The following is a 57,671-nucleotide window of genomic DNA, read 5'->3' on the forward strand; positions in this document are numbered from 1 at the left end:
GCGTCGGTCCAGGTCCAGGTAGTCGCGGTGGCGTTCCAGCCCAGCGTATCGACCGCGCCGCTTTGGTCGGTGCTTACATAGGCGCCCAGGCTGGCGTCATAGGTGTAGACCACGCTGGAACCGTCATCATCGGTCCGGGTGACCGTGCTGCCGGTGGTATTGAGCGTGCCGGTCAGGCTGTTCACGTTGCGGCTGAAGCCGTAGCTCCAACCGTCGTTGCCGTTCAACTGGCCCTGGCTGTTGTAGGTGCGCAAGACATTGAGCGGCAGGCCATCGAACAGCAGCCCTTCGTCCTGGCTCTGCAGCACCAGGTTACCGGTGGCGGTGTTGACGTAGCTGCTGTTGGCCGCCTGGCCCAGCGACGGCGAGCCGCCTTGGGCCTGTCCCAGTGAGGTCAATGAGGTGTTGCCCAGACCCAGACCATTTCCCGTGATCACTGCGACCATCGTGCTGCTCCCGAATGCCAGCGACGCCACCACGGCATCGCCTGTCGGGAGTACTAATCCGGGTTTCCAGGAAAAAGTTTAGGGCAGATAGCCATGACTAGCAGCACTGGCTCTGGATATCAGAATGTGAAACGAGAAATAAGGGGCAGTACTGCACAAGGGAAATGCTTGCGCACGGCTACACAGCGACAGCCCCCATCTCAACTGCGATATACCAGTCGGTGGCCGCTGCAAGGATCACAAGATGCGCGCGGTTAACTCCGCGCAGCACGGCATCAGCCTAAGCATTGCGTAATCGGGAATTGACGAGGGCGCCCACACGCACATTGATATCAGCCTCCAAGCTCAGGGTTGATCTTACCGATGGCGGCGTTGCCCCCGTTTCATCCATTGCCCGGAGTGCCGGATCGAAGTGACGTTGCTTTTCGAAACCGCGGAAGCCGACGAGTACGAGTGCACTGCTGACGAGCGGCCTATCCATCAATTCACGACAGAAGAGAATGGGCTGACGCCACACAAACACTGCTCGGCAGTAGCTCAACGGCAAACAATGAAGCATGCATTCGGCACGCTCAAGGCTTGGCTGGGTACCACGCCAATGCTGACAAAGTCGTTACCAAGAGTCACAACCGGGGTCAGCTCGAAGGTACTTGCCTAAACATGAAGCGGATGATCAAAATCGTGGCACGCGGGCATCGCGTGAGTGATCACAGCCTGACGACTGCGAATTACACCCGCCCGTTTCGGCCGCATGCAATTTTACGCAACCACCGGCAGTCACTCTGTCATTCGTTTTCACACAACCCAGGCAGGAAGCTGCCTTTTCCTATCCATGATAACGCGCCCCAATCGCGATAAATGCGATCCCTGCTTCCGAGGGCTACCGAGCCTCCATTCATCCGGACAGAGCGCTTTCTTCCGCATGACGATTGTTCAACGACAGGGTCAAACGTCAGGCAAGCTCCCACTTCGCCAATACACCGCGAGATACCCCTGCGCATGATAGACATGGTCCTGCGCAATCAAGCGCGCCAGTGCATGGCATCATGAACGTAATCGGATGCGCGGATACCTCAAGGTGATTCTGCCAACCGCTTTCTCGACCATCGAACGAACGTCCTGTTGACCACGATCTGGCAGAGATATACGGCGCCCGGCATCCAAGTCCAGCTACCTCTCTCCGGCATTATCCAGGTAGCAAGCAAAGACAAGATCGCCACCGCAACCGATCCCCACTGGACGTAATACGTCCTACGCGACTTTATTTGATCGATGAGCAACAGAGGCGGTGATCGGCGCAGGCTGTGGCCGTACAACAAACCAAGGCAGCCAGCCATGCACATGTACGCCAGTGCAAAGCAGACATACAGGGCTTTCAGGTCATGCGCGTTGCCAATCATTGGCTCGTTCGGCAACGGGGCGTTTGCGTAAGCGTCATAAAACGAACTAAACAATGCCTGGAACAGCATGTTTAGGGGGTAAACAAAAATCAGGGCAAAAAACACCAGCATCAAACTCAGGACAGTCGTACCGGCATCGTGCAAGCGGAAGCGCTCGCGCCAGCGTACCTGCCGATGCCAAAAGATCATCAAGGTTGCGAAGCTGCAGGCAAAGCCGGGCGTCCGGTCCAGAGCCAATAACAAATCGTGCAGGCTATGCGGCACTTCCGCGCCGGCAATTGCCATTACGCTAACAGCAAAGGCAAACGCGGCATCGACAAAGCTATCGATGCGATGGGCTTCAACTCGTCCAGCGCCTGGTCCACCGTGTTGTTCGCTCACGCCGCCCCCATGGATCTTGGATGTTCCACCATCACAGCAGCCTCCGACATCTGCGCCAGTGCTTTCGTCGCTCACAGGGCTAAGTCATCGACAGATCAAGAGCGCGCGCGAACGTTCAACGCCGCACGGACCTAAGAATGAGCCGCCTCCATCTGCATTGTCAGGTTGTCCGGCATGGCGCGCAAGGCTGGTCTTGGATAACAGGGCGCTCGAAGCCAAGGTGCTCGGGCAGCGAACTAAAATATCGAGCCTGGTAAATGCACCGCGACAGGCCATAACCTGTCTTTCGAGCGTGGTGGCGCGGAATCCAGGGCCGCTGGTTAAAAAACACCTTCAGTCCGGAAGTAACGTTTATCGAAGGAACGGCTTTGCACGCCAATACTTTCCGCGTGAGAGGAAATAGTGGAAATCAAAGACGCAGTCCGCGCAAACGCAGTGCATTACTCACCACAGAAACCGATGACAAACTCATCGCCAAGGCAGCGATCATCGGTGACAGGGTGATGCCGAACAGTGGGTACAGCACGCCTGCCGCCAGCGGTACGCCCAGCACGTTATAGGCAAAGGCAAAAAACAGGTTCTGGCGGATATTGCGCACCGTCGCCCTGGATAAGGCGCGGGCATGCAGGATGCCGTGCAGACTCCCCTTTACCAGGGTCAGTTGTGCGCTCTCCATCGCCACGTCCGTGCCCTGCCCCATGGCAATGCCGATATCGGCGATGGCCAGGGCTGGCGCATCGTTGATGCCATCGCCAGCCATTGCCACGCGAAATCCCTGCTTGCGCAATGTCTCGATCACCGCCGCCTTGCCGGCCGGCGATACATCCGCATGCACCTCGTCGATGCCCAGCGTGCGCGCCACCCGGTTGGCGGTGGTGGCGTTGTCGCCGGTCAGCATCACGATGCGCATGCCGGCCGCTTGCAGTGCTGCGATGGCATCTGGCGTATCCGGTTTGATGCGGTCGCCGACCGCGAACAGCCCTTCCAATTTTCCATCGATAGCCAGGAACATCACCGTCGCCCCTTCGCTGCGAAGAGCGTCCGCCTGCGCGTGCACGGCCGCGTCGAGCGCCACGTTCAAACGGTCCATCAGCATCGCGTTACCGAACGCCACGTCATGCCGCAGTACACGTCCGTTTACGCCACTACCGGCATGTACCTGGAAGTTTTCTACATCGGCGATATCCGCTTGTGTTTCTTTTGCGGCACCAAGGATGGCCTTGGCGAGCGGGTGCTCGCTGGGCCGCTCCAGCGCGGCAGCGAAGGCAAGCAGGTCGTCACGGCGGTAGCGGTCGAGCGCAACGACGGTCCGCAACGCTGGACGGCCTTCGGTCAGAGTGCCGGTCTTATCCAGTGCTAGCGTATTGACCTCGCGCAGCATCTCGATTGCCGCCGCATCCTTGAACAACAAGCCCTGTTGGGCAGCGCGTCCGCTCGCCACCATGATCGAGATCGGCGTGGCCAAGCCCAACGCGCAGGGACAGGCAACGATCAACACCGCTACCGCGGCGAGAAGCGCATGGACGAGGCGCGGATCCGGCCCGAACCAGGCCCAGGCCACGAACGCCAACACGGCGATGCTGATCACTGCCGGCACGAACCAGGCTGCCACGCGATCGGCGGCGCGCTGCAACGGTGCCTTGCTGCGTTGCGCTTGCGCGACTTGCGCGACGATTTGCGCCAGTACGGTCGAGGCGCCGACTTTGGCCACGCGCATGGCGAAGCTGCCGTCGCGATTCACCGTACCACCCGTCACCGCATCGCCTTGCGCCTTCGTTACCGGCAAGGGCTCGCCGGTCAGCATGGATTCGTCCACCCGGCTGCTGCCGCTCAACACGACGCCGTCGACCGGTACTTTTTCGCCGGGACGCACACGTAATACATCATCGACCTGCACGTCATCCAACGCTACGTCGTGTTCATCACTGCCGGAGATTCGTCTCGCCGTTTTCGGCGCAAGACCCAGCAAGGCTTTTAGCGCCGCGCCGGTTCGGCGACGAGCTCGCCATTCGAGAAAATCGCCCAAGGTCACCAGCGTGACGATCACCGCCGCCGATTCAAAATACACCGCGACGCGGCCATGCATGTCGCGAAAACCGGGTGGAAACATCTGCGGCAGCAGGAATGCCAATGCGCTGTAAATCCAGGCAACGCCAGTACCGATCGCAATCAGCGTATACATATTCGGTTGCCAGGGAGACAACGAACGCCAACCGCGCGTGAAGAATGGCGCGCCACCCCACAACACCACGACACTGGCCAGTAACGCTTCGACCCAGGCGACGGCGCCTATCCACGCCGCCGGCCAATGCAAGCCCGCGTGCGGCAGCATCGCAAGCAGGAAAACCGGCAAGGTGAGTGTCACCAGCAATCCCAAACGGCGCTGCATGGCCTGCGCTTCATGCACGTCACCCTCGTCCAGGCTCGGCATCATCGGCTCCAGTGCCATGCCGCAGATCGGGCAGTCGCCGGGGCCTTGTTGCTGTACATCCGGATGCATCGGGCAGGTATACGTGGCGCCAGGCACGACTACCGCCGCTATCCGTTCGTGCAAATACGCATGTGGATGGGCGATGAATTTCTCTTTGCAGCCCGCTGCACAGAAATGATACGTATGGCCGCCATGCTCGGCATGATGCGGCGTGATGGCCGGATCGACCCGCATGCCGCACACCGGATCCTTGACCGCTGCCGCAACTTCGGATGAAGGCGCATGCACATGGTCCGGCGCACGCCCCGGCAAAGCGGCGGGCGCCTGCGCGTAGCGCCGCGGATCGTCATCGAACTTAGCCTTGCATCCCGCGCAGCAGAAATAAAAAGTCTGGCCCGCGTCATCGCTGCGATGAACGGTGTTCGCCGTATCCACACGCATGCCGCACACCGGATCGCGCGCCAGGGGGTGTGCCTTTTGGCAACACGGACCTTGCTCGCTCATGCTTGCGGCTCCGGGTCGGCGAGTGCGCGCAAGATCGGGCATTGTTCCGGGTCGCCATGTCCGGGGCATGCCTCGACCAATTGCTCCAGCCCTTGGCGAATGCGGGTGAGCTCGGCGATGCGCGCATCAATGCTCGCAAGCCGTTGTTGCGCACGCTGGCGCACCGCCTTTACCCCGCGATGGCGATCCGCCGACAGCGCGAGCAGCTCGCGGATTTCTTCCAGCGTAAAGCCAAGATCCTTTGCACGGCGAATGAAACGCAGCCGGCCGATGGCGGTTTCGTCGTAGCTGCGGTACCCCGAGGGCCGCCGCGACGGTTCCGGCAGCAGACCCTCGCGTTCGTAATAGCGGATGGTGTCGATAGGAACGCCGGCGCGCTTGGCGACGGCACCGATGTTCAGGGAGGGCGTTGGCGTGCTCATGCGCAAGTCTAGAGCCTTGATCAAGGTCCAGAGTCAAGCCGCCTTTCTTCCCGTGCCATGTCCCGCCTTCCTCGCCTACCAGCCATTCATTTTCCAGCCAGCTATCGCGCCCCCATCCGGCTAACCTTGCGCCCACTTACAGGGGCTCCATTCCAGTGCATCCAGAACACGAAGAACCTCATACCCGCGCATCGCTTCCGCTCGCCCCTTCGCTTGACCCCGCCCTCGACGCCGCGCACATGCCGCGGCAGTTTCGTCCGCTGGATCGCCGCGTGCTCTGGATCAGCTTCGTCGCCATGCTGCTCGGCGCGGCGGTGGCGCTGGTTGCCAAGGCGCTTACCGCACTGATCGGACTTTTCACCAACCTCGCCTTTTATGGCCGCTGGAGCTACGCCTTCGTCAGTCCGGCCGGCAACCATCTGGGCAAGTGGGTCATCGTGGTTCCCGCGCTAGGCGGCATCATCGTTGGGCTGATGGCGCGCTGGGGCTCGCGTGCGATTCGCGGCCACGGCATTCCCGAGGCCATGGAGCAAGTGCTGCTCAATGAGAGCCGCATCCCGCCGCGTATCACCTGGCTGAAGCCGATTTCTTCCGCCATCGCGATCGGCACCGGCGGGCCGTTCGGCGCGGAAGGTCCGATCATCGCGACCGGCGGTGCCTTGGGTTCGCTTATCGCCCAATGGATGCACGTCACCGCCGACGAACGCAAGACCCTGCTGGCGGCCGGCGCGGCTGCAGGCATGGCGGCGGTGTTCTCGGCGCCGATTTCGGCGGTGCTGCTGGCCATCGAACTGTTGCTGTTCGAGCGCCGCGCCCGTTCGTTGATCCCGGTGGCGCTGGCGGCAACGGTCGGCACCGGCATCCGCTACGTGCTGGAAGGCAACCAGCCTATGTTCCCGATGCCGGACATCGCCACGCCAAGCTTGACCGCCTTGGTCGTGTACGTGCTGCTGGGCCTGCTGGTGGGCGTGGCCAGCGTCGGCGTTACACGCCTCACCTATGCCATCGAGGATGGCTTCGAGAAATTGCCGATCCATTGGATGTGGTGGCCCGCGCTGGGCGGCCTGGTGGTGGGCGTGGTGGGCTATTTCATGCCGCTGACCCTGGGCGTTGGCTACACCAATATTGCCGCGACGCTAGGCGGCCAGCTCGGCCTGGGTGCCATGCTCGGGCTGTGCCTGCTCAAGCTGCTGTCATGGTCGGTAGCGCTGGGCAGCGGCACCTCGGGCGGCACGCTCGCGCCGCTGTTTACCATCGGCGGCGCGCTGGGCGGCGCGTTTGGAATCGTCCTGGCAACGTCCGCACCTGGGTTGCAAGTGGATCCGCACCTGGCGGCGCTGGTATGCATGGCCGCGATCTTTGCCGGTGCGTCGCGCGCGTTCCTGACCTCAGTGGTGTTCGCCTTCGAGACCACGCAGCAACCCCATGCATTACTGCCCTTGCTGGGTGCCTGTGCGGCGGCCTATCTGATCTCGGGCCTGATGATGCGCAACACCATCATGACCGAGAAGATCGTGCGCCGCGGCGTGCGCGTTCCTTCCGATTACGCGGCCGACTACCTGGACCAGATCTACGTGCGCGATGCCTGCAGCCGGAACGTGGTAAGCCTGCGCGCCGGGCAAACGCTCGGTGAAATCCGCGCCTGGCTGGCATCGGCGGGCGTTGCCGCGAAGCACCAGGGTTTTCCCGTCGTCGATGCGAACGATCAGCTGGTGGGCGTAGTGACGCGGCGCCAGCTTTACGATGCGACGCTGGCCGAGGATAGCGTGGTGCGCCTGCTGGTCCAACGTGCGCCACTGGTGGTGCGCGAAGACCATACCCTGCGCGAGGCAGCCGATCATATGGTGGAGTGCGACGTAGGACGGTTGGTAGTAGTAAGCAAAGATGCGCCGCATCGCATGGTCGGGGTGATTACACGCGGGGATTTGCTGGCGGCACACGCACGCAGGCTGCGGGAGGCACGCGAGCTGTCACGGCACCTGGGAAGGAAGCTGGCGAAGAAGTGATCCGGGCTTCCTCGTCTATCGCCGGCAGCGTCCCGACGCTAGTTTTTATGGCGTTTTTTTGCGGCTCGACCTTGCGGTTCTCAACCCGTGGCAGAAGCACGCGCTATCAAACCAGCGCGTCATCCGCCGCCACGAAACCACCCGTCTGCCGTTGCCACAATCGCGCATACAAGCCGCCATGCAAGATCAGCTCCGCATGCGTGCCGGTCTCCACCACCAGGCCTTTGTCCATCACGACCAACCGGTCCATGCGGGCAATGGTGGACAGGCGATGCGCGATCGCGATCACCGTTTTTCCTTCCATCAAGAGTTCCAGGCTTTCCTGGATGGCGGCTTCCACTTCCGAATCCAGCGCGGAGGTTGCTTCGTCGAGCACCAGGATCGGCGCATCTTTCAGCAATACGCGCGCAATCGCGATGCGCTGGCGCTGGCCGCCGGACAGTTTCACGCCGCGTTCGCCCACATGCGCGTCGAGACCCTGGCGTCCTTCGCCATCCACCAGGTTGGGAATGAATTCGTCGGCGCGCGCTTTGCGAATGGCTTCGCGCAACTGCGCCTCGCTGGCATCCGGACGGCCATAGAGCAGGTTGTCGCGCACGGAGCGATGCAGCAGCGACGTGTCCTGCGTGACCACGCCGATCTGCGCGCGCAGGCTTTCCTGGGTCACCTGCGAAATATCCGTGCCGTCGATGCGGATATGCCCGCCTTCCAGGTCGTACAGGCGCAGCATCACGTTCACCAGCGTGGACTTGCCCGCGCCGGAGGGGCCGACCAGGCCGATCTTCTCGCCCGGATGCACCGTCATGTTCAAGCCGGACATGACCCCGCCCTGCTTGCCATAGTGGAAATGGACATTGTCGAAACGCACTTCACCGGACACGACTTCCAGCGGCATGGCGTTTTCACGGTCTTGTACCGCGCGCGGTTGCGAGATCGAGGTGATACCGTCTTGCACGGTGCCGACGTTTTCGAAGATACCGTTGACCACCCACATGATCCAGCCGGACATATTGTTGATGCGGATCACCAATCCGGTCGAAAGCGCGATCGCGCCGACCGTGACCTTGCCCTCGCTCCACAGGTACACCGCCAGCGCCGAGGTGCCCACGATCAGGAACCCGTTGAGGGTGGTGATGGAAACATCCATCGCCGTGGTCAGCCGCGTCATCCCGCGCAACTTGCCGGTCTGCTCTTCCATCGCCTGCGCGACGTAGGCTTCCTCGCGCTGGGTGTGCGCAAACAGTTTCAGGGTCAGCACGTTGCTGTAGCCGTCCACGATGCGGCCCATCAGCTTGGAGCGCGCTTCGGAGGCCAGCCACGAGCGTTCGCGTGTGCGCGGAATAAAAAAGTACAACGTGCCGACATAGGCGAACAGCCACACCACCAACGGCAGCGCCAGCCATACGTCGGCCTGGGCGAACATGACGATCGCACTGCCGGTGTAGATCGCCACGTACCAGATCGCATCGACGATCTGCACCGCCGACTCGCGCAGCGATGCCCCCGTCTGCATGATGCGGTTGGCGATGCGACCGGCGTAGTCGCTCTGGAAGAAACCCAGGCTTTGGCGAATGACATAGCGATGGTTCTGCCAGCGGATGCGATTGGTGAGGTTCGGCACGATCGACTGGTTCACCAGCAGGTCGTGCACGCCGAGGAAGATCGGGCGCAGCACCAGCGCCACGAAGGCCATCCATAGCAACTCGCGGCCATGCACCTGGAAGAAGGATTTGCCGGGCAGGCCCTTGGCCATGTCGACGATGCGGCCGATGAAACCGAACAGCGACACTTCCACCAGCGCCACGCCGAAACCGACCACGATGGCCGCGGCGAACACCGGCCATACCTGGCGCAGGTAGAACACGTAAAACCGCGCCACGGATGTGGGCGGCATGCTGTCGACCGGTTCCTTGAAGGCATCGATCAGGGATTCGAACCAGCGGAAGATCATGCGGCGTTATCCATGTGTCAGGTCCAGGCACGGCGAGCAATATACAGGGTCGGCCGTTCGCCACGGTCACCGCCTCGCCGCGGCGCAACAGCGCGACGCAATAGCGATGCCTGAATGCTAACCGCCCGTGAAAAGCAGGTACTGGAAAGAACAATTGACCGCTGGACGCATCGTTCGGATGATGCCGGCCATGCCTATCCTTATCCGCAAGCTTTTTGTCCTGGCGTTGTTGCCGGGCCTGTTCGTGTTCGGAACTGCGTTGTTACATGCGCAGGACGCAGCCACCGTACCCGCCAGCGCAAGCTCCACGCAAGATCCGGCCAAGACACTGTCGGAGCTGAGCAAGCAACTGGACAGCATCAAGACCGCCCTCAACAGCAACAACGCCACCGCGCAGCTCACCGGTCTGCGCAGCGCAGCCGGCACGGTACAACAGCAGTCCGACGATTTGGTAAAGGCACTGCAACCGGAAATGGACGGCGTGCAGTCGCGCCTCACCGTGCTGGGCCCCCCGCCGGCAGCTGGCGCGCCGCCCGAAACACCCGCGGTCAGCCAGCAGCGGCGCCAGCTCGAGCGCGCCAAGGCGAAGCTGGATGGCGAGATCAAACAGGCGCAACTGCTGAACCAGGACGCCACCAAGCTCACCTCGCAAATCGTCGAAACGCATAACCAGCAGTTCCAGGCGCAGTTGGGTTCGCGCACCTATTCACCGCTCGGCTTCGGGTTCTGGTCGAGCCTTGCCAAGACGTATCCCGACGACAGCGCGCGGATCAGGCGCGGCGCGGCATGGTTGCTCGAAGACGCCGGCAGCGTATGGCAGCCCGGTAGCCGGCTGCCGCTGCTGCTGTGCCTGATCGCCGCGGTGTTGCTGGTCGTGCCGGGCCGCTGGCTGGTCGAACGGCTGATGCGGGCGATCGCCAGTCGCTACATGCCCGATGGTCACCTGCGGCGCAGCGCGCTGGCGGCGATCTTCACGCTTACCGTGACGCTGTCGATCGGCGTAGCTGCATGGCTGGTCTATCTGGGTTTCGACTGGAACAACAGCCTGAGCGAGGAAGTAGACACATTTGCGCAGGCAGTAGTGCGCTCGGTGTTCTTTTCCGCCTTCTTCGCCGGCCTGGGTCGCGCCTTGCTCTCGGTGAGGCATCCCTCCTGGCGGCTGCCCGTGCTGGGAAAATCCACCGCGCGGAGCCTGCGCTGGTTCCCCTGGCTGCTCGGTGGCGCGTTCCTGCTGCTTGGCCTGCTGGAGCGCTTCAACAATCTGGTTGGCGTCAGCCTGCCTGCCACTGTGTGCATGCGCGCATTCCTTGCCCTGCTGATCAGCGGCCTGGTGGGCGCGGCACTGCTGCGCATCAAGCGCACTCGCAAGGTGCAAGTGCAGGAGGGCGACAAGCCGGCCACGCAGGCGCTGTGGATCGGGGCCCTGTTCGGATTGGCGTCCGCAGGCGTGGCGGTAGCGTGGCTGGCGGTGCTGGCAGGTTATATCGCGCTTGGCTTTTTCATCTCCTGGCAGATGCTATGGGTCGGCATGATCGTGGCCTCGTTCTACATGCTCTCGCACCTGCAACACGATCTGTTCGAGGCATTGCTCTCGCCGCGCGCGCGCAGCGGCCAGCGCCTGCAATCCACCTTCAATGTCGCGCCCACCACGCTGGAACAGACGTTCACCGTGTTGTCTGCACTGTGCCGCGTGCTGTTGCTGCTGGTCGCGGTGGGTACCTTGCTGATGCCGTTCGGCGGTGGCCCGCACGACCTGTTCTCGCATATCGGCCACGTATTCGGCGGCTTGCAGGTTGGCGAGCTTACGATCAAGCCGGGCGCGATCTTCAACGCCATATTGGTCTTCGCACTGGGGATAGGGGTAGTACGCATCGTCAAGCGCTGGCTGGCTGAAGAACTGCTGCCCAAGACCACGCTCGACCTGGGCATGCAGAACTCCATCGTCACCCTGCTCAACTATGTGGCGGTGGTCATCGTGTTCGCGCTGGCGCTGAAGACCGCCAATGTCAGCCTGCAAAGCCTGACCTGGATTGCCAGCGCGCTGTCGGTCGGCATCGGTTTCGGATTGCAGGCAATCGTGTCGAACTTCATCTCCGGCCTGATTTTGCTGGCCGAGCAACCGGTAAAGGTGGGCGATTGGGTAAGCATGCCCGGCGTGGAGGGCGATATCCGCCGCATCAACGTGCGCGCCACCGAGATCCAGCTGTGGGATCGCTCCACCATGATCGTGCCGAACTCGCAGTTCATCACCCAGAACCTGCGCAACGTCACGCACGGCAATGCCCTGGGTCGCGTAAAAGTAAGCCTGCCGATGCCACTGGGCACCGATGCGGCGAAGATGCGCGAGATCATGATGGATGCGCTGACCGAGCACGAAGGTACGCTCGAAACCCCCGCGCCTTACGTGCGGCTGGACGATGTCACCAGCAGCGCCATGACCTTCACCGGCGTGGCCTACGTGCGCAGCCCGCGCGATGCTTCGGCGGTGAAAAGCGACTTGCTGTTCGACATGCTGGCGCGGCTGGACAAGGCGCAGCTGCCATTGTCGACGCCGCAGAGCATGATCGTGCGCAACCTCGGACCGCTGGGCGAAGACAGTCCGGCGGCGCCTGGCCAGTAATTTTCCGCAGTTGGCAGCGTGCCGTTGCCCGTTGAACGGACGAGCCGCCGGACTGCTCATGCCCATACGGACGGCGCAGGGCCTGTACCGGATACGGAACCGGGCCCTTGCGGGCCCGGCTCGATGAATCGTCAACCGTTCAAGCGAACGCGCGAGATCATGTGCGTTGCCGGATTACTGGCACTTCTCGCCTTTGGCGGCGTGATAACCCGCCGCTTGCGCATCCGCCGCACTCATGTATTTGCCTTGCTTGGTGGTGCCGTACCACTTGCTGCCCTGGCAGTGATAAGCCTTGCTCTTGGAGCCAGTGTTTACCCATACCTGCCCCGCACCACCGCCCGCCGCGGGCGTGGCTGCCGGCGTGGATTTGCTCGCAGCCGTCGATTTGCTTGCAGCCGTTGCCGTTGCCGTTGCCGGCGCCGCCTCCGCCGGAGTGCTCGACGCGGTGCTGCCGGCGCTGCTTGCCGACTTGTCCACGCCCTTATGCCCATGGCAGGCGCCACGCATGGAGCTGACGGTCACCGAAGTACCGTCCTTGCATTGCACGGTCATACTGCCCGATGAAGCGGCCTGCTGCGCGTACACACCTGGGGCTGCCATCAAGGCGGCCGCCAGTACTGCCATCAATCCGAACGATTTCATCGTGATTCCCTCCGTATGGAATGCCCCAATACGGGAAAACGCGCCATCCGTGACGGCGGGATTCCCGCTGTCGCTTCAGCCAGAAGCGACACTCCCAAACGCCGTTTACCTACAGCGCTTGCGGCGGCAACTATGCCCTAAAAGCCGGCGGGCGGGCACGCTGCCCGGCACAATCCAGCATGGTCAGGGTGCATGGTTCACGGCTGGTTGCAATTTGGAATCGGGGCGAGCCACGGCATACATCGCCCAGCTGATCTGGGTGAGCAAGGCGTAAGGATCGTCCCCTTCCTTGTACAGGTTGAAGTGAGTGCGACCCGGCACGAAGCGGAATTCCGCGCGCGCATGCAATCCATCCAATACCGCTTTGAGGCGGTGGGCCGCGCCATCCAGGTAGAAAGTATCGGCCGTACCGACGTAGAGGTGGATCTTGCCATCCAGATCCGGTTTCAGGGCCGGCCAGTCGTTCTGCAACCGATAGGCGATGTCGTAATGATCGCGCCAGTAGGCCACCACGGCGGGATCGACGTCACCGGTATCGCGATTGAACATCTGCTCTGGCCGACCGTCCTTGCCACGCGGCGAGAACACCCATTCGAACGAGGCCATTTGCCCGCCATACGGTCCGAGCACGCGCTCCATCTTCGCGAACTGCTCGAACGTACCGATCACTTTGCCGTTGTCGCGCACCAGCGGCCACGGCGTGCCGTCGGGCTTGTGATAGACGTTGGCGTGGGGCGCGTACAGGTCCGGGCCGGTGAAGTCGTGGAAGTCGCTGGGATCCGGCGAGGTCGACCACGTGCCGCCGAAGATTGCGGGATAGCGCGTCTGCAGCCACAGCGTGGCCCAGCCGCCGGAAGAGTGCCCGTTGAGAAAGCGCCCGTTCGCGTCGGCGTCCATCCGGTAATGCGCTTCCAGATAAGGGATCAGCTCCGTGGTCAGCGCCTGGCCCCAGGGCCCGTTGTTTACCGAGTCGGCAAACTCGTGCGTGCCTGTGGCGCTGGATTCATCCAGGAATACCCAGATCATCGGCGGCATCCGGCCACTGGCCATGGCCGCCTGCACATACGCCATCGGGCGCACCAGGCGATCGTTGTTGCCGGTGAAGCCATGCGTGAAGTACACGGTGGGATAGCGCTTTCCGCCTCCAGCCTGATAATCCGGTGGCAGCAGCACATGGCCGAGCATGTGGATCGGACGACCCCAGAACGCCGACAGGGCGGGGCTGACAAAATCGACCAGCTGCGAGTGCTCGTGCGCGGCGGCCACGGCCTGGCGCATCGCTTCCGGCGCGGAATCCGGCAACGCCCACGGGTCGGCAGCTGGCACGGTCTTGTCCAACGTAAGGGTTGGCACAGCGCTATCCGGCAGATGCACGGTGACGACGCCGCTCTCGATATCGCCGGCACTGCGTCCCAAGTAATTGTAGTTGTGGTGCACGTCCAATACGGCCTGCACGACGTAGTCGCCCGGCGGCAGTTTCGACCATCCCGCCGGGAACGCGAGATGATCGGCATCGATATCGATCACTTGTCCCGGCACCAGCCGGTCGACTTCCCCGGCGGCGATGGATGTCTGCGTGGGATGGAATGGATTGGCATCGACCTCGGTCACCACGCCTTGCCTGGATTGCGCTTTCGCGGCGGCAGCCGCGGAGACGAACAGCAACAGGCGTCCGGAGACGGGCTGCTCCTCGCTCGCGCCCAGTTGCACATGGAAGAAGCGATGCGCAGGTACGTTTGGCGTCTCCTGCCGCGCCCACGCAAACGCGCCGGCGAGCAGGCCGAGGCTTAGTAGAGCGATCAATGCGATGTGGCGATGGCGCATGTTCTTTCCTCGATAACGGATGTGTTCGCGCATACGGCGCCCCTCCCTCTTACTGCCGACCGTCACTTCCGTGCCAACGGAACGAGGACAGCGACAAGCGGGATGGATGGATGTTTAGAAACGCCTCCATCGCCTACTTCGCTTTCGTCCCGACATCTTTCACCGGCGCCAGGCGCAGGTCCTGGAAATCGAAACTGAAATCGGTCAGCGGTGAAATGGGTTGCATGCGCATCTCGCGCACATGGCCGTCCACGTCCAACGCGAAGTTGACGAACGCATCGGCGTTCAAGGCGCGATCGTCCCAGCGGACTACGAACGTATTGTTCTGCCAGGGCGTCATGGTGCCAATCAGTTGCGAGGTCTTGCTGAAACGCAGGCGCAGCTTGCCGCGCTCGTCGCTGATCGTGATATCGCCGTACCACGGATCGCGGTAGGTCCCCGCATAGCCGGCCAGCGGCAGCGACGGCTTGCTGTTGGCGTCGCGCGCCGCTTCGTGTTTTTTCCAGCTTTCATCCGCATCGCTGTGCGAATGCTTGACCGCCTTGTCGTAGACCGCCACCCAGTCGGTCTTGACGGCAGGATTGAGGTAGGCGTCGAGCACGCGATAAGTGATCGCATTGAATGCGGCGCCGGATTCCTGATTGGTAAGCACCACCACTCCCAGCTTCAGTCCCGGCACCAACGTCACGCGCGAGACCATGCCCGGCCAGCCGCCGGTGTGCCAAACCAGTTTCTGCCCATGGTAATCACTGAGGAACCAGCCTTCGCCGTAACCGTAGAAATTCGGCATCAACGGTTGCAGTTCGGGAATCGGCGGCTTGTTCACCGGGATCGGCGTCAGCATCGTCCACATCTGATCCTGGCTGTCCTGCGCGAACAGGCGACGTGGCTTGCCGTCGGCGCCGCTGCCTGGCAGCGCACCGCCAGCCAGCTGTACGTTCATCCACTTGGCCAGGTCGTGCACGCTGGCATAGATACCGCCCGCGCCGGGATCGTTGAGCCAGGCCATCGGTGGCACCGGCTTGAGATCCGTGAAGTTGTACAAGGCGTGGCCCATCGCGTAATCCATGCCGGGCTTGAGGTAAGTCATGTCGACCAGCGATTCGTCCATGCCGACCGGCTTGAAGATATGCTCGCGGAGGTAATCGGCATAAGACTGGCCGGAAACTTTCTCGATGATCAGCGTCGCTACCGCGAACAGGATGTTGTCGTAGGCATAGTGGCTGCGAAAACCGTTAGTCAGCGGCACCTTGCCCAGGCGTTCCACCACTTGCCTGGTGGTGTAGCTGGTCGGCGGCCAGTACAGCAGGTCGCCGGCGCCCAGGCTGAGGCCGCTGCGATGCGCTAGCAGGTCGCGCACGCGCATCTCGTGCGTCACGTAGGGGTCGGACATCTGGAACCACGGCAGGTAGTCGGTCACCCGCGCATCCATGTCCACCTTGCCCTGCTCGGCCAGCATCTGCAGCGCGGCGGCGGTAAACGCCTTGGTGTTGGAGGCGATCGCGAACAGCGTGTGCGCATCCACCTGCTGCGGCTTGCCGGCTTCGCGCAGACCGAAGCCTTGCTCGAATACCACCTTGCCATCCTTGACGATGGCCACCGCGATGCCCGGAACGTCAAAGGTTTTGCGCGTGCTGTCCACATAGGCGTCGAGATCCCGCAGCATCGGCGGCAGACCGACCTGGGCGTGGACGTTTGCGCCGGACAGCGGCGAAACCGGTGGCGCGTCCTCGGCCCACGCCGGCGCGGCGGCGGCAAGCACCAGCAAGGCGCAGCACCCGGTCAGGCGCAAGGACAAAAGCGAAAGGGGCATGGCGGCTCCGCGTGAGGCAAAACCGCAGTCTAGCTTGCCGGTGGCAAGCTGGCTCCAGCGCCGGAAGTCACGCTGTGCCAAGCAGCACCGCCAATGGCAACTGGCACGGCCGGCCGACGGCTCCAACTGCGAAGCGTATGACGCGCGCGCATGCCTGACGCACTACACTGCCCGCCTCGCCAACAAGGAGTCCGCGGTGCCTGCGTCCCGCCTCATTCCCCTGCTGCTGCTCGTCGCCTTGTTCGGCGCACTGATCTACTGGAACCGGCATCCCGCGCAGCCAACGCAGATGGTGTCGCACGGCCACGTCGCATTGCCGTTGGCGGTGTCCTATAACTGTCCTGCCGCGCATGCCAACCTGCCGGCATCCATGCCGCCCGAAGCGTGCGCCACCGTGACCGCCATCCTGCAAGGCGGTCCGTTCCAGCACAGCCAGGATGGCGTGGTGTTCGGCAACTACGAAGACCTGCTGCCGCAGGAGCCACGCGGTTACTACCACGAATACACGGTGGAAACGCCGGGTGTCTCCCATCGCGGGACGCGGCGCATCATCACCGGCGGCACCCCGCCGCAGGTGTTCTATTACACCGGCGATCACTACCGCAGCTTCCAGCCGTTCCAGGTAACCCGATGAACCGGGAACCCGCGCTCGACCTGACCGAGGCGGCCGACGGCGGCGTTTATTTCGTCGATGCTTCCGATTTCGATGCGCTCGCCGCCGCGGCGGCCGAAGGCAACCTGTATGTATGCCGAGCCGATCTTGCCGGCTGTGAGGACAAGGGCGAACTGTTGCGCCGCCTTGCTGCCGCGCTCAAGCTGCCCGCGGGATTCGGCCAGAACTGGGATGCGCTGGTGGACAGCCTGCGCGACCTCGGCTGGCTGCATGGCGCCGGACATGCGCTGCTGCTCGATCACGTCAACGATCTGCGGCAGGCGGCGACCAAGGATTTCGATATCCTGCTCGGCATCCTGCACGAGGCCGCCAGCTTCGCCATCGGCCAGCATCGTCCGTTCTTCGCCTTCCTGAGCCTGCCCGAACATCCCATCGCCCTGCCTACCCATCGCTGACATGCCACAGATCGATTTCGAACTCGACCGCGACTACATCGAATTGAATCAGCTGCTGAAGCTGACCGGCCTGTGCGACAGCGGCGGCCAGGGAAAAATGATCGTCGCCAGCGGCGAGGTGTACGTGGACGGACAGCAGGAATTGCGCAAAACCTGCAAAATCCATGCAGGCCAGGTCGTCCGGCTGGAGGACGTGGAGATCCGCGTGGTGGAAAGCGGCTGATCCTGCCCGCACTGCGTAACCGATTGCCGCCGCCGGCGAATACCACACATGGATTCCCCGTGGAGGTACGTCATGCTAGCCCGCCGCTTAACCGTCCTGGCCGCCCTCGCCGGCCTTGCCGCCTGCACCGCTACCGCTGCCACGGCCGATCTGCCTGACCCTGCCTACGACGCACCCAAGGCAGCCACCCATGGCACCGAGACCGCCGTGCTGGCGGGCGGCTGCTTCTGGGGCATGCAGTCGGTATTCGAGCACGTGCATGGCGTGAAGCAGGTCTGGGCCGGCTACAGCGGCGGCAATGCCGACACGGCGCACTATGACGACGTGAGCGAGGGCAACACCGGGCACGCCGAATCGGTAAAGGTGCAGTTCGACCCGGCCGTGATCAGCTATGGTCAGTTGTTGAAAGTGTATTTCGCCGTGGCCCACGATCCGACCGAGCTCGATCGCCAGGGACCGGACGCCGGCACGCAATACCGCTCGGAGATTTTCTACGCCAACGCGCAGCAGCAGAAGATCGCGCAGTCGTACATCGCGCAGCTGGGCGCCGCCAAAGCATTCGATTCATCCATCGTCACGCTGGTGCAGCCGCTGCGGGCGTTCTATCCGGCCGAGGACTATCACCAGGATTACGCGCGCATCCATCCGGACGATCCGTACATCGTGATCAACGATGCGCCGAAAGTGGCGCGGCTCAAGCAACTGTTTCCCGCGCTCTACCAACCGGAACAGATGGTCGTGGACGTGAAACTGTAGGCACGCATGGCGCTTCCTCATGCAGGGTGAGAAAGCGCCCGCTTATTTTGGCGGCACCAACCGCAGCCGGGACGACTCATGGCGCGGATTGGGCGAAAGCATCCGCTCGATCTCCGACGGCGGCAGGCCGCGCGCGTAGTAATAGCCTTGCCCCTCGTTGCACCCGGCGCGCAACATGAATTCATGCTGCTCGGCGGTTTCGATGCCTTCGGCGATCGTGCACATGCCAAGGCTCTTGGCGATCGCCAGCATCGCCTCGACGATCGCCACATCGTTGGCGCTGTCCGGCAGATCGGTGACGAACGAGCGGTCGATCTTGAGGAAATCGATGCCCGACAGTTTCAGATAGGCCAGCGAGGAATAGCCGGTACCGAAATCGTCGATGGCAATACCGATACCCAGCGCATGCAAGGCGTGCATGGTCTGTTCGGTGGCTTCGCCCAAGCGGAGAATGGCGCTTTCGGTGATTTCGAACAGCAGGCGATTGGGTGAAATCTGGCTGCTTTGCAAGGCCTGCTTGACGCCGTCGATAAAACCGGGATGCCCGAAGGTCGCGGCCGAGGCATTCAGCGCCACGCGCACCGGTGGCAATTTGGCCTGGTCCCACTGGCGGATTTGCGCGCATACGGCGCGCATGGTCCAGGCGTCGACGCGGCGGATCAAGCCGAGGCTTTCGGCCAGCGGAATGAATTCGTCCGGCATCAGCTCCCCGCGCTCAGGATGGCGCCAGCGCAGCAGCGCTTCCACCGCCACGATGCGTCCGGAACGCAGTTCCACGCTGGGCTGGAACACCAGGTGGAACTCGTCGCGCATCAACGCCTGGCGCAAGTCCGCGCCCAGCATCAGGCGCATGCGCGCGTCGGCGTGCATCAATGGCGTGTAGAAACGGAAGGTATTGCGTTCCTGCGTCTTGGCCGCATACATCGCCGCGTCCGCGTTGGCGATCAGCACCACCGGGTCACTGCCGTCCAGCGGATAGCCGGAGATACCGATGCTCGCGCTCATCACGATTTCGTAGTCGCCGATCAACATCGGTTCGGAAAGACTCAGCAGCAGCCGGCTGGCGAACTGCGCCGCCTGCTCGCGCGTGCGCAGGCCACCCAGCAGCACGGTGAATTCGTCGCCGCCGATGCGGCTGGCCACGTCGTTCTCGCCCAGCTCGCGGCGGATGCGTTGCGCCACCTTCACCAGCAGGCGATCGCCGATGGCGTGGCTGTAGCTGTCGTTGACGGCCTTGAACGCATCCAGATCCACGAACAGCACCGCAGCCGCGCCATTCATGCGTCCTGCCGCTTCGATGGCCTGCGCGCAATGGCGCTGGAATTCGCTGCGATTGGCCAGGCCGGTGAGCGGGTCGTGCGCCACCATGTATTCCAGTCGCTGGCGGTCCGCCTTGCTGCGCGTAATGTCGGTGACCACCGCGACGTAGTGCTGCACGCGGCCTTCGCTGTTGCGGATGGCACTGATGCTGAGCAGTTCCGGGTAGGACGATCCGTCCGACCGCCAGCTTTGCACTTCGCCGACCCAGTTGCCGCCTTCGGCCACCAGCTCCCAGATCGACGGCGGCAACGCGGAGCCGTCGGGCATGCGGCGCAATTCGTCGAAGCGGTGGTGTTGCAAGTATTGCAGCGTGTAGCCGGTGATGCGGGTATGCGCGGCGTTGACCGTGGTCACGCGGCGATCCGCGTCGGCGATGATCAGTCCTTCGGCCACGCTGGCCATCGCTTCGGCCGCGATGCGGCGCTCCTGCTCCATCGACACGCGATCGGAGATATCGCGCATCATCGCCTGCCGTACCGGCCGCGCGCCCCAGGTGGTGAGGCTGCTATGCGTTTCCACCGTGCGCGCCACGCCGTTTTCGGAGCGCAGCAAGCCAATGGTGGAAGAGCCGGAGGAACGCATGCTGCCTTCCACGAACAGGTCGAGGAAATCCTTGCCAAGCAGTTCGTCCGGGTCGCGCCCGGTCCATGCACAGGTGGTGCGATTGACGCCCAGGATGCGGCCGAGCGCTTCGTCCACCATCACGATCGCATCGGCGGCGCTGTCGAACAGCTGACGATAGCGTTCTTCGGTGCCGCGGATGCCGGCCAGGATGCGTCGCGCCATGCGTATCCACAGCAAGGACGCCAGCATGGCCATCAGCAGCACGCTGGCGAACAGCACCCGCCCCAGCCATGCCGCGCCCAGCGCGATATCCAGCGAGAACTCGTCGCTGCGCGGCTCGATGTAGTCGTTGAGTGCATCGATGCGCGCGCTCTGCCGGGCGATCTCTTCGGCCGAAGGCGTGCCATGGGCATAGGCCTGCCGCAGCTCCCCGGCGATAGCATCGAGTTCCTCGATGGCGCCGTCGACAGAGCGCCAGTCCGCCACCGCCTGGCCCATGTAGGGAGCGTGCGCGAAATGATCCAGGATGAAGACCATGCCCGGGATGGCCGCGGGTATCACGCCAGCGCGTTTGAACGCCGCGCCCACCGCGTGCCGGTCGTAATGGCCGCTGGCGATCGCATCGCGCGCCCAGCGATCCGTGCGCACCACGTCGTAATTGCGCCGGAAACTATCCAGGCGTTCCGTATCGCCGCTGCGCGCGTAAGCGTAGAGATCGATGACACTCTGCTTCTGCGCTTTCGACCACAGGCTTTCGCCGTTCAAAAAGCCGGCAAGCGTTACCTGGACCTGGAGCGCGCCCCAGGTCAGGCATAAAACCAGGCCGACAACCGCCGCAAGGCCGTATGCCAAAGGCATAAGACGCCGTAACAGCGGTCGTTGCTGAGCATTGCGGGCGGTACGCATCGTGCCCCTATCTTAGAGCCTGTCATCCACAGTCCAAACGAAACTGCTGACCTGACGTGTATCGCCCCAACCATGCGTTTACTTAAGCGGCCGCCTCGCTGGCCAAAACGGCCTGCTCGGACAGCCATGGGTCACGACGCACATCCAGACACCGATCCAGGGTAATCCTCATGCTTACGTAACTGCGTTTCACGCATTCTTGCAGGTATGCAGCTTCATCCGGGCGTGGAGACGTCCCTACCAGGGTGCAGACGATCTCCAGGGCCTCCCATGGGTGAGTATCATCATAGGCGGCGTGAAGCTGGAGCCAACGCAGGCTCTGCGCCCGGATGGCCTTGGGGAACGCTTCGGCGTAGGCCGCGCTCTCGTAAACCCGCTGCGACCATTCCCCGGTTGCGCCTTCCACCGCGTAGTTGGTGGCGATCATGCCTGCCGCCAGCGGTCCGCCGCGGCTTACTTCCTCGCACCAGTTGGACAAGGCATCCGTGCCGTAAGGACTGCTGCCATTCAATACTTCGCGTTCCGGTACGCCAGCGCCCTGGGCCCAGTTGAGCCAGTATTCGGCGTGATTCTGTTCCACCCGGATGTTGCGCACCAACCAGCGCCGGGCCATGTTTTCGCCCGGGCTGCGGCCATAGCGCGTCTTGAGCAGGTTGAGTGCCATATAGCCGGGAAAACGTTCAATCACCGGCCAGACACCCACCATGAAGTCGCGGGTGGCGGCGGCGTCCAGGCGGTTTTCGCGCATCAGCGGCCAGATGTCGTGTTCGACCACGCTCTGCTTGGCCGGCGCGCAGGCGGATACCAGGTCTTGCGCCCAACGCGGATAGCTGGATAGCTCGGTGAGGGCGCCGGTGCGTTCGAAATGTGCGTGCATATGCAAATCTCCACTTAGGTGTATAGGGTCGTTTCGGCCTTGATGCAGGCCGATACCAGGGCTTGAGGATGGCCCCGGCCCTGCCATAGTGGTCGCCTCGTGCGGTGGTTGCGACCGTCCTTTACCCCTGGGTCGGCGGGCGCTGCCAGAGCCGCTCGGACAGGCCTCGACGCGCCGCGCCGGACGGGTTTCCGGTGCATCCACGCATGCGCTCCATGCTCGCCGCCGCTGGCGAGCATGCCGGTCACGATCGAGGGACGTACGTGACGTGCGCGAGGACGAACCGAGGGCGAGCGGAACGCGAAGCTCTCGCGGCAATTCAGCTCGCGGCCGACCGCGAACGCCTGGACTCATACGCCTTCAGGTGGGCATACGCCAGCCGCAGCATCGGCAGGTCCAGGCCGCACGATTCGCCGCGTGCCAACAAGTCGCCGATCACGTGATCGGCCTCCACCGCGCCGCCCTGTTCCAGATCGCGCATCATCGAAGCGCTCAGCGTGGAAGCTTGCTCGGTGAGTACCGAGCGGGCGCGCTGCAACACGGCCTCGCCCGGCAAATGTCCAGTTGCCTCGGCGACGCGGCGGCAATCATCCAGCAGTCCGAGCGTTGCCTGCATGCCACCCGGCGTCGCCACGATATCGCCTACTGGCGCGCGCATCAGGCAGGTAATGCCGGCCAGCGAAGCGAGGAACACCCATTTGTCCCACATGTCCTGCACGATGGCGCCGCTGAGGCGCGATTCGAACTGCGCTTTCGACATGGCTTGCGCGATGCCTTGCACGCGCGTCGACCGGCTGCCGTCGCGCTCACCGAAAGTAAGGCCGTGCGATCGATTGAGATGCCGCACGGTACCTTCGTCATCCAGCGTGGCGGCAATCACGCATTGGCCGCCCAGCACGCGCGCGGCACCGAAACGCGCTTCGAGCAGATCCAGGTGCCGCATGCCGTTGAGCAGCGGCAGGATCGCCGTGTCCGCGCCCACCGCCGGCGCCATGTCATCGATCACCTGCGGCAAGTGATACGCCTTGCAGCTGACGATGACCAGATCAAAGGGTTGATCCAATGCATGTGCCTGCACGGTGGGCGGCGACGGCAAGCTTGCATCGCCCAGCGGACTGCGGATCACCAGGCCGCTGCGCGCCAGCCTGTCCGCGCGCCGCTTGCGTACCAGGAAGGTGACGTGCTGGCCGCTTTCCAGCAAGCGTCCGCCAAAATAGCCGCCGATCGCGCCGGCTCCCACCATCAATATTTTCATGTCGCGGTTCACCTTGTGCACGAGGCCGGGATGCTTTCGATGGCCATGATCCGGAACGACGGAAGCCACCGATGGAATCCAGAACGCGCCCCATTATCCACAATGACGCACGTCCGGCGGCGCGTGGCAGGCGACCAATCGCGCGGGCATGCACTCGGCAAGGCGCGCTCATGCGATCATGACGCATGACCGCCTTCACCGCCCTTCCGCTCAAGCCCGCCCTGCTCGCCAGCCTCGAAACGCTCGGCTACAACGACATGACACCGATCCAGGCACAAAGCCTGCCGGCGATGTTGGAAGGCCGCGACGTGATCGCCCAGGCGCAGACCGGCAGCGGCAAGACCGCGGCCTTCGGCTTGAGCCTGTTACAACAGCTGAGCGTGGAAACCATCCGCTTGCAGGCCTTGGTGCTATGCCCGACCCGCGAACTGGCGGACCAGGTAAGCAAGGCGATCCGCAAGCTTGCGGCGAACATTCCCAACGTCAAGCTGCTGACCCTGTGCGGCGGCATGCCGCTGGGCCCGCAGCTGGCATCGCTGGCGCATGACCCGCATATCGTGGTCGGCACGCCTGGCCGGGTGCAGGAACATCTCAAGCGTGGCAGCCTGCATGGCGGCGGCATCAAGGTGCTGGTATTGGACGAAGCGGACCGCATGCTGGACATGGGTTTCGGCGACGCCATCGACGACATTGTCGGCCGCATCGCCAAGCATCATCAAACACTGCTGTTCTCGGCCACCTATCCGGACGAGATCCGCGAAGCGAGCCGGCGCCTGCAGCGCGATCCGATCACCGTCACCGTGGAAGCCCCTGTCGAATCAAAACCGTCGATCGAGCAACAGTTCGTCGAGATCGAGCCCGCCCACAAGCTCGATGCCTTGGCGCAACTGCTCGCGGGCGAACGTGGCCAGCACGCGCTGGTGTTCTGCAATATGCGGCGCGACGTGGATGCGGTGGCCGAGGAACTGGATCGCCGCGGCTATTCCGCATTGGCCCTGCATGGCGACATGGAACAGCGCGATCGCGATGAAGTGCTGGTGCGTTTCGCCAACCGCAGCTGTGCCGTGCTGGTGGCTACCGACGTGGCCGCGCGCGGACTCGACATTACCTCGCTGCCGCTGGTGATCAGCTACGACATCGCGCACGATCCGGACACGCACACCCATCGTATCGGCCGCACCGGCCGCGCGGGGCAATCCGGCCTGGCGATCACGCTGTGCACGCCGCGCGAGAAACCGAAGGCGGACAATATCGAAGCGGCGCTCGGCGCATCGCTGCCCTGGCGCACGCTGAAACCTTCGCCGCCGCGCGGCAAGACCTTGAACCTGGCGCCGATGAAAACGCTGGTGATCGATGCCGGTCGCCAGGACAAGCTCCGGCCCGGCGATATTCTCGGCGCACTGACGGGCGATGCCGGCCTCGCTGCCAACGACATCGGCAAGATCGATGTTTTCGCCACGCGCGCCTACGTGGCAATCAGCCGGGCACTCGCCAATAAAGCCCTTGAACGGCTGCGTGCCGGCAAGATCAAGGGACGCAATTTCCGGGTCCGCGCGCTGGGGTAAAGGTGCGTTCCGTTTCCAGCCTGCGGGCGCTCGCAAAATCCACGCGCGCCAATGATGGCAAGGCACGCAAGCATCCTTGCCTGACCGTATCGTAGCGGTCGACCATCCGCGTGAATATTTTCGCGAGTCCCTTGCCGTACACAAATGCGGATATTTCGATCGCGTGCATACGCCACTGCGCTGATGCTGTCGCAAGAGCCCACAAGTACCGCGAACGGAAACCCCAACAACAGCGTTCCAGCAGCGGGCAGGCAGGCCAGTCCGTATTGGCATCGCCATTGGCAGCCAATAGACCGGCCGACGTCAGCGCCCCTGATCCAGCAGGGCAGCCGCCCACATGAAAACCAAACCCGCCGCGACACCCAGCGCGGGCGTAAAGCGATGACGCTTGTCCAAAGCCTGCCACATGCCGGGCAGCACATCGCCACATGCCAGATAGAGCGTGGTGCCGGCCGCCAGCGCCAGACTCGTTCCCAGAAAAGCATGAGAAAGGCCGACCGTGGTCATGGCAAGCGCGCCAAGCGGAAGAGCTGCCGTGGTCGCCACCGACAGCGCGAACGCGCGGCGCGGCAGATAACCGCCCGCGACAAGCACGCCTGCATTGCCCATCTCCCTGGGCAATTCGTGGGCCATGATAGCCAGCGCCACGATCATGCCTAGCGTGGGATCGATCGCAAAACTGGCGCCGATCACGATGCCGTCGACGAAATGGTGCAAGGTATCGCCAATGATATTCATGCGCGCGAACGCCGCGGTGGAAGACGGTGTACGCACGGCGCGCACGACACATTCGAGAGCAAGCAGGCAAAGCACGCCAAGTGCGATGCGCCCTCCCGCCTGGCTGGCGGTGATGCCGCGCGCCATCGCCTCAGGCAGCATGTGCAACAGCGCATCGCCGATCAGGAGACCGGCAGCAGTAGCCTGCAACCATGGCAGCCATCCGTGCAGGTGCCGCGTCGGCAACCAGACCACCAGCCGGGCCGACAACGACGCGCCCGCTACCACCACACTGGCAGCCAAAGCACCGGAAACGTCGAAATCTTGCTGCATGCGGGCGTGCCCTCTGGACTGCGTAGCAATGTTATAACATTGCATTCAAGGCCGCGCCATGACAAGGTGCCGCCAGCCCATCAAGACGCGCCGACATAGATATGCAAGCTAATGCGTCAAGACATTTCCCATGCCGTCATCGCGATACGCGAGCACGCCGCCTGTACACCGCCCATCACTGCCATGCGTGCAATCGCGTGTAATGCGACACGCTGTCACATGATCTTCGCCTGCTTTGATGCGATCATGCCTGGAGCCTGCTCCAGGCTTGCAATGCTTCCAGGGTATCGAGCTTGTTGAAACGCGCAGCACAACAACGATGTGTCGTATGGCTGGCCTTGGCCGCCATGCTGCTGATTGTGCTGATGCCGGTGGTTTCGCGTTCCATGCCCATGACCGGCGCAATGACGGGCATGGCCGCCGATTGCGCGATGCACGCGGAACACGCAGGCCACCAGCAGCCAGGCCATCCCGAAGATCCCACCGCGCGCTGCGGGTATTGCGTGTTGTTCATGCATACCCCGGCGATCGGATTCATGGCGCCGCCGACGCTGCCGCCAGCCGATCTCGTGTCGTTTACGCCGACCGCCAAGCCGTCGCCCGGTACGTTGCCGGCTCCACTGCTGAGCGCGCATCCGCGCGGACCACCCCGCGCCTACTGCTGACGGCGCTTCGCGGCGCTGCGCTCACTTCAACGCACGGCGCCTGCCTTTAGCTCTCGCGGGAAGAAGGCCGGGAATGGCCGGGCTTGGCTTGCGCGGAATCGCGCCGCCGCAAACAGCCCATGCATTCGACTGCATGGATCAGCGTCGTTTGCCACGCCTGCTCCCGGACCTGGGAGCGCCCTGCGTTGCCGCCTTTTTTTACCTGCGCCGCATTTGTATCGGCAAAAGCAGAACGGAAATCCTATCCATCATGCGCCCTATCTCCTATCCCAGCGCGCTCGCCGCCTTGCCGCTCGCCGTGCTGGCCTCGTCCATGGCCATGGGCCAGGACACCCCGGGCACCGCGGCGCCATCGTCCGCCGCCGCCGCCAAAAAGCCCGCCACGCTGGCCCCTATCAGCGTGTCCGCACCCACCCGCGTGCCGCCGGCTTCGGCACCCGATTTTCCCGCTACCGAGGTCAGCGTGACCGCCGCGCAGATCGAGGCGACGGTCAACGCGGTGGATGCCGAAGACGCAGCCAAGTACCTGCCCAGCGTGTTTATCCGCAAGCGCAACGAAGGCGACACGCAGCCAGTGCTGGCGACGCGCGACTGGGGCATCAATTCCAGCGCACGCACGCTGGTCTACATCGACGACATTCCGATCTCCGCACTGATTGCCAACAACAACACCATCGGCGCGCCGCGCTGGGGCATGGTATCGCCGGATGAAATCGATCACATCGATATGCTGTACGGGCCGTTTTCGGCGGCTTATCCGGGCAATGCGATGGGCGGCGTGATGCGCATCGTCACGCGCACGCCGGACCAACCGGAGGTGACGATCGAGCAGACGGAAGCGATTCAATCGTTCAACCTGTATGGCACGCACGGCAATGACAGCACCAGCAAGACCAGCGTGACGGCCGGCGGTCGCAGCGGCAAGTTTTCCTGGTCCGTCGGCGCCAATAGCGCCAACAGTTTCAGCCAGCCGCTCAGCTTCATTACCAGCGGCTCGACCCCTGCCGGTACCACGGGCACCGTTCCGGCACGCAACAAGCTCGGCCAGGCCGCCAACGTGCTGGGGGCGGGCGGCCTGCTGCATACGCGCATGCTCAACCTCAACGGCAAGTTCGCCTATGACATCACGCCCTGGCTGCAAGCGGCGTATTGGGTGGGCTACTGGAGCAACGATGGGCAGTCGCGCACGCAGAGCTATCTTTCCAGTGCGAACGGCGCGTCGACGTTCGGCAAGTCGTCGGCCTTCGCCAGCAATACATATTTCCTCAGCGCGCATCACCTGATGCAGGCGCTGTCGCTGAAAACCGATACCCGGGGCGATTTCGACGGCATCTTCGTCGTCACCCACTACGACTTTCTCAAGGACAGCCAATGGTCGCCGTATGGCGTAGGCGGCGGTACTGCGTTCACGCCCAACGGCTTGCTGGCCAGCTATGCGGGCACCAACTGGTCCACCGTCGACCTTACCGGCATCTGGCGGCCGCAAGGCTACGAAGGCGCGCACGAACTATCCGTCGGCGCGCACGCGGACCAATACACGCTGGCCAATCCCACCGACAACCTGGCTGCATGGCAAGACCCGGCCAGCGTGACCAGCCTCTATTCCGCCGGCAGTGGCAAGACCACCACCGAAGCCCTGTGGCTGCAGGATGCATGGCAACTCGCGCCGGACTGGCTGGCGACCGTCGGCGGCCGCTACGAAACATGGAAAGCCAGCGACGGCTTCAACTTCAGCGGCAGGACCGCCGTATACCAGCCCAGCGAAAAAGCTTCGGATTTCTCGCCCAAGGCCACGCTGCGCTGGAACATGACGCCAACCTGGCGCGTTACCGGCTCGCTCGCCAAAGCCGTGCGCTTTCCCACGGTCGGCGAGTTGTATCAGCTGGTTTCGACCGGCTCCACGTTTTCCTCGCCCAATCCGAACCTGCAACCGGAACACGTGCGCAGCGGTGAGCTGGCGCTCGAGCACACGCTCGAAGACAGCTCGGTGCGATGGTCGCTGTTCCAGGAAAACACGCGCGATGCGCTGATTTCGCAGACCTCCATCCTGCCCGGCTATGCCGTGCCGGTCACTTATGTCATGAACGTGGGCGAGGTGCGCAATCGCGGCATCGAACTGGCGGCCGAACATGACAATGTCCTGATGCAGGGCTTGCAGCTTTCCGGCAGCGTGACCTTCGTCGACTCCACCATCCTGTCGGACGACAATTTCGTCAGCACCACCGGCAGCACCGCGGACGGCAAGCATGCGCCTTATGTTCCGCGCTGGCGCGCCACGGCGGTCGCCACCTATCGGCCGACGCTGGCATGGGCCTTCACGCTGGCCGGCCGCTACAGCGGCAAGCAGTATTCCACCCTGGACAACTCCGACAACACCTCGAACGTCTTTGGCGCGTTCGACCGTTTCCTGGTGTTCGATGCGCACGTGAACTACCAGGTCAACCAACAGCTGTCCGCCTCCGTCGGCATCGATAACCTCACCAACGAAAAATATTTCCTCTATCACCCCTTTCCACAGCGCACCTACGTCGCCAGCATCAAATTCACCCTTTGAGGCAGCCAGATCCTGCGCTGCGCGCGAAAGCCGGCGCCATGCACTGACCGATAAACGCAACATGAAACGACACTCGCGATCATCCGCCCCATCCGCGCATAGACACCACGCCCACCGCCTTATCTGGCGCTGGCATTTCTATGCGGGCTTGTTTTGCCTGCCATTCGTGCTCTGGCTGGCGACCACCGGCATGATCTATCTGTTCAAACCGCAACTTGAGCCGTTGCTGGAACGCCGCTACGCGCACGTCACCCACGCGCCCGCGCAAGCGCCCTCCGCCCAAGTGCAGGCCGCCTTGCGCGCGGTGCCGGGCTCGGTACTGAATGCCTATGTGCTGCCCGTCGCGCCCGATGCGGCCACGCGCATATTGGTAGGCCATGGTGGTGAACTGATCCGCGTGTTCGTGAATCCGTCCACCCTGCAGGTGCTTGGCATCGTGCGCGAAAACGATCGCTTCATGAAAGTGATCTTCTACCTGCATGGCGAATTGCTGCTGGGCAGCGGCGGCTCGATGCTGGTCGAGCTCGCCGCGTCATGGACCATACTGATGCTGCTGACCGGACTTTATCTGTGGTGGCCGCGCAACGCGCGGCTGGGCGGCACCCTCTATCCCCGCCTTGGCCTGGGCCGGCGCATCTTCTGGCGGGACTTGCACGCAGTGACAGGTATGTGGGTTTCGATGTTCGCATTGTTCCTGCTGCTGTCCGGATTGCCATGGAGCAAATCGTGGGGCGGCATGCTGCGCACGATCCGGCAAACCTACGCAGCCACCGCCACGCCGCCGGACTGGACCACCGGTAGCGCCGCGGATCGCGCGCGAATCCAGGCGGAAAACACGCCACCGTCGGGCGAACATGCCATGCACATGGCGATAGGCATGGACATGAGCATGCCCGGCATGGACATGCACGACGCACGACGCGCCAGTCCTATCGATTATTCGCCCATCGATCGGCTCGTACCGGTGGTCGCCGCGCAACACCTGGTACCGCCAGTACTGATCGCACCGCCCTCGCAGCGCTCACCGGCGTGGACTGCCCGTTCCGACACGGACGATCGGCCGCGACGCAGCGAACTGGTACTGGATGCTGCGCGCGCTGCTGTGGTGCAGCGCACGGCATTCGCCCAGAAACCGCTGCTCGACCGCATCATCGGTTATGGCGTAGCCATCCATGAAGGCGCGCTATTTCCGCCGCTCAACCAAATCCTCGGCGTATTTACCGCGCTGGGCCTGATCACGCTGTGCACTAGCGCGGTGGTGATGTGGTGGCGCCGCCGGCCGGCCGGTGTGCTGGGCGCACCGCCCGCCCTCGCGAGTGCGCGCTACCCGGACCTGCTGCTTGGACTGCTCGTGTTGCTGGGCACGCTGCTGCCCTTGCTTGGCTTGTCCATGCTGGCGGTCTGGCTGATCGAACGCTGCGGCCTGCGGCGTTGGAAACATGCCAGCGCGTTCCTTGGCCTGGCGTCCTGACAGCCGCAGGAATTGGGCGCAAGATAGGCGGCATGGACCCCTGGTGCGACGGATAGCCTGGTTTTCTGCCGAGCTCATCGTCATGGCCTTTTCACGCTTGATCGTCGCTGCACTGCTTGGCGGGATGGCACTTCCATCCGGTTACGCCGCGGACACGCCTGCCTTCACGGTGCTGAAGCAGGACGGCAGCGGCAAGGCGCTGGTTTTCCAGAGCAGCCGTGCACTGAAGAAAGGCGACGTGATCAGGATCGATGCCTTCAACGCGCAGCCGGTCACGGTGCTGCAGCTTGCGATGTGCGACAGCGATTGTCCGCGCATGCGATTAGTCATGACACTGCCGCTCACTGCCTATTACGCGGGGATTGCGAACAGCAACCAGCGTTTCGTGCTGCCCGAGGACGGCTATGTGTCCTTCTGGGTACAACGGCTCGGCGGTCTCCCCAGCATACCGCTCAACACGCGCCATGGCATGTGGACGCTGGAATACGTAGACCCTTTCCTGCGCTTCGCACGGCAGGCTCCTCCCTATGAATCATGGCAACCCGCTCCGGCCAATGCGCTGAAGCTGGACGACCATGCGCTGCGTGCACGCTTCTACCATCGCACGTTCGTCACGGTCAGGCTTGCCCGCACGGACAATTGATGCGCTCATGCGAAGCATGGCGACACGACTATTTGGCGCTAAGCTTCGCCCAAGGTCAGCAAAGGCAAGAGAAAGTGATGACGCACAGCATAGGTTCAACTCTCGGCATGCTCATGCTGGCATGCGCCGGCGCAGCAGCAGCCGCCCCACCGCAAGCTTCCTTTCGCATAAGCAGTACCAGCTTTGCCGACCACGCAACCATGCCGCCAGCATTGACCTGCGATGGTCGTGACCTTTCTCCGCAAGTCCAATTGCCTGCGCCGCCTAGCGGCACCAAGAGCTTCGCCGTCGTGATGGAAGATCCCGACGCGCCCACCGTATTCACGCATTGGCTCGCCTACGACCTGCCCGCCACGACACGCCTGCTTCCCGAGGGCGCATCGACCTCGGCCAGGCGGCTCGACCAAGCCGTCGAAGGCACCAACAGCTTTGGCCATATCGGATATGGCGGCCCTTGTCCGCCGCAAGGAAACGCACACCACTATGTATTGCACGTCTACGCGCTGGATGTGGCCCTGCGGCTACCACCTGGACAGACCAGGGAGCAATGGGATGCCGCCGCGAAAGGACATGTACTGGCAGAAGCGCAGATCACCGGACTGTATGCGCGGGGCGGCCATTGATCGGCTTTACATCGTTCTTCTAGCAGCGCAATAGGCCGGCGGCCTTCTGCATTCGCCGACGCGGCCCGCGTCCGTGGCATCCACCTGATGCTCTATCAATTGGCGACAAAAACCTCATGAAAACTTTCGCCTGCATCCACGCAATACCTGCTGGATTTGATGTACGCGCAACTCACCCCCGCCCGCCTGCGGACCGGATTGCCTGCAAGTGTGCGCCTGGCCGACAAGTGCGGCACCTCCCCCACCATCCATGGGCTCACCGCCGCGTATAACGATATCGGCATCCTGAACTGGCCTGACGGACACGTCGTTATCGTTGCCGCCTTTCTCACGGCCTCGCCCGCCACCGAGAAACAACGCCAGGCTCTCTATACTGAATTGGCTCGCGATGTTTCCGACGCCTTGCACCATGGGAAGTCGCTTGACATCCTAAAGCGGCATGTACATTGCCACTACGGCGCCTCCTCTATTCGCCGCACCCACAGCGATCCAGCACATGAGGTGCTCGACGCCAGCTCAAGACTTATAATTATAGATTATTAAATAACCTTATTTTAAGCGCACCCGTCACCGTTATTATTCAGCACTAAAAAATAAAACAAGCAGCAATAAAAATAAAAATTAGCGATAATCTTCACATCATCTAAAAATAGTTGGACGCATCCTTGCCAAAGGGAAACAAACGGCAACGAACAAGCAATCCTTCCAGGCACGCTGTTCTTGTGCCGGATAACCTCGGGGACTGACACCCACGGCCGCATGCCCATGGGCCGGCTCAAAAAAACGCGGTAGCACTCATTCGGCTATTCCACGTAGGCGGGCAGCCATGCCTGCGACAAAAGGAGGAACGGTTATGGTGCGCCAGATAAAGACATGGGGCTTGTACTCACTGTTGATCGCGATAACGGCCACGGCGTTGGCGTTGAGCCTGGTCGCGCATCGGAATGCTTCGGCTCAATCCAACCCCTCCCAGGTGAAGCCATCGTTTATCGAGTTCGAATCCGGCCAGGTCCGCCCGCTGGCCCTATCCCCGGACGGCACCCGGCTGTTCGCGGTCAATACTCCTAACGATACGCTGGAGATCTACACGGTCACGCCCACCGGCCCGGTGTTCTACGCGCGCGTACCGGTGGGCATGGAACCGGTCGCAGTGGCCGCGCCGGACAGCCTTCACGTATGGGTGGTCAACCATCTCTCGCGCAGCGTCAGTATCGTCTCGCTCACCGGCGTGCCGCATGTGGTGCAGAGTCTGCTGGTGGGCGATGAGCCGCGCGACATCGTATTCGCCGGCTCCCCGCTGAAGGCCTTCATCACAACCGCCCATCGTGGCCAGCAACGCACCGATGCCTCGCTTGCCAACGTGGCGGGCGCGGGCGACCCCCAGCTCACCGTACCGGGGATTCCGCGCGCGGACGTGTGGGTATTCGATCCCGGCAACCTGGGTGACGAAGTCAAGGGTGGCGTGCCCCTGAAAATCCTGAGTTTTTTCACGGACACGCCGCGTGCATTGGCGGTGAGCCCGGATGGCAATACCGTTTACGTCGCCGGATTCAACACTGGCAATCAAACCACCGTGGTCAATGAGGATCGCATCTGTCCGTTCTTCATCACGGGGCCGAATGCGCAATCGGACCACACCTGCGATCTCGACACCGATCCGCTTTATGCGGTCCAGCAATTGCTCGGCGTCGGTTCCAGTCCCATCTATACCGGCGCAGGCGGTCATCTGGGTCCCGGTGCGGATACCGCCGGCGAGACGGCGCCATTCACCTCCATGATCGTCAAGTACAACAATGCCGACCAGCACTGGGAGGATATGCTGGGCCGCCGCTGGGACAGCTCGGTGCCGTTCAATCTGCCCGACACCGACGTCTTTGCGTTCGATGCCAATACGCTTGCGCAAACCGCCTCCTACGCCCACGTCGGCACCACCTTGTTCAATATGGTGACGAACCCGGTAAGCGGCCACCTCTATGTTTCCAACAGCGATTCCCAAAATCTGACGCGCTTCGAAGGCTCCGGTTTCGCCGGCAACGGCAACTATCCGGCCACCAGTACGGTGGAAGGACACATCGCCGAAATGCGTGTCACGGTGATCAACGGATCGAGCGTCACCCCGATTCACCTGAACAAGCACATCAACTACAACACGCTTTACACCAGCCCGGGTTTCGACACCACGCAGTACAGCCACAGCCTGTCCATGCCGCTGGACATGAAAGTGAGTAGCGATGGCAATACGCTTTACGTGGCGGCCTTCGGCTCCAGCAAGGTGGGCGTGTTCAATACCACCGCGCTGGAAAACAATAGCTTCGATCCGACCCAGATCAGCGCCAACTATATTTCGGTCACCGGCGGCGGCCCCAGCGGGCTGGCGCTGGATGAAAACAACGGCTTTCTCTATGTCCTGACCCGTTTCGACGATGCGATCAAAGTCATCAGCCTGAGCAACAACCAGCAATTGCAAAGCCTGTCCATGCCCAACCCGGAGCCGGCCTCCATCGTGCAGGGCCGGCCGTTCCTGTACACGCCCCCGCCCGGCGGCAATGGCGAGTCATCCTGCGCCAGTTGCCATATCTTCGGCGACAAGGATGAACTGGCCTGGGAGCTGGGCGATCCGACCACCACCATGACCAGCGATCCCATCACCGCGCTTGGCGTGCAAAACAGCACGCAGGCCGCGTTCGGCATGGCGTTGTTCGGCGTGCACGGCAGCGTCAACGGCACTGGCAACTACAACGGCTTTCATCCCATGAAAGGACCGATGACCACGCAAACCCTGCGTGGCCTGGTGAATGAAGGAGCCATGCATTGGCGTGGCGACCGTTCCAATGGCGTGTTCGGCATCGATCCCACCAACACCACGCTTTCGTTCAACAATTTCATCGATGCCTTCAGCAGCCTGCTGGGCGCACCGCCCATTTCCACCGCCCAGATGCTGCAGTTCACGGATTTCCAATTGCAGGTGGTGATGCCGCCCAATCCCATCCGCAATCTCGACAATTCGCTGACTTCCGCGCAGCAGGCTGGCCTGGCTTTCTTCAACGGCACGCGCAAATCCGATGGCATCAACCTTGGCAGTCTCGGACAAGGATTGGGCGTAGTCTCGTTCACCTGCAACCAGTGCCATGCCGACAATCCGGCCCAGGGCCAATTCGGCACCTCGACGGATATCGCCTTCGATGCCCTCACGCAGTCGTTCAAGGTGCCGCAATTGCGCAACCTCTATACCAAGGTCGGCATGTTCGGCCTGCCACCGATCAAGTTCTTCAGCAGCGCGAGCAGCTTGAACATGGGTAACCAGATTCGCGGCTTCGGTTTCCTCAACGATGGTTCGACCGACACGATCTTCCATTTCCTCAACGGCACCGCCTTTACCAACAATCCCCTGCTCAACACAGGCATTCCGGACGATACCACCCGGCGCAATATCGAGCAGTTCATGCTGGCCTTCGATACCGACCTCGCTCCGATCGTCGGCCAACAAATCACCTTGACCGGCACCAATGCCGCCGATGCGGGCCCGCGCATCACGCTGATGGAACAGCTCGCGGGCACGCCGTTCAACTCCGAGGTATTGGGCGGCCAGACCACCGAGTGCGATCTGGTGGCAAATGTGGTGCAAAACGGCACGGTGGATGGCTTCCTGTACAACCCGGCCTCCGGCAACTTCACCGACGCCAGCGGCCAGGCGCTAACCGACGCCTCGCTGCGCGCCCTGGCCAATACAGACGGACAGGAAGTGAGCTTTACCTGCGTGCCGCCCGGATCGGGCGCACGCATTGCCTACATGTCGTTGACCGCCGCCAAGTGAACTTGGTCACCCGGCACAGCCGCCGCGGCGCTTTTCGCCGCAGCGGCTGGCCATGCATGGAATGCCATCGCGTTTCAGACCTGGAGCGCGGCAACCGTCGAGGCCAGGAACGGCATGACGGCATCGATGAATCCCTGCGGATTATCCAGCACCACGCCATGCGCTGCGGCCGGCACTTGGGCATGGCAGCCCCTGGGCAACGCCCTGGTCATTTCCAGGGTCGCTGCTGGCGACAGCAGTCCCGATAGTTCGCCTCGAACGACCAGCGTCGGGCATGGCGTCTGTTTCAGCCGTTCCAGCAACGTCGGGGCATCGGGCGCGGCCCTTTGCGTCTGGAAAAAAGACAGCAAGGCCGGATCGCGCTTGAGCTCGAAGCCGCTGCCGTCCGTCCGGCGACGCAAGGATTCCGATGCAATGCGGCGCAATACGCTTTCGCGCACCAATGGGCGTTCCTCCCATTTCAAGGTGCCGACATAATCTTCCAGCGAGGCGTAGGTACGTTGCGATGCCGCGAAGAAGCCGGTGACCACATCGACCAGCCGCTGCGTCGGCCGATCTATCGTCGGGCCGTAATCCACCAGTACCAGCCCGCGCACGGCGTGCTGCATGCATCGCGCTAACCGGAGCGCAACACCGCCACCCATGGAATGTCCGATGACGATGGGATGATCCAGCCGCAGGTGCTCGCACAACGCCATGACGTCGATGACATAACTATCGAATCCGTATTCGCCATGGCGCAGCCAGTCCGAATCGCCGTGGCCGCGCAGATCGGGTGCGATCACCCGCAGCTGCCTGCCCAGGTATTCGGCGAACTCCCGCCACACGAACAGCCCGTCGCCAAGGCCATGGAGCAACAAGCAAGCGTGCTCGCCCTCGCCAAATTCGGCACAGCGGATACGCGCCCGGTCAATCGGGACATCGAACGACCGCATGGCGTCACCCCCTCGCCATGCGCCGGAACGCACCGCGCCGGCCATTGCCCGGGCACGCCGGCCTCACCTCACTGGAGAACGGCGGATGCTTCATGTTGGACCTTCCCTGGTTGCTCGGACGCTTCATGCAAGACGTCGCCATGCCGCGCATAGACACGATGCCCCTGATCATCCACATGCTGCAGGTAATAGACGCCTGCAAGCCGGTCATGATGATCGGCGGGCACATAGCCGAAGCGGCCGTAGGCATCCGAATACTCCTTCGACAGTTGCTCGAAGGCCAGCGGATCGTGCCGGCGCCGCTGCTTGAGCCGCACCCCGATATCGCGGTCGATCTGCGGCGTCCTGGCCACCCGCAACCGATAGAAGCTGGCACTGGCGCCCGAGCCGTAGGAATACAGGCCGATCACCTTGCCGACGATTTCCTCATATTGCTCCAGCAGCAGCGAATACAGGCACACGTACAGCGATGCGGTGTAGACCGAGCCAAGCTGCCGGGTCAGCACGGTGCCAGGCTGCACCATCGCATCAAAAAGATTCTGCTTGTCGATCCGCGACGCGGCAGGTCGCTCGTTATGAACCAGCCGGTCGAAGGCACGCTTGATCAAATAGGTGCTCGTGCAGTGGAACACGAAATAGTCGTGCTCGCCGATCAGCGCCTGGCCCGTGCGCTCGGCCAGCTTTTTCTGGCAACCGTCCAGGCACGACAAATAGACATCGATACTGTGCCGACCATCCATCAGCGGGAACGGCTTGGGCCAGCCGACCGGCTTGTAGAAATCCCAGCGATGCAGCATGTGGCTCGCGCGCTCGGGCAGCATCACCAGCGACGCATCCGGCCCGACCAGCATCGCGACGGCTGCCGCGCCGGTCAGGAACCGTTGTTCTTCATCGAACTCGGCAATATCCACGCATACCACCAGGCCCAATCGCCCATCCCACGCCTCGCTCTGGCACCAGGCCACGGTGTTGAACAAAGCCGAGGTGCCGCCGTAGCAGGCGTTGTACGTATCCACGCCCTCGACGTCGTAACAGCCTCGTTGCTCGAACAACTGCATCAAGTACGTCTTGATGCTCTTGCTGCGGTCGACCGGGCTTTCGGTGCCCACTTCCAACCGGCCGATGGACGACCAATCGATGCCATAGCGGTCCATCAGGCGCTGCACGGCCGTCATTGCCATGGAAACCGTGTCCTCCTCGCCGCCGCAGAAGGTGATGGCTTCCTGGCCAAGCCCAATCGTGTACTTCCCTTCGCAGTGCTGGTAATCCTCCATGTCGGCCTGCATGACCATATGGTTCGGGAAATAAAGCTCCATCGCGATGATCCCGACCGCTTGCGCACGCTGCCCGGCAGCTTGGGTTTGCGCAGGTTGCATCACGGCGGTTGGCGTCTGCGCCGGCGAAGGCGCTGCCAACGCTGGCCGCCGCACTTCGTTCTTCCAGTCGCCGGTAAAGGCCGATCCATGGATATTGCAGCGAGCCATGCCCAGGCTTTCCCGCGCCAGGCGCGCATGATCGACGCCGGGCCGCATCAATGCCGTGGTGGCACGCACCCCCGCCGACGGATAAGCGCCGATGCGCCGCGCCATCGCCATGGCCGCCGCCTGCGCCGCCTCAAGCGTGGGATGCACTTCGTTGACCAAACCGATCGCCAGCGCTTCTTCGGCGGTCATCGTATAGTCGTTCAGATATAGCTCGAACGCCCATTTTTTTCCGACCAGCCGTTCAAGCGACTCGGAAAGAAGCAGGCCAGGACAAACACCGCGGGAAATGTTGCCGTAGTTGAACACCGCATCGGCCGTGCAGATCCGGTAGTCCGCGTTCAACATGGCCGCAAAGCCGCCGCCGATCACTTTGCCGTGGACCACGCAGATAACCGGGACTTCCAGCTCCCGGATACTGGTGAACGCGCGATAGATATCGTAAGTCACGCGCGAGGCCACCAGCACCGGCAACGCTTTCAATTGCGCGATGAAGCGATACGGGTTCGCGCCAACGCAAAAGTGCGGACCGCATCCTTGAAGCACGACGGCGCGCAGCCCTGCAAGCTGCCTTGCCGCATCGATCGCACGGCTCAAGTCTTCCGCAATCGGCCAATCGATGGCGTTGCTATGTTCGGCATCGTCGAGCTCGATCGTAACCACGCCACTGTCCGGATCGTGCAGCAGGCTCACCAGCTTGCGCGCATCGCGTACCCGGTTCGCGGCTTTGAGGCCCAGCCCGCCCATCATCACCAGCGCCGAATCAAGGTCTGACGCCGGCAACTGACTTTGGCAGGTTTCGAGCAGGCCCGGTTCGATCGTCGCGAAACGCGCAAGCAATCGCCCAAGTTCCTGCTCCACGGCCTCCTTGGTACCAACAAAATCGACCAGCCCAAGCGTGGCAGCGGTCTTCGCGTCGAAACTGTCGCCGGTCAGCATCAGCTTGCGGCAAGCGGCGCGGTCGAGACGCTGCTGCGCCGCGACGCTCACCAGGCCCGGCAGGCCGCCGCGCCGGATCTCCGGGAAGCCGAAGCTCGCGTCCTCGTTGGCGAGTACGACGGAAGCCATGCTCGGAAACAGCATGCCGCCGCCGCGGCATTGACCCTCGACCACGCAGATCACCGGCATTTTCGCCGCCGACAATTGCCGCGTAAGCGCAGCGAAGTGCTCCAATGCCGTGCTCATGGCGGCATCATCGAAATGCACCTGGTCCAAATCCATGCCCAGGCAAAAGTGTTCGGCCGACGCACCGCGCACCACGATCACCTGATTCGTTTCGGCCAGGTCCTGGCGCAGCCGCGCCAGGCTTTGGATGCTGAAGCAACGTTCAAGCTGGATGGTACGTTCGCCGGCATTCGAAGATGCGTGGCGCCGCGAAACACACGGGAGCATTGCAACGTTTGTAACCGCCGGATCGACCCCCGGCGCCTCCGGACGGGCGGCAGCCGATGACACCGTGGCGATCGGCGCGGCCGCGACCATGGGCGTGGATACCGCAGCGTCGTCTTTCGCGCCGATCACCTGGATCACGGCCTCGGCCGTTGCGCCGGTCAGCAACATGCTCTGCGACATGTCGACGTTCCAGCGTTGCTTGACCCAATTGCGCAGCTCGATGGCCGCAAGGGAGTCCAGGCCAAGCGAAGCAAGCGACGCATCGTGCGGTATTTCGTGCTGTTTGAAACCCAGCAATTCGGCGATCTTTTTCTTTACCGCCGGACCGGCGCTGGAATCGCTTGCTTGCCGACCCACATGATCGCCGGACTGTTCCAGTTCGGCACCCATGGCAAACGGTTGGTCCTGTTCTGGCACTTCGCCACCGGCTGTCAACGCAACGTGCCCGGCACCTTGCTCTGTCGGGGTCGCTTCGTGTCGTACCATCGATAGCATGACCTTGCCGATATGATCGCCCGAAGCCATGGAGCGGAACGCATCAATCACCTGCTCGGCCGGAAAGATCGTCATCGGCAACGGCGCTGCCTGCCCTTGCGCCAGGCGCTCGGCGCATTCGCACATCAATGCGCGAACGCGCTCCGGGTGCGTTTTCGCCAGTCCATCAAGGTGCACGCTGTGGAAGGCAATATTGTTTTCCAGCGCCCGCAGACCGATAGCGGCGTCTTGCAGAATGTCGCGCTTTCCAATTTCCACATGCCTTCCCGCTGGCGCAAGGCAGCGCAGGCTTTCCCGCAAGCCGGCACCATGCAGGCTGTTCAGCACCACATCGACACCGCGCTCGTCGGTCAGGCGGGCAATGGCAGCCTTGAATGCTTCCGGGCGATGCGAGTCGATGGTCTGTTCCAATCCCCATCGTTCGCGCAAGTAACGGCGCTTCGCATCGCTACCCGCGGAGGCGATCACATCGGCCCCCAGCGAACGGGCGACCTGTACGGCCGCGATACCTACCCCGCCGGCCGCGGAATGGATAAGCACCGTTTCGCCGGCCGCGACCCGGGCGACGTGGTGAAGGGCGTACCACGCCGTGGCGTAGGCGCTGAGGAAACCGGCGCCTTCCGCGTCGCTCACGTTAGCGGGCAGCGGCAGCGTGTCGCTGGCCTGCAACACGACCGTGGTCCGCATCATGCTGCGCTGCTCACTCCCTGCCTCCGCGGATGCCTGCGCCCCCGGGGTACACGCGATGACCCTGGTACCCACCTGCAACCGCGGATAGAGGCGCGGAACATCCGAGCCTAGCTCGATGATCGATCCGCTCGCCTCGATCCCGAGCACCGGCGCGTAGCCCGGCAACATGCCCAAGGAAAGCATGGCGTCCTTGAAATTCAAGGCGGCGTAGTGAACACGCATGCGAATCTGGTCGGACGCAAGCTTGGTGCCCGCAGGACTGCTGCGCCAGCGCAAGCTCGAAATCTGTCCGGGTTGTGCGATCTCCAGCTGGATCTCGCGCGCCATCTCCGCCACGTCCAGGTCATCGCGCGGTGTCGCGCCAGCGGCGCGCGGCGCACGTTCCGCTGCCGACCGGTCGCTTGATGGCATGTTCATTGCGGTAATCGCGTCCGTGACGGTCCTGGCCGTCGCCCCGAGCAGCAGGGTCGATTGCGGAATATCCACGCCATAGGTTTGCAATGCCCAATTGCGCAATTCGATCGCCGCCAGCGAGTCGAGGCCCAACTCGCTGAGCCGAACGTCCAGTTCAATCTCGTCGGGCTGCACGCCCAGCAGCGCGGCGAGCTTGGCCTGCACGACCGGAGCAACCGGCTTGTCATCCCTGGCAACAGTTTCACCTTGTCCGGAAACCGGCATGACTTGCTCCTGGCCAGGCCACTCCCGTTCGCTGCTCGCCGTGTTGTCAGTTTCCGGCACCCAGTAGCGGGTGGCGAGGAACGGATAGGTCGGCAGGGCCAGACGTTGCGGCTTGGGATCGCCGTACAGGGATGCCCAGTCCACCGACATGCCCCGCACCCATGATCTGGCAAGCTGGTGAAGCTCGCCGTGGTTAGCTCCTCCACCCATGGCTTGCCGCAGCAGCTCGTCAGCCGTAAAGAGCGCCGGCGAAGCCTGGTTGCCGTCAGCTTCGCCCCCATAGACATCCTCGCCCGGGGCTTCCTTGGCGCGCACCTGTGCGAGCTTGTGCTGCAACGCCTCTACCGTAGGCACGATCAACGCCAGGCGCGCGCTCATCGCTTCCCGTCCCACCTGCAAGGTGTAGGCGAGGTCCGCAAGGTTGACGTTGCGTCCGTCATGGGCGGCCTGTTCGAGGTAACGCTGAAGTTGTGCGACCCGCAGCAGTAACCGATCGTTATTGCGCGCCGACAGCACGATCGCTACCGCGCCGTTGACCGGCGTGGGCTGCCGAGAGGATGGCTGGTAAGCCTCAACGACCACGTGCGCGTTGGTACCGCTGAAACCGAAGGAACTGACGCCGGCCCGCCGGCTTCCCGCCGGCCACGCTTGCGCATGGTCCACCACGCGCGCCGGCAGGCGGTCCCAGGGAATGTGGGCATTGGGCGTAGTGAAATGCAACTGCGCCGGCAGCATGTCGTGCTGCATGCACAGCACGAGCTTGATCAGGCCGGCAAGGCCGGCGGCAGCTTCCAGATGACCCAGGTGGCTTTTTGCCGAACCGATCAACAACGGCCGGTCATGCGGACGTTCGCGTCCCAGCACCTGCAAGGCGGCCAGCACTTCGATCGGATCGCCCAGCGAGGTGCCGGTGCCATGCGCTTCCAGATAAGCAATCGATGCCGGGGATACGTGGGCCTTTGCCAGCGCTTCTTCGATCAACGCCTGTTGCGCGCGCTGGCTCGGAGCGGTCAGGCTGACACTGCCGCCATCCTGGTTGATCGCACTGCCGCGGATCACGGCCAGGATGCGGTCACCGTCGGCCTGCGCATCCGCCAGCCGCTTGAGTACCACCACTGCGCAGCCCTCGCTGCGCACATAGCCGTCAGCGGTGTCATCAAAGGTTTTGCAGCGGCCGTTCGGCGAGAGCATGCCCGCGCGCTCGAACGCTTCGAACCGTTTGTCGTCCAGGAGCAGATTCACGCCAGCGGCCAAGGCCAGCGCGCATTCGCCGCGTTGCAAGCTGCTGCAAGCTTCGTGCACCGCCACCAAGGACGAACTGCAAGCCGTGTCGAGGCTGAGGGCCGGACCCTGCCAGTCGTAAAAATAGGACAGGCGCCCTGCCGCCACGGCGCACGCACTGCCTGTGGCGAAATGAGCTTCGACCGGCGCATTCCCGCGCTGCGCCAGCAAATCGGCATATTCGCAGCCCATCTGGCCGACGAAGACGCCGCAGCGTGCACCGCGCAAGCGCGATGGCGCCATCGCAGCGGACTCGAGTGCCTCCCAGCTCGCCTCCAGCAGCAGGCGTTGCTGCGGATCGAGCCATTCGGCTTCGTGCGGAGAAATGCGGAAGAAGCCGGCATCGAAACGGTCGACCGCATGCAGGAAGCCAGCTTCCCAGCGGAACGGCTTGGCGCCGGATCGACGTAACGCCGCGCGCTCGGGCGGCAGCGAACCGATCAGGTCGCGTCCTTCGATCAATGCTTGCCAGAACTGCTCCGGATCAGCGATGCCGCCTGGCAAACGGCAAGCCATGCCGACAATGGCGATCGCGTCATCCGCATCCGCGGCTTGCGCGGCAACCGGTGCCGCGACCGGCACCACCGAAGTGACGTCCATTGCCGGCGCGGCGGCTGCGCCAGCGTGAAGCTGCTCGCCCAGATAGGCGATCACCGCCTCGGGAGTGCCGTAACTGAAGAAGAAGGTCGCATCCAGACGCCGGCCGGTCGCATCCCCCAGCAATCGGCGCAACTCCAGCAATTCCAGCGAACCCAAGCCCATTTCCATCAGCGGGATGCGCGGGCCATAGGCGCTCGTTCGCTCCGGCCCCAGCACTTGCGAGACGATGTGGCGCACCGTCCGTTCCACCTCGCCAATGGTGCGCAGCTGCGCCGACGGCGCATCGCCGGCAACCGCGAATGCCGCGCGATGCTCCTGACTTTCGCGCAGCGGATATTCGATCACGATGCCCGCACCGTCGTTGTCGACGTCGGCCGGCCGGAACTGCGGCAGTACATCGCCAATCGCCGCGCCGTGCGAGGCATGGAAATGCAGCATCGGATCGGTCCATTGGCCGAGCTCCCGTTGCGTGCGGATGTATTGCTCGATACTCGCCTCACCGCGATATTGGAAGTAATTCGCGCAGCGGGTCACTCCAACCACCCTGTCGATGTCATCGAGCGCCGCCGCATAGAGCAACATCAGCTGCAGCAGTGCATCGCTGTAGCCGCGCCCATGCATCGAAGGCGTGACATACAGGCCCAGTAACTGAAGTGCGCGTCCATCAGCTCGATGCAGCTTGGCCAGCTCGCGATGCCGGCTCGAATGCAGGACATCGATGCAGGCAATCCGCTGCGCATACAGCGCCGCCACGATATGCCCATCGACCTCCAGCACCATCTGCATTTGCGGCAGTTCCTTCACGCGGCGCGCCAGTTCGTCGGCCGGGGTGTGCAGGGCCTCGGGCTGCGAGCGCTGGTCGAGCTCGACCAGTTGCGGCAGATCGCCGGGCAGCGGATGACGCACGGTATACGGCTGAGGCAGCAGGCGGTGCAGCGAAATGCGCGAAAAGCTCGCCGTTTTTGGAAGCAGGCGCGATACGCCCGGCTCGGGAAACAGGCCGGCCTCCGCCGCCGCCATCAGGAACACGGAGGCTTCGACCAGCTGCTGCCCCGAAAAGGCGTGGAATGCGTCGTAATAGGCGCTTTCGGTTTGATCGGGTCCGCGCCGCACCGTGGCCGGATGCAGGTTGTGCACTTCCAGCACGACCAGTCCGTAAGGCGACATCTGCTCGCGCCAGCGGCGTAAATGCTCAACCAAACTTTGCACCGCCTGCGCAGGCTCGATCGCGCCGCCGTCGCGTGCCACGTACACGCCCGCGTAATTGAAATCCTGGCGTGCCTGCGCGGAACGCAGATCCGTCACGGCCTTGAACGGACGGTCGTGATCCAGGAACGAGCGCACGTGCAATATTTTATCCAGCTCCGTGATGCCCTGGGCGGCCAGGTCGAGCAGCAACTGGCGCGGCTCGGCGATATCGGCATGCACCAGGCAATGCGGCAGCTCGGCCAGCGTGCGGTGGGTGGCCTGCAGCGACAGGTCGTTATAATCCGCACCGATCAGCGTTAGTGGATAGGCGTCCAGCGCCTGGCCGCGCGCGGTGCGCGTGCGTACCACTTCGTAGATACGCCGCAGCAGCGTGCCATCGCCACACCCCATGTCCGCCACGTAGCGCGGCTGCGCATCGAGCGGCGTGTCGTTGAACAGGCGCACGATCAATGCATCCAACTCCGCGAAATGGCTTTGGTGCTGCACGCCGCTGGCAATGACATTGAGCGTGCGATCGACATGAGCCTCATGGCCTCCAGCATCGGTCGCGAAGACGGCCCTGGCATCGCCGAACAGCAAAGCATCCATCTGCCTGAACATGGGCGCATAGGAAATTACCGTGCCCAAGGCGCCGGCGCTGGACAACAGGCTTAGGCCAGCCTGCGTCAAACGAAAGGCCGTATCGCCTTGCGCGCCCCAGCCGCGATGCACGAACAAACGACGCACTGCCTCCCATACGCGCCCATCCCAGCCGGACGGCGCGGGATGTTCCAAGGCATGGAGGCCAGGCTCGTATAAACCGAGCAACAGCGGAGCCAGCAATGCGCCATCCCACATGGACGCCAGCGCGGGATCGGCGCGGCCCCAGTCATCCAGGCACTGCGACAATCCGCTCAGCCATGTTGCTGTTTCGCTCCCATCGCGCGGCACCGACAGCGCCACCGCTATCGGTGGCGGCGCCGCCAGCTCGGTCCGTGCGTTCGCGGCGTATACATCCCGCTCGACGGCATCGATCCAACCCAATTCATCGAGCAAGCGCAGTGCAGCGCGAAGGTTGCCCTCGTTGGCGCCATAAGCGCTCACCATCGCCGCAACCGGCATGGGTTGCCGGACGAGCGCCGCCAACAAGGCGCGCCGTGATAAGGCGTCGATTACCGTCGCGGCCACCCAGCCATTGGCCAGCCCATTGATGATATCAAGCATGGAACACGCTCCTTGCAAGGCATCGTGCTATGGCAGATGTGTTCTGTTCGCGGCGCGCACACCGATATGGCTAACCTTTACGCCAGCGACCGGCCACGCTGCATCCTGCGTTGCCCTGGCAACGCAGTACGCTCATGCCCAGCGATCGCATACATGGCCGCCCTGGATAATGGTTTCACCCAGGGCATGGAAATACTCGCGCCAGAAGGCCACCGCCTGTTCGGCTTCCGTTGCGCCGTCCACGCATTCGATCTCGAAGATATCGACGGCACTGTGGTGCGCTTTCTTCCACCATTCGTGCACTACGCGGTCGGACGCATGCTGCAGGCGCTGCAGCAGGTCTTTTTCATGGCCATCGAGCTCATCGGCGACATAATCGACGAAGAGGCAATAATCCTGGGCGTCGCACACACCAAAAACGTGATAGCCCGGATTTGCGTCAACGCGCGGGATTCCGTGGTTCATGTGGATCATCCTCGTGCCATGCCAAGGGATTGCTTGTAACCTCATAGCTGCCTTGCGGCAGCTTGCATCACCCACTACGGCCGTAGCGACCTCATGCGCGGTCCGGCATTCCAACGATCGCTCTCGCCCCATCGATTGATTGAATGCCCCCAGCCAGGCGCCGGATGCGAACCTGGTCGCTCGACGATCGGATAGCGGGAAATACGGCAAACCGCAGGCGCCACCCGCGATCCTGCTCCATATCCTGTCCTGGATTGCGAATTGCCCCGGGAAGATACGCGCATCCTTGCCGCCGCTTTCGCACCATGACACGCGCCGACATGACGCAGCGAGCATCTTTCACTGTCCATCGGGACATATCGTGCTCGACGACGGGAGAACGCATGACACTCCATTTTTGCGCCAGGCGATAAACGAAAATACGCATGCGAACGTATTCGCGGCGTCAATTAATGATTCAATTGGACGTCTAGACGTCCATGGGATCACATATTTTTTTATTTTTCCATGGATAACAAAACCAGTCACTGTTTTTCATAACGAAACCCGGCACTGTTTTTTTTCAGCGCCGTATTCCACAAAAAAAACATGAAACAAAGTCGACGATCGGCAAACAAAACAATTGATATTCGCGCAATGAAGAAGACGCGCCGACCACCATTCTTCGCGCAATCCATTTCGCACGGCATCCAAGCTCAATCGACCGTACCGACGGTGCCGCACGCGGGGCCCGCGGTTGCAACCAGGATTCCCCCTGGCGATTACCGCGAGACCATACTCATCCGATGCGTATCGGCTGCGCTGCACTCCCCGCGCGACCATGCTTGTTGAAGACCCGTTTTCGCCAATGGCGTGCCGGATGACGTGTAGAAGGCGTGAAAAATAGCAACCATGTGAGCCGACGCTAAATCACCCGGCAAAGAACCAAACATTCCGCGTTCCTGCGCATACATTTCTCCTGCTAAATTCCGCTCATCCGGTAGATGGTCTACCGGCTTTCAAAAGGGGAAGCCCATGTCACGCACTCATGGAGTTCGCAAAGCACTACTCGCCGGTTGTGTCGCCCTCGGCTTGACGTCCATGGCCTTTGCGCAGACTTCGACGCCAGCCACGGGGCTGGGACAGTCGTGGCCGAATGCGATCGATGTGAGTACCAGTCCCAACTGGCATGTGTATGTGTTTGTGCTCAACGGGATCAAGTATGTCCAGGTCAACGATCTGAATGGCACTGTGCATGCCGCGGTAGCGACCGCTGCCGGAACGATTGTCGTGTTGCCGGTGGGCACCGATGCGCAGAACGTCCAGACCTCGCAGTCGATGACCTCGTCCAATGCGCAGCCGGTCTACAACGACGGCGCGACCGTTATTGCCGCCAATCCGCAGCCGGGCGGAGCGACACAGTTCCTTGTCTCGAACAAGTGCACCAATCCCTACAGCTGCTCAGCGGCTGCCAGCACACCCGCATCTGCAAATTGAAATCAGCTCACCCACAAACGCAGAGGTGCAGAAACTCTTTCTTTCTGCATCTCTGCCACATTGCTGTGGAGAAGCGCCGTAACGGTCATTCGGTCGACCGTTGAACGCACATGCAGCTCACCGCCGAACGCCTTGACGTGAGTGCGCATCTCGTCCGCGCCGACGAGGTGGGTTCCCAGCTTCGCTGCGAGTTCGCGCCGATGCCCCCTGAAGTAGACGGCGTTTGCGACTTGGTTATGCTCCAAATACCCTTCTACGCGGACGACCACCCAGCAACGGCCACGGGTTTTTCCGGCGCGCACGCGCAGCATGACGCGCGAACACATCCGCTGCGAACAGATAAAGACTATGGCTTCGCAAGCCACGCGATAGATCGAGGAATGGATGGCCGAGTCCAGCCACATGAAGCCTCGCCCGCTTATCTCGCACCGGTAGCCCATTCCCGCTTCATCCAAGGTGCGGGCGATGGTCTCGTTGAGCGCCGCGGGTAGTCCGCGATCGCGCCAGACCGAAGGATGCAGGCTTTCGGCCACGCGGTAGACCTGCTCCTGGGCCCTGACAGACTGCTTATAGAAGCCATGCGTCTCGACATTGGGGATGATCCGCCGCATGTGGTCAAGCACCCGGGCATGGGTGATGTGCAGCGAGCCGGCCACGAATTCGAGCTGCTCCGCTGCACGCCTCATCCGGCGCTCGCTAAGCATGAGATTCTCCCTGGCCAATTTCTGCGCCTCCTCGGCTATCTCATACTCGCGTTCGTCACGAAGATTCTGCGCAGTAACCTTCGCGCCCAAGGCATAAAGTCCACTTACCGCGACACACAGCACAGCCATTACTTCGACAACGCTGCGAGTAGGGAGGTCTGGCTGCAAAGCTCCGACGCAGATAATAACCAGGGTGCCCGCAATGGCCGCAGCACGCCAGCCATGCTTCACAGTCAGCCAGGCCGCGGGAATGAGCATCGACAGTTCAACCAGCTCTGCCTGCACCGTATCGATTTTCGATGCCACGATCATCATCAGCAAGATCACTGGTGCGGCAATACCTAGCGCGTCGATGGAAAGCGTGTTTGACCAGATGCGCTTGAGCCTTCTTTTCAGATGCCCTTTGCGGTAATCAAGACGGACAATGAGCGACCAAGGCACAAGCGTGATGAGCCCAGCATAGTTACCGGTCAAGTAGCCTGCCGCTATCATTGCGGTAGGGCGAAACGAGCTGTCCGCGATGTGCGGCACAGAGGATATCAATGCATAGCTGTAAGCACTGAGCACCACGGATACCAGCAAGATGCATATCAGCAGCGCCTTGATGTTGACCAGGTGCCTGGCCGGAAAGATATGCAGCCGGCTCCGGCACAGCCAAACGATGGGCATGCCCAGCAGCAATTCGGGAACCATGCGGATCGCGACCCAAGTAGGTCCGAAGCTATCCAGGCACTGCCATGCCTCGTAAGCACTGGGGATGGCCTCGCCAAGGAGCAGCGCTGCCCAATACCGATATGGAACCAGCAGAAGGCACACGACCTGCAAGCCGGCGTACAGATGCCAGTGCGCCGGAGCCGAGGTGACAGAGTGAATCGCCAGAAACGCCAGCGCATAACCGATACATGCAGCCAATTGTGTCAGCCACTCGTTTCTCCACAGCTGCTTCCCCATGCTCCATGCCCCTCGACGAGATGTGTGGTATCGCTATCTATTTCCCCTAGACCAACCTGTTATCGGCCCATCGCTGCAATCTTTGAATGGCAAATGTGAAAGGGATGTGTAACCGGCGAGTCCCGTTCCGCGCTGGAACGGCCCCGTCAAGCAAAGAGCCATTACCGCACCGCGGCATCTCCCAGCGATACCGCGCAGCGGCTGGACACCGTGCGCGGCCTGGCCAGTCGCGTTGCGGACTGGATCAAGCGTCATGCCGTGCATTACTGCGGCAAGAGCCAGGACGCCGCACCGGCATTCACGCGCGAGGAATCGAACGCCGGCACCGAAGCCGCCCATGGCCAGGCGCTGCCGGCAGTCAGGCCATCGGCAGGTTCAGCCCCTGCTCCTTCGCGCATTGCACTGCCAGCTCGTAACCGGCATCCGCATGCCGCATCACGCCAGTGGCAGGATCGTTCCACAGCACGCGCGCGATGCGCTTGTCGGCGGCTTCACTGCCGTCGCATACGATCACCACGCCACTGTGCTGGCTGTAACCCATGCCCACGCCGCCGCCATGGTGCAGGCTGACCCAGGTAGCGCCACCGGCAACATTAAGCATCGCATTGAGCAGCGGCCAGTCGGAGACGGCATCGCTGCCATCCTTCATGGCTTCGGTTTCGCGGTTGGGACTGGCGACGGAGCCGGAATCGAGGTGATCGCGGCCGATCACCACGGGCGCCTTCAATTCGCCCTTGCGCACCATCTCATTGAAAGCGAGGCCGAGCTTGTGGCGCTGGCCGAGGCCGACCCAGCAGATGCGTGCGGGCAAACCCTGGAAGCTGATGCGCTGCTCGGCCATGTCGAGCCAGTTATGCAGGTGCTGGTCGTCGGGAATCAGCTCCTTCACCTTGGCGTCGGTCTTGAGGATGTCTTCCGGGTCGCCGGAAAGCGCCACCCAGCGGAACGGGCCGACGCCGCGACAGAACAGCGGCCGCACGAAGGCCGGCACGAAACCGGGGAAATCGAAGGCATTGGCAAGCCCTTCGTCCTTGGCCATCTGGCGGATGTTGTTGCCGTAATCGAAAGTGGGAATGCCCTGCGCATGGAAAGCAAGCATGGCCTCCACATGTTGCTTCATCGATTTCTTGGCAGCATCGCGCGTGCCGTCGGGATCGCTCTTGCGGCGCTCGAACCATTGCTCCACCGTCCAGCCCAGCGGCAGGTAGCCGTTGATCGGGTCGTGCGCGCTGGTCTGGTCGGTGACCGCATCGGGCCTGACGCCGCGGCGCACGAGTTCCAGCAGCACGTCGGCAGCATTGCCAAGCAGCGCGATCGACTTGGCTTCGCCGGCCCGGGTGTATTTCTCGATGCGCGCGAGCGCATCGTCGAGGTCGCTCGCCTGCTCATCGACGTAGCGGGTCTGGAGACGGAAATCGATGCGGCTCTGCTGGCATTCGATGTTGAGGCTGCATGCGCCAGCGAGCGAAGCGGCCAGCGGCTGCGCGCCGCCCATGCCGCCCAGGCCGGCGGTAAGAATCCATTTGCCCTTGAGGCTGCCGTGATAATGCTGGCGGCCCATCTCCACGAAGGTTTCGTAGGTGCCTTGCACGATCCCCTGCGAGCCGATGTAGATCCACGAACCGGCGGTCATCTGGCCGTACATCATCAGGCCTTTGCGGTCCAGTTCGTTGAAGTGTTCCCAGTTCGCCCAGGCCGGCACCAGATTGGAATTGGCAATCAGCACGCGCGGTGCATCCGGATGGCTGGGAAACACGCCGACCGGCTTGCCGGATTGCACCAGCAGGGTTTCGTCGTCGTTGAGATCGCGCAGCGCGCGCAAGATCGCGTCGAAGCATTCCCAATTGCGCGCGGCGCGGCCAATCCCGCCGTACACCACCAGTTCCGCCGGATTTTCCGCCACGGCCGGATCCAGGTTGTTCTGGAGCATGCGGTAGGGCGCTTCGGTCAGCCAGCTCTTGCAGCTCAGCTCGGTGCCGCGCGGGGCGCGGATAGTACGGGTGGTGTCGATGCGGGTGGGGGCGTTCATGGATAGGCTCCGGTCAGACAGACCCGGAGTATAGGTCACCCCCAAGTGACCGGCAGCGTGCCGCCCGGCCATTGTTCCAAGGCTCGGACGCGGCGTGCCGGCTGCCGCACAGGCGTAACCGGATGCTGTCCGCAGGCGAAGGCTTATCGAATGCGCCGCCGGCCACTCAGGCCGGGCATGGCATAGCATGGCACGCGGCAAGACATGGCACTTCACCAGCGGATGATGCCGCTGGCGGACTTATCCAAAGCTTTTCCAGCCAGGAACCGATTTATGCACGCTCCGCCTCCTTTGCCCGCTCGCAGCGTCGTGCTGCGCCTGATCCTTATCGCGGCCGTGTTGTCGATCATCGTCTTGGCTTTTGGCTACGTCGGCGGCTGGCTGGCGCCACACCGGCTGACGGCGCAACGCATGGTGGACCAGTTGCAGGCCAATGCGGGCGTGTTCCCCGGCTACCGCCGCAATCATGCCAAGGGCGTTTGCGTGGTGGGTTATTTCGAAAGCAGCGGCAACGTGCAAGCGTATTCCGTGGCGCAGGTATTCGCGCCCGGCCGCACGCCGGTGGTGGGACGCTTTGCGGTGCCCGGCGGCAATCCGTATGCACCGGATGGCAGCGTGCCGATTCGCAGCATGGCCTTGCGATTTACCCAGGCGGACGGCCAGCAATGGCGCACCGGCATGAACAGCATGCCGGTCTTTCCCGTCGCCACGCCGCAAGCGTTCTACGAACAGCTGCAGGCGCAACAACCCGATCCGGCCACTGGCAAGGCTGATCCCGCGCACCTGAAAGCATTTTTCGCCGCGCACCCGGAAACAGCGGCGTTTCTCGCCTGGGTGAAGACGGCCAGGCCTTCGGCAAGCTATACGACGGAAAGCTATTGGAGCCTGGATGCATTCGTGCTGGTCGATGCCAACGGCCAGCGCCATGCGGTGCGTTGGCGCATGGCGCCGGAGGCCAGCGGCGCCACACCCGGAGGCAGCGACCCCAACTACCTGGATGCCGATCTCGCCGAGCGGCTTGCGCACAATCCGCAACGCTGGCATCTGTTCGTTACCTTGGCCCAACCCGGCGATCCCACCAACGACGCCACCAGGACATGGCCATCGGACCGGCGCGATATCAATGCCGGCACCCTGGTGCTTACCGGCACCGAGCCGCAGGCAAGCGGACCGTGTCGCGACATCAATTACGATCCCCTGGTGCTGCCGCATGGCATCGAAGCCTCCGACGATCCATTGCTGCCTGCGCGTTCGGCCGCCTACGCGACCTCCTACCTGCGTCGCACCAGCGAAGAAGCCCACTTGCCCGGCACCGCCGCGCACACCACGCCGGAGGCTGCGCGATGACACGCTCGTCCACGCAATTCGTACTCGCTGCCCGCGTGCTGCATTGGCTGATGGCCATCATGATCCTGTCGATGCTGTTTATCGGCGTGGGCATGGTGGCCTCGGTTTCCGAGCGGCATGCATGGCTGATCCGCATCCATAAGCCGTTGGGTATCGCCATACTGCTGCTGGCCGTGGTGCGGCTCATCGTGCGCCTGCGCCATCCGCCACCGCCCTTGCCTGCCGACCTGCCCCGCCTGCAAAAGTTGGCGGCGTATGCATCGCACTATCTGCTGTATGCCTTGATGCTGGCGATACCGCTGATTGGCTGGGCCATGCTCTCGGCGGGCGGCTATCCGGTGATGCTTGGCGACACATGGCGTTTGCCGTCCATTTTTCCGGCCAACGCCGCGGCGTTCGCGATCCTGCGGCATGCGCATGCGTGGCTGGCGATGCTGCTGTTCCTGACGTTCCTGGCACACCTGGGCGCGGCGCTGTATCACGGGCTTATCCGCCGCGACGGCGTGTTGTCGAGCATGCTCGGCCGGCGTCCGCGCTAGGCGCAACCTGCGGCATTGAAGTCCGAAAACGGCGAGTTTCAGGCTGGCGGCGGTGCTAGCCTTCGTCGATGCCGGAAACGTCGCCCACATCCATGCCGGACCCGCAAACCTGCGAACGCGCACGGCTCAGCCGCGATGCGCGGTTTGACGGCCTGTTCTTCATCGCCGTGGCGAGCACCGGCATCTATTGCCGGCCGGTGTGTCCGGCCCCACCGGCGAAACCGGCAAATGTGCGGTTTTTCAGCACCGCGGCGGCCGCGGTGGCAGCCGGCTTTCGTCCGTGCCTGCGCTGCCGGCCGGAGCTGGCTCCAGGCAATGCCGCCTGGCAACGCGGCGAGCACGTGGTCACACGTGCGTTGACATTAATCGAAGGCGGCCTGCTGCAGGATTGCTCCGTCGAGGAACTCGCGCAACGTGTAGGCGTAGGCACGCGGCAATTGCGCCGCCTGTTCGTGGAACGCCTGGGCGCACCGCCGATCGACGTGCACACCACGCGCCGGTTGCTGTTCGCCAAGCAACTGCTGACCGAGACCAGCATGCCGATCACGGCCGTGGCGCTGGCCTCGGGATTCGGCAGCCTGCGCCGCTTCAACGCTGCGTTCGTACATGCCAACCGCATCGCGCCGCGGGCATTGCGTCGCCATCCCCATACGGACAACGGCGACAGCTTGAACCTGCGCCTGAGCTATCGGCCGCCTTACGATTTTGCTTCGCTGCTGGCATTCCTGCGCGGCCGCGCCTTGCCGGGTATCGAAGCCGTCGATGACGAAAGCTACGCGCGCGCGTTTGGTCCCGCGGATGCTCCCGGCTGGCTGCGCCTGAGCGCATGGCCGGGCCAGGAGCACGCCTTGCGCCTGCAATTGCACTGCCCGCAACCGGGACGCATGCTGGCGGTGGTCACCCGCATCCGGCGCATGTTCGACCTGGATGCCGATCCGCAGGCGATCGGCGTCGTCCTGCAAGCCACGCCCTCCATGCGCCCGCTGCTGCGCAAGCGCCCAGGCCTGCGCCTGCCTGGCAGCTGGGACGGTTTCGAAGTGGCGGTGCGCGCCATCCTCGGCCAGCAAGTCAGCGTGGCGGCGGCGCGCACGCTCGCCTCTCGCATCGTGCAGCGTTACGGCGAACCCCTGCCCATGCCGGTCGCCCCCGGATTGGAGCGCCTGTTCCCTTCGCCCGCGATGTTGGCCGACGCGGATCTGCGCTCGCTCGGCGTGACCTCGGCCCGGGCCGAAAGCATCCGCGGCGTGGCTCGTGCGGTGCTGGACGGGCGCGTGGATTTTCGCGCCGAACAATCCCTGGACGAATTCGTGCGGCGCTGGATTGCACTCCCCGGCATCGGCGAATGGACGGCACACTACATGGCGATGCGTGCACTCAGCCACCCGGACGCCTTTCCCGCCGCCGACCTGATCCTGCGCCGTGCCGCCGCGGGTGGCGAAGAAGCGCTCGGCACCCGCGCGTTGACGACATTGGCCGAAGCCTGGCGTCCATGGCGGGCCTACGCGGTCATGCATCTGTGGCGAAGCATGAGCGAACCGGCCAGGGCCACGCGCGCCATCCGCACTGGAGTTACCGCATGACGCTCGATCACGACACCATCTGGTACGACGACATGTCCACGCCCATCGGCATGCTACGCCTGGTCGCCGATGCGCAAGGGTTGCGCGAAGTAGCGTTCGAGAACAGCCGGCATCAGAAGCCGACGGCCACGCATTGTATCTACCAGTGCAACAAACTGGATTTCGCGCGCAGGCAATTGGACGAGTATTTCGCCGGCGTCCGGCAGATTTTCGAGCTGCCGCTGCACCCGCTCGGCACGCCATTCCAGTTGGCGGTGTGGCGGGCGCTGGCAGAGATTCCCTACGGGACGACAGCCAGCTATGCCGAGGTGGCGCGACGCATCGGCCAACCACAAGCCGTGCGCGCGGTGGGCGCCGCCAATGGCTGCAATCCGATTCCGATCATCGTGCCCTGCCATCGCGTGATCGGCAGCGACGGCAGCCTCACCGGGTTCGGCGGCGGGTTGCCGACCAAGCGCTTTCTGCTGGCATGGGAAGATCGCGTACGGCATGGCGACCTTTTCGGATGCATGGCATAACCGGCACTTGCCGGCGGCGGATAACCGTTACACTGCGTGGTTATCCTCACCAGGCACAGCGCATGGCCCTCAACGCCACGATCTACAAGGCCGAACTGCAAATCAGCGACATGGACCGGCATTACTACGCCACCCATCCGCTGACGCTGGCGCGGCATCCTTCCGAGACGGAAGAACGGATGATGGTGCGCCTGCTGGCCTTCGCGCTGTATGCCGACGACCGCCTGGAATTCGGCAAGGGCCTGAGCGACGAGGACGAACCGGCGCTCTGGCGCAAGGCTTATACCGACGAGATCGAGCTGTGGATCGAGGTTGGCCAGCCTGACGAAGCACGCATTCGCAAGGCATGCGGCCGCGCCAGGCAGGTCGTGGTGATCAACTACGGCGGCCACGGCGCCCAGGCGTGGTGGGAGAAGCATGCCGGCGCACTCGGCCGCAACCGGAACCTTACCGTGCTGGACATCGGCACGGAGACCGTCGATGCGCTCGCCGCCATATCCGAGCGCGGCATGCGCCTGCAATGCCTGATCCAGGATGGGCAATTGCAGGTCATGAACGACAGCACCAGCATTGCCGTGGAACCGGGCAAGCGGATGGCCGCCACGCTGGCCTGAGCACGACGCGATCCCGATGTCTTCCCTTCCTCATATCAGCACCGGCCTGGTCGTGGTCGGCGGCGGTCCTGCCGGGCTGATGGCCGCCGAGACGGCGCGGGCGCAAGGTATCGAGGTGGACGTCTACGAGGGCAAAGGCTCGGTCGGGCGCAAATTCCTGATCGCCGGCAAAGGCGGCATGAACCTCACGCACGGCGAAGCCAAGAAGGATTTCGTGCAGCGCTACGGCGCGCGCGCCGGCGAAGTCGGCGCGTGGCTCGATGCGTTCGATGCCGACGCCTTGCGCGCATGGGCGCGCGGCCTGGGCGTGGAAACCTTCATCGGCAGTTCCGGGCGAGTGTTTCCCGATGACCTGAAAGCCGCGCCGCTGCTGCGCGGCTGGGTACATCGCCTGCGCGAAAGCGGCGTGCGCTTCCACGTGCATCACCGCTGGCTGGGATGGCGCGACGATGACGCCTTGCGCTTGGGCACACCCGAAGGCGAGCGCGCGGTGACGGCACCTGCCGCCGTACTCGCACTCGGCGGCGGCAGCTGGCCGCAACTGGGTTCCGATGGCAGTTGGCAAGCCTTGCTGGCTGCGCGCGGCGTGGCCCTGGCGCCGCTACAGCCGGCCAATTGCGGCTTCGATATCGGCTGGAGCGAATACCTCGCGAACCGTCATGCCGGCGCACCGCTGAAACCCGTGGCGGCGCATTGGCGCGATGCTGACGGACGCGAACATGTGCGCCAGGGCGAATGCGTCATCACCACCACCGGCATCGAAGGCAGCCTGGTGTATGCATTGTCGGCAAGGCTGCGCGATGAGATCGCGATCCACGGCGTCGCCACGCTGGAGCTGGATCTCGTTCCCGACCGCACGCAAGAAAGACTGAATCGCGACCTGGCGCAGCCGCGCGGCCGCCGCTCGCTCAGCGAACACCTGCGCCGCCACGCGGGACTGGCCGGCGCCAAGGTCGCGCTGCTGCATGAGGTGCTGGACCGGGCACAACTCGACGACCCGCAGCGGCTGGCGCGGGCCATCAAACGCCTGCCGCTGCGCCTGCAACGCGCACGGCCGCTGGCCGAAAGCATCAGCAGCGCCGGCGGCGTGCGCCTCGAGGCCATGAACCACGCCCTGATGCTTGACGCACTGCCAGGCGTGTTCTGCGCCGGCGAAATGCTGGACTGGGAAGCACCCACCGGCGGTTACCTGCTTACAGCCTGCTTCGCGAGCGGCTATCGTGCCGGACTGGGCGCGGCGGCATGGCTCAAGCAAAGAGATGGCTAGGGATGCTCTGATCAATACTACGTAGGCGTCACCAGCTCTGTCTGTTCGCAGACCATAGGTTCGTCGGCGCACGCGGGGAGGGTACATGGATGTACCCGGCTTTGAGGAGCGAGGAAGGCAGACTGGCGGTCTGTCGAGACGATGGACCGCACGCGGGGAGAGTGCATGGATGCACTCGGCTTTGAGGAGCGAGGAAGGGATGCGGACAGACAGAGCTGGCCCCAACATGTTGAATTTAAAGCGATGGAGTGATGACCAGAAGGCACGCAGAGTGCGCCGCGCGGCTTGGCAAGACGGCCAGTCTTCCCGGCGCCGCACAACACACTCTGCGAGCCTTCTGGACATCATGCCGCCTGCGTAGCATTGATCAGAGCATCCCTAGCGCGAGTTAACTTCGGAAAAAATGTTCGGTCTGCATCCAAT

Annotated in this window: 37 protein-coding genes and 1 pseudogene; 21 read left to right on the forward strand and 17 right to left on the reverse strand. The window is 63.1% G+C overall.

The window, feature by feature from the left end:
* The 4 genes from ISP15_RS16150 to ISP15_RS16165 all read right to left on the reverse strand — a co-directional run.
* Positions 1-446: DUF6531 domain-containing protein (locus ISP15_RS16150; protein WP_404548736.1), on the reverse strand; the 446-nt coding region annotated here is incomplete at its 3' end.
* A gap of 1,073 nt (positions 447-1,519) precedes the next feature.
* Positions 1,520-2,227, reverse strand: a complete 708-nt coding sequence (locus ISP15_RS16155) for a TMEM175 family protein (protein ID WP_404548738.1) — start codon at positions 2,225-2,227, stop codon at positions 1,520-1,522.
* 409 nt (positions 2,228-2,636) lie between these two features.
* Positions 2,637-5,162, reverse strand: a complete 2,526-nt coding sequence (locus tag ISP15_RS16160) for a heavy metal translocating P-type ATPase (RefSeq protein ID WP_404548740.1) — start codon at positions 5,160-5,162, stop codon at positions 2,637-2,639.
* On the reverse strand, positions 5,159-5,584 hold the full coding sequence (locus tag ISP15_RS16165; RefSeq protein ID WP_404548742.1) for a heavy metal-responsive transcriptional regulator: 426 nt from the start codon (positions 5,582-5,584) through the stop codon (positions 5,159-5,161). The genes ISP15_RS16160 and ISP15_RS16165 overlap by 4 nt, the downstream gene beginning before the upstream one ends.
* Before the next feature lie 239 nt (positions 5,585-5,823).
* On the opposite strand from ISP15_RS16165, the gene ISP15_RS16170 reads away from it, so the two are divergent.
* Positions 5,824-7,590, forward strand: a complete 1,767-nt coding sequence (locus ISP15_RS16170; protein ID WP_404548744.1) for a chloride channel protein — start codon at positions 5,824-5,826, stop codon at positions 7,588-7,590.
* Positions 7,591-7,696: 106 nt separating this feature from the next.
* On the opposite strand, the gene ISP15_RS16175 is transcribed toward ISP15_RS16170, so the two are convergent.
* Positions 7,697-9,538, reverse strand: a complete 1,842-nt coding sequence (locus ISP15_RS16175; protein WP_404548843.1) for an ABC transporter ATP-binding protein — start codon at positions 9,536-9,538, stop codon at positions 7,697-7,699.
* A gap of 193 nt (positions 9,539-9,731) precedes the next feature.
* Between ISP15_RS16175 and ISP15_RS16180 the strand changes: the two genes are divergently transcribed.
* Positions 9,732-12,161: a DUF3772 domain-containing protein gene (locus tag ISP15_RS16180; protein WP_404548746.1), complete on the forward strand. Its 2,430-nt coding sequence runs from the start codon at positions 9,732-9,734 to the stop codon at positions 12,159-12,161.
* A 174-nt stretch (positions 12,162-12,335) separates the two neighbouring features.
* On the opposite strand, the gene ISP15_RS16185 is transcribed toward ISP15_RS16180, so the two are convergent.
* The 3 genes from ISP15_RS16185 to ISP15_RS16195 form a co-directional block, all read right to left on the reverse strand.
* Positions 12,336-12,803, reverse strand: a complete 468-nt coding sequence (locus ISP15_RS16185; RefSeq protein ID WP_404548749.1) for a hypothetical protein — start codon at positions 12,801-12,803, stop codon at positions 12,336-12,338.
* A gap of 183 nt (positions 12,804-12,986) precedes the next feature.
* On the reverse strand, positions 12,987-14,627 hold the full coding sequence (locus tag ISP15_RS16190; protein WP_404548751.1) for an alpha/beta hydrolase: 1,641 nt from the start codon (positions 14,625-14,627) through the stop codon (positions 12,987-12,989).
* Positions 14,628-14,760: 133 nt separating this feature from the next.
* A complete protein-coding gene (locus ISP15_RS16195) occupies positions 14,761-16,440 on the reverse strand; it encodes a serine hydrolase (RefSeq protein WP_404548753.1) in 1,680 nt (559 codons plus the stop codon).
* Between the two features lie 196 nt (positions 16,441-16,636).
* Between ISP15_RS16195 and ISP15_RS16200 the strand changes: the two genes are divergently transcribed.
* The 4 genes from ISP15_RS16200 (at position 16,637) to msrA (ending at position 18,487) form a co-directional block, all read left to right on the forward strand.
* On the forward strand, positions 16,637-17,074 hold the full coding sequence (locus ISP15_RS16200; protein WP_404548755.1) for a ribonuclease domain-containing protein: 438 nt from the start codon (positions 16,637-16,639) through the stop codon (positions 17,072-17,074).
* Positions 17,071-17,508 (forward strand): barstar family protein, encoded by a 438-nt coding sequence (locus ISP15_RS16205; RefSeq protein ID WP_404548757.1) that lies wholly within the window; start codon positions 17,071-17,073, stop codon positions 17,506-17,508. The genes ISP15_RS16200 and ISP15_RS16205 overlap by 4 nt, the downstream gene beginning before the upstream one ends.
* Position 17,509: 1 nt before the next feature.
* Entirely contained in the window at positions 17,510-17,731 is a 222-nt protein-coding gene (locus ISP15_RS16210) for an RNA-binding S4 domain-containing protein (RefSeq protein WP_404548759.1), read from the forward strand.
* Positions 17,732-17,803: 72 nt separating this feature from the next.
* The gene (gene msrA / locus ISP15_RS16215; RefSeq protein WP_404548761.1) at positions 17,804-18,487 is read left to right on the forward strand and encodes a peptide-methionine (S)-S-oxide reductase MsrA; all 684 of its coding nucleotides are present in this window, start codon (positions 17,804-17,806) and stop codon (positions 18,485-18,487) included.
* Between the two features lie 42 nt (positions 18,488-18,529).
* On the opposite strand, the gene ISP15_RS16220 is transcribed toward msrA, so the two are convergent.
* The 3 genes from ISP15_RS16220 to panE form a co-directional block, all read right to left on the reverse strand.
* On the reverse strand, positions 18,530-21,229 hold the full coding sequence (locus ISP15_RS16220; protein ID WP_404548763.1) for a putative bifunctional diguanylate cyclase/phosphodiesterase: 2,700 nt from the start codon (positions 21,227-21,229) through the stop codon (positions 18,530-18,532).
* Positions 21,230-21,359: 130 nt separating this feature from the next.
* On the reverse strand, positions 21,360-22,154 hold the full coding sequence (locus ISP15_RS16225) for a TenA family transcriptional regulator (RefSeq protein WP_404548765.1): 795 nt from the start codon (positions 22,152-22,154) through the stop codon (positions 21,360-21,362).
* A gap of 319 nt (positions 22,155-22,473) precedes the next feature.
* Entirely contained in the window at positions 22,474-23,409 is a 936-nt protein-coding gene (panE, locus tag ISP15_RS16230) for a 2-dehydropantoate 2-reductase (RefSeq protein ID WP_404548767.1), read from the reverse strand.
* 185 nt (positions 23,410-23,594) lie between these two features.
* On the opposite strand from panE, the gene dbpA reads away from it, so the two are divergent.
* Positions 23,595-24,974, forward strand: a complete 1,380-nt coding sequence (gene dbpA / locus ISP15_RS16235) for an ATP-dependent RNA helicase DbpA (RefSeq protein WP_404548769.1) — start codon at positions 23,595-23,597, stop codon at positions 24,972-24,974.
* Positions 24,975-25,277: 303 nt separating this feature from the next.
* On the opposite strand, the gene ISP15_RS16240 is transcribed toward dbpA, so the two are convergent.
* The gene (locus ISP15_RS16240; protein WP_404548771.1) at positions 25,278-26,024 is read right to left on the reverse strand and encodes a ZIP family metal transporter; all 747 of its coding nucleotides are present in this window, start codon (positions 26,022-26,024) and stop codon (positions 25,278-25,280) included.
* 293 nt (positions 26,025-26,317) lie between these two features.
* Between ISP15_RS16240 and ISP15_RS16245 the strand changes: the two genes are divergently transcribed.
* The 7 genes and pseudogenes from ISP15_RS16245 (at position 26,318) to ISP15_RS16275 (ending at position 35,794) form a co-directional block, all read left to right on the forward strand.
* Entirely contained in the window at positions 26,318-26,689 is a 372-nt protein-coding gene (locus tag ISP15_RS16245) for a DUF2946 domain-containing protein (protein ID WP_404548773.1), read from the forward strand.
* A 250-nt stretch (positions 26,690-26,939) separates the two neighbouring features.
* The gene (locus ISP15_RS16250; RefSeq protein ID WP_404548775.1) at positions 26,940-29,243 is read left to right on the forward strand and encodes a TonB-dependent receptor; all 2,304 of its coding nucleotides are present in this window, start codon (positions 26,940-26,942) and stop codon (positions 29,241-29,243) included.
* Positions 29,244-29,304: 61 nt separating this feature from the next.
* Positions 29,305-30,714: a PepSY-associated TM helix domain-containing protein gene (locus ISP15_RS16255; protein ID WP_404548777.1), complete on the forward strand. Its 1,410-nt coding sequence runs from the start codon at positions 29,305-29,307 to the stop codon at positions 30,712-30,714.
* Between the two features lie 82 nt (positions 30,715-30,796).
* Positions 30,797-31,357, forward strand: a complete 561-nt coding sequence (locus ISP15_RS16260; protein WP_404548779.1) for a hypothetical protein — start codon at positions 30,797-30,799, stop codon at positions 31,355-31,357.
* Between the two features lie 200 nt (positions 31,358-31,557).
* Positions 31,558-31,980 (forward strand): YbhB/YbcL family Raf kinase inhibitor-like protein, encoded by a 423-nt coding sequence (locus tag ISP15_RS16265; protein WP_404548781.1) that lies wholly within the window; start codon positions 31,558-31,560, stop codon positions 31,978-31,980.
* A 135-nt stretch (positions 31,981-32,115) separates the two neighbouring features.
* Positions 32,116-32,523, forward strand: a pseudogene (locus tag ISP15_RS16270) (serine hydrolase); the annotation flags it as partial.
* Positions 32,524-32,833: 310 nt separating this feature from the next.
* Positions 32,834-35,794, forward strand: a complete 2,961-nt coding sequence (locus tag ISP15_RS16275; protein WP_404548783.1) for a YncE family protein — start codon at positions 32,834-32,836, stop codon at positions 35,792-35,794.
* Between the two features lie 74 nt (positions 35,795-35,868).
* Here ISP15_RS16275 and ISP15_RS16280 read toward each other — a convergent pair whose 3' ends face one another.
* The 3 genes from ISP15_RS16280 to ISP15_RS16290 all read right to left on the reverse strand — a co-directional run bounded on the left by ISP15_RS16280 (position 35,869) and on the right by ISP15_RS16290 (position 46,223).
* Positions 35,869-36,729 (reverse strand): alpha/beta fold hydrolase, encoded by an 861-nt coding sequence (locus ISP15_RS16280; protein ID WP_404548785.1) that lies wholly within the window; start codon positions 36,727-36,729, stop codon positions 35,869-35,871.
* A 68-nt stretch (positions 36,730-36,797) separates the two neighbouring features.
* Complete coding sequence (locus tag ISP15_RS16285) at positions 36,798-45,758, reverse strand: hydroxymethylglutaryl-CoA synthase (RefSeq protein ID WP_404548787.1); 8,961 nt, start codon at positions 45,756-45,758, stop codon at positions 36,798-36,800.
* Positions 45,759-45,890: 132 nt separating this feature from the next.
* Positions 45,891-46,223 carry a hypothetical protein gene (locus ISP15_RS16290; protein WP_404548789.1) on the reverse strand — a complete coding sequence of 111 codons (333 nt, stop codon included), beginning with the start codon at positions 46,221-46,223 and terminating at the stop codon, positions 45,891-45,893.
* A gap of 1,014 nt (positions 46,224-47,237) precedes the next feature.
* On the opposite strand from ISP15_RS16290, the gene ISP15_RS16295 reads away from it, so the two are divergent.
* On the forward strand, positions 47,238-47,699 hold the full coding sequence (locus tag ISP15_RS16295) for a hypothetical protein (protein ID WP_404548791.1): 462 nt from the start codon (positions 47,238-47,240) through the stop codon (positions 47,697-47,699).
* A 2-nt stretch (positions 47,700-47,701) separates the two neighbouring features.
* On the opposite strand, the gene ISP15_RS16300 is transcribed toward ISP15_RS16295, so the two are convergent.
* Together ISP15_RS16300 and hutU are read right to left on the reverse strand one after the other, a co-directional pair.
* Positions 47,702-49,354, reverse strand: coding sequence for a hypothetical protein (locus tag ISP15_RS16300; protein WP_404548793.1), 1,653 nt, complete (start codon positions 49,352-49,354; stop codon positions 47,702-47,704).
* Between the two features lie 358 nt (positions 49,355-49,712).
* On the reverse strand, positions 49,713-51,383 hold the full coding sequence (gene hutU, locus ISP15_RS16305; RefSeq protein ID WP_404548795.1) for a urocanate hydratase: 1,671 nt from the start codon (positions 51,381-51,383) through the stop codon (positions 49,713-49,715).
* Positions 51,384-51,656: 273 nt separating this feature from the next.
* Between hutU and ISP15_RS16310 the strand changes: the two genes are divergently transcribed.
* The 6 genes from ISP15_RS16310 (at position 51,657) to ISP15_RS16335 (ending at position 57,248) form a co-directional block, all read left to right on the forward strand.
* Entirely contained in the window at positions 51,657-52,730 is a 1,074-nt protein-coding gene (locus ISP15_RS16310; protein WP_404548797.1) for a catalase family peroxidase, read from the forward strand.
* Complete coding sequence (locus ISP15_RS16315; RefSeq protein ID WP_404548799.1) at positions 52,727-53,269, forward strand: cytochrome b; 543 nt, start codon at positions 52,727-52,729, stop codon at positions 53,267-53,269. Before ISP15_RS16310 ends, ISP15_RS16315 begins: the two co-directional genes overlap by 4 nt.
* Before the next feature lie 92 nt (positions 53,270-53,361).
* Complete coding sequence (locus tag ISP15_RS16320; protein ID WP_404548801.1) at positions 53,362-54,849, forward strand: DNA-3-methyladenine glycosylase 2 family protein; 1,488 nt, start codon at positions 53,362-53,364, stop codon at positions 54,847-54,849.
* The gene (locus ISP15_RS16325; protein WP_404548803.1) at positions 54,846-55,367 is read left to right on the forward strand and encodes a methylated-DNA--[protein]-cysteine S-methyltransferase; all 522 of its coding nucleotides are present in this window, start codon (positions 54,846-54,848) and stop codon (positions 55,365-55,367) included. Before ISP15_RS16320 ends, ISP15_RS16325 begins: the two co-directional genes overlap by 4 nt.
* Before the next feature lie 62 nt (positions 55,368-55,429).
* Positions 55,430-55,981, forward strand: coding sequence for a YaeQ family protein (locus ISP15_RS16330; protein WP_404548805.1), 552 nt, complete (start codon positions 55,430-55,432; stop codon positions 55,979-55,981).
* A 16-nt stretch (positions 55,982-55,997) separates the two neighbouring features.
* Entirely contained in the window at positions 55,998-57,248 is a 1,251-nt protein-coding gene (locus ISP15_RS16335; protein ID WP_404548807.1) for a TIGR03862 family flavoprotein, read from the forward strand.
* Positions 57,249-57,671: the final 423 nt, after the last annotated feature.

It is taken from the genome of Dyella jejuensis (assembly GCF_044904675.1).
GTDB lineage: Bacteria > Pseudomonadota > Gammaproteobacteria > Xanthomonadales > Rhodanobacteraceae > Dyella_B > Dyella_B jejuensis.

What these genes read in the sequence shown, in the direction of transcription:
- ISP15_RS16160 (WP_404548740.1), bottom strand. Translation starts at nt 5,162, where the DNA reads ATGAGCGAGCAAGGTCCGTGTTGCCAAAAGGCACACCCCCTGGCGCGC.
- ISP15_RS16165 (WP_404548742.1), bottom strand. Translation starts at nt 5,584, where the DNA reads ATGAGCACGCCAACGCCCTCCCTGAACATCGGTGCCGTCGCCAAGCGC.
- ISP15_RS16170 (WP_404548744.1), top strand. Translation starts at nt 5,824, where the DNA reads ATGCCGCGGCAGTTTCGTCCGCTGGATCGCCGCGTGCTCTGGATCAGC.
- ISP15_RS16180 (WP_404548746.1), top strand. Translation starts at nt 9,732, where the DNA reads ATGCCTATCCTTATCCGCAAGCTTTTTGTCCTGGCGTTGTTGCCGGGC.
- ISP15_RS16185 (WP_404548749.1), bottom strand. Translation starts at nt 12,803, where the DNA reads ATGAAATCGTTCGGATTGATGGCAGTACTGGCGGCCGCCTTGATGGCA.
- ISP15_RS16190 (WP_404548751.1), bottom strand. Translation starts at nt 14,627, where the DNA reads ATGCGCCATCGCCACATCGCATTGATCGCTCTACTAAGCCTCGGCCTG.
- ISP15_RS16195 (WP_404548753.1), bottom strand. Translation starts at nt 16,440, where the DNA reads ATGCCCCTTTCGCTTTTGTCCTTGCGCCTGACCGGGTGCTGCGCCTTG.
- ISP15_RS16205 (WP_404548757.1), top strand. Translation starts at nt 17,071, where the DNA reads ATGAACCGGGAACCCGCGCTCGACCTGACCGAGGCGGCCGACGGCGGC.
- ISP15_RS16210 (WP_404548759.1), top strand. Translation starts at nt 17,510, where the DNA reads ATGCCACAGATCGATTTCGAACTCGACCGCGACTACATCGAATTGAAT.
- msrA (WP_404548761.1), top strand. Translation starts at nt 17,804, where the DNA reads ATGCTAGCCCGCCGCTTAACCGTCCTGGCCGCCCTCGCCGGCCTTGCC.
- ISP15_RS16220 (WP_404548763.1), bottom strand. Translation starts at nt 21,229, where the DNA reads ATGCCTTTGGCATACGGCCTTGCGGCGGTTGTCGGCCTGGTTTTATGC.
- ISP15_RS16225 (WP_404548765.1), bottom strand. Translation starts at nt 22,154, where the DNA reads ATGCACGCACATTTCGAACGCACCGGCGCCCTCACCGAGCTATCCAGC.
- panE (WP_404548767.1), bottom strand. Translation starts at nt 23,409, where the DNA reads ATGAAAATATTGATGGTGGGAGCCGGCGCGATCGGCGGCTATTTTGGC.
- dbpA (WP_404548769.1), top strand. Translation starts at nt 23,595, where the DNA reads ATGACCGCCTTCACCGCCCTTCCGCTCAAGCCCGCCCTGCTCGCCAGC.
- ISP15_RS16240 (WP_404548771.1), bottom strand. Translation starts at nt 26,024, where the DNA reads ATGCAGCAAGATTTCGACGTTTCCGGTGCTTTGGCTGCCAGTGTGGTG.
- ISP15_RS16250 (WP_404548775.1), top strand. Translation starts at nt 26,940, where the DNA reads ATGCGCCCTATCTCCTATCCCAGCGCGCTCGCCGCCTTGCCGCTCGCC.
- ISP15_RS16255 (WP_404548777.1), top strand. Translation starts at nt 29,305, where the DNA reads ATGAAACGACACTCGCGATCATCCGCCCCATCCGCGCATAGACACCAC.
- ISP15_RS16260 (WP_404548779.1), top strand. Translation starts at nt 30,797, where the DNA reads ATGGCCTTTTCACGCTTGATCGTCGCTGCACTGCTTGGCGGGATGGCA.
- ISP15_RS16265 (WP_404548781.1), top strand. Translation starts at nt 31,558, where the DNA reads ATGCCGCCAGCATTGACCTGCGATGGTCGTGACCTTTCTCCGCAAGTC.
- ISP15_RS16275 (WP_404548783.1), top strand. Translation starts at nt 32,834, where the DNA reads ATGGTGCGCCAGATAAAGACATGGGGCTTGTACTCACTGTTGATCGCG.
- ISP15_RS16280 (WP_404548785.1), bottom strand. Translation starts at nt 36,729, where the DNA reads ATGCGGTCGTTCGATGTCCCGATTGACCGGGCGCGTATCCGCTGTGCC.
- ISP15_RS16285 (WP_404548787.1), bottom strand. Translation starts at nt 45,758, where the DNA reads ATGCTTGATATCATCAATGGGCTGGCCAATGGCTGGGTGGCCGCGACG.
- ISP15_RS16290 (WP_404548789.1), bottom strand. Translation starts at nt 46,223, where the DNA reads ATGAACCACGGAATCCCGCGCGTTGACGCAAATCCGGGCTATCACGTT.
- ISP15_RS16295 (WP_404548791.1), top strand. Translation starts at nt 47,238, where the DNA reads ATGTCACGCACTCATGGAGTTCGCAAAGCACTACTCGCCGGTTGTGTC.
- ISP15_RS16300 (WP_404548793.1), bottom strand. Translation starts at nt 49,354, where the DNA reads ATGGGGAAGCAGCTGTGGAGAAACGAGTGGCTGACACAATTGGCTGCA.
- hutU (WP_404548795.1), bottom strand. Translation starts at nt 51,383, where the DNA reads ATGAACGCCCCCACCCGCATCGACACCACCCGTACTATCCGCGCCCCG.
- ISP15_RS16310 (WP_404548797.1), top strand. Translation starts at nt 51,657, where the DNA reads ATGCACGCTCCGCCTCCTTTGCCCGCTCGCAGCGTCGTGCTGCGCCTG.
- ISP15_RS16315 (WP_404548799.1), top strand. Translation starts at nt 52,727, where the DNA reads ATGACACGCTCGTCCACGCAATTCGTACTCGCTGCCCGCGTGCTGCAT.
- ISP15_RS16320 (WP_404548801.1), top strand. Translation starts at nt 53,362, where the DNA reads ATGCCGGACCCGCAAACCTGCGAACGCGCACGGCTCAGCCGCGATGCG.
- ISP15_RS16325 (WP_404548803.1), top strand. Translation starts at nt 54,846, where the DNA reads ATGACGCTCGATCACGACACCATCTGGTACGACGACATGTCCACGCCC.
- ISP15_RS16330 (WP_404548805.1), top strand. Translation starts at nt 55,430, where the DNA reads ATGGCCCTCAACGCCACGATCTACAAGGCCGAACTGCAAATCAGCGAC.
- ISP15_RS16335 (WP_404548807.1), top strand. Translation starts at nt 55,998, where the DNA reads ATGTCTTCCCTTCCTCATATCAGCACCGGCCTGGTCGTGGTCGGCGGC.